At 74.1% G+C, this 56,657-nt stretch carries 47 protein-coding genes, 1 tRNA gene and 1 pseudogene (1 of these 49 running past the window's edge); 23 read left to right on the forward strand and 26 right to left on the reverse strand.

All coding sequences use genetic code 11. From position 1 onward, the window contains the following. Nucleotides 1-139: 139 nt before the first annotated feature. The 8 genes from pyrE to ABZ497_RS08550 all read right to left on the reverse strand — a co-directional run bounded on the left by pyrE (nt 140) and on the right by ABZ497_RS08550 (nt 10,640). Nucleotides 140-676, reverse strand: coding sequence for an orotate phosphoribosyltransferase (gene pyrE / locus ABZ497_RS08515; RefSeq protein WP_329488728.1), 537 nt, complete (start codon nt 674-676; stop codon nt 140-142). 30 nt (nt 677-706) lie between these two features. Next, on the reverse strand, nt 707-1,921 hold the full coding sequence (locus tag ABZ497_RS08520; RefSeq protein WP_359804035.1) for an SRPBCC domain-containing protein: 1,215 nt from the start codon (nt 1,919-1,921) through the stop codon (nt 707-709). A 174-nt stretch (nt 1,922-2,095) separates the two neighbouring features. Next, nucleotides 2,096-3,616, reverse strand: a complete 1,521-nt coding sequence (locus ABZ497_RS08525) for a polyamine aminopropyltransferase (RefSeq protein ID WP_359804174.1) — start codon at nt 3,614-3,616, stop codon at nt 2,096-2,098. A gap of 256 nt (nt 3,617-3,872) precedes the next feature. Beyond that, nucleotides 3,873-4,400 carry a DUF2617 family protein gene (locus tag ABZ497_RS08530; protein WP_359804036.1) on the reverse strand — a complete coding sequence of 176 codons (528 nt, stop codon included), beginning with the start codon at nt 4,398-4,400 and terminating at the stop codon, nt 3,873-3,875. A gap of 463 nt (nt 4,401-4,863) precedes the next feature. Beyond that, the gene (locus ABZ497_RS08535; protein WP_359804037.1) at nt 4,864-6,024 is read right to left on the reverse strand and encodes a pyridoxal phosphate-dependent aminotransferase; all 1,161 of its coding nucleotides are present in this window, start codon (nt 6,022-6,024) and stop codon (nt 4,864-4,866) included. Between the two features lie 118 nt (nt 6,025-6,142). After that, a complete protein-coding gene (locus ABZ497_RS08540; protein ID WP_329488724.1) occupies nt 6,143-6,706 on the reverse strand; it encodes a YbjN domain-containing protein in 564 nt (187 codons plus the stop codon). A gap of 227 nt (nt 6,707-6,933) precedes the next feature. Then, complete coding sequence (gene clpB, locus ABZ497_RS08545) at nt 6,934-9,540, reverse strand: ATP-dependent chaperone ClpB (protein ID WP_359804175.1); 2,607 nt, start codon at nt 9,538-9,540, stop codon at nt 6,934-6,936. 107 nt (nt 9,541-9,647) lie between these two features. Further along, entirely contained in the window at nt 9,648-10,640 is a 993-nt protein-coding gene (locus ABZ497_RS08550) for a LysR family transcriptional regulator (protein WP_359804038.1), read from the reverse strand. Between the two features lie 70 nt (nt 10,641-10,710). On the opposite strand from ABZ497_RS08550, the gene ABZ497_RS08555 reads away from it, so the two are divergent. From ABZ497_RS08555 to ABZ497_RS08565, 3 genes are all read left to right on the forward strand, one after another. Then, on the forward strand, nt 10,711-11,811 hold the full coding sequence (locus ABZ497_RS08555; RefSeq protein WP_352288451.1) for a TDT family transporter: 1,101 nt from the start codon (nt 10,711-10,713) through the stop codon (nt 11,809-11,811). Between the two features lie 683 nt (nt 11,812-12,494). Further along, on the forward strand, nt 12,495-13,484 hold the full coding sequence (locus ABZ497_RS08560) for a LuxR C-terminal-related transcriptional regulator (RefSeq protein WP_329488720.1): 990 nt from the start codon (nt 12,495-12,497) through the stop codon (nt 13,482-13,484). Next, on the forward strand, nt 13,477-14,493 hold the full coding sequence (locus ABZ497_RS08565; protein WP_359804039.1) for a LuxR family transcriptional regulator: 1,017 nt from the start codon (nt 13,477-13,479) through the stop codon (nt 14,491-14,493). Before ABZ497_RS08560 ends, ABZ497_RS08565 begins: the two co-directional genes overlap by 8 nt. Before the next feature lie 7 nt (nt 14,494-14,500). Here the strand turns inward: ABZ497_RS08565 and ABZ497_RS08570 are convergent, their stop codons facing one another. Next, nucleotides 14,501-15,127 (reverse strand): hypothetical protein, encoded by a 627-nt coding sequence (locus ABZ497_RS08570; protein WP_329488718.1) that lies wholly within the window; start codon nt 15,125-15,127, stop codon nt 14,501-14,503. Between the two features lie 357 nt (nt 15,128-15,484). On the opposite strand from ABZ497_RS08570, the gene ABZ497_RS08575 reads away from it, so the two are divergent. Then, a complete protein-coding gene (locus ABZ497_RS08575; protein WP_352288445.1) occupies nt 15,485-15,643 on the forward strand; it encodes a hypothetical protein in 159 nt (52 codons plus the stop codon). Between the two features lie 73 nt (nt 15,644-15,716). Here ABZ497_RS08575 and ABZ497_RS08580 read toward each other — a convergent pair whose 3' ends face one another. From ABZ497_RS08580 to dnaK, 5 genes are all read right to left on the reverse strand, one after another. Continuing rightward, the gene (locus tag ABZ497_RS08580; RefSeq protein ID WP_359804040.1) at nt 15,717-16,706 is read right to left on the reverse strand and encodes a helix-turn-helix domain-containing protein; all 990 of its coding nucleotides are present in this window, start codon (nt 16,704-16,706) and stop codon (nt 15,717-15,719) included. Nucleotides 16,707-16,918: 212 nt separating this feature from the next. Next, complete coding sequence (locus tag ABZ497_RS08585; protein ID WP_329488715.1) at nt 16,919-17,425, reverse strand: helix-turn-helix domain-containing protein; 507 nt, start codon at nt 17,423-17,425, stop codon at nt 16,919-16,921. Nucleotides 17,426-17,432: 7 nt separating this feature from the next. Further along, entirely contained in the window at nt 17,433-18,581 is a 1,149-nt protein-coding gene (dnaJ, locus tag ABZ497_RS08590; RefSeq protein ID WP_329488714.1) for a molecular chaperone DnaJ, read from the reverse strand. A gap of 165 nt (nt 18,582-18,746) precedes the next feature. Next, the gene (gene grpE / locus ABZ497_RS08595) at nt 18,747-19,367 is read right to left on the reverse strand and encodes a nucleotide exchange factor GrpE (protein WP_329488713.1); all 621 of its coding nucleotides are present in this window, start codon (nt 19,365-19,367) and stop codon (nt 18,747-18,749) included. Beyond that, nucleotides 19,364-21,202, reverse strand: a complete 1,839-nt coding sequence (gene dnaK, locus ABZ497_RS08600) for a molecular chaperone DnaK (RefSeq protein ID WP_329488712.1) — start codon at nt 21,200-21,202, stop codon at nt 19,364-19,366. The genes grpE and dnaK overlap by 4 nt, the downstream gene beginning before the upstream one ends. Before the next feature lie 292 nt (nt 21,203-21,494). Here dnaK and ABZ497_RS08605 point away from each other — a divergent pair, with 292 nt between their 5' ends. The 4 genes and pseudogenes from ABZ497_RS08605 (at nt 21,495) to ABZ497_RS08620 (ending at nt 27,525) form a co-directional block, all read left to right on the forward strand. Next, a complete protein-coding gene (locus ABZ497_RS08605; protein ID WP_359804041.1) occupies nt 21,495-23,720 on the forward strand; it encodes a heterodisulfide reductase-related iron-sulfur binding cluster in 2,226 nt (741 codons plus the stop codon). Between the two features lie 403 nt (nt 23,721-24,123). Next, nucleotides 24,124-25,197: pseudogene (locus ABZ497_RS08610) on the forward strand (NDP-sugar synthase); the annotation flags it as partial. A gap of 196 nt (nt 25,198-25,393) precedes the next feature. Continuing rightward, nucleotides 25,394-26,407 (forward strand): YIP1 family protein, encoded by a 1,014-nt coding sequence (locus ABZ497_RS08615; RefSeq protein ID WP_359804042.1) that lies wholly within the window; start codon nt 25,394-25,396, stop codon nt 26,405-26,407. A gap of 227 nt (nt 26,408-26,634) precedes the next feature. Beyond that, nucleotides 26,635-27,525 carry a metal-dependent hydrolase gene (locus ABZ497_RS08620; protein WP_359804043.1) on the forward strand — a complete coding sequence of 297 codons (891 nt, stop codon included), beginning with the start codon at nt 26,635-26,637 and terminating at the stop codon, nt 27,523-27,525. Between the two features lie 90 nt (nt 27,526-27,615). Here ABZ497_RS08620 and dcd read toward each other — a convergent pair whose 3' ends face one another. Together dcd and ABZ497_RS08630 are read right to left on the reverse strand one after the other, a co-directional pair. Further along, nucleotides 27,616-28,191, reverse strand: coding sequence for a dCTP deaminase (dcd, locus tag ABZ497_RS08625; protein WP_329488708.1), 576 nt, complete (start codon nt 28,189-28,191; stop codon nt 27,616-27,618). A 71-nt stretch (nt 28,192-28,262) separates the two neighbouring features. Continuing rightward, nucleotides 28,263-28,484, reverse strand: a complete 222-nt coding sequence (locus tag ABZ497_RS08630; protein ID WP_329488707.1) for a hypothetical protein — start codon at nt 28,482-28,484, stop codon at nt 28,263-28,265. 279 nt (nt 28,485-28,763) lie between these two features. Here ABZ497_RS08630 and ABZ497_RS08635 point away from each other — a divergent pair. Both ABZ497_RS08635 and ABZ497_RS08640 read left to right on the forward strand, forming a co-directional pair. Further along, nucleotides 28,764-28,834 (forward strand) — tRNA-Gly (locus ABZ497_RS08635). A gap of 193 nt (nt 28,835-29,027) precedes the next feature. Next, nucleotides 29,028-31,073 (forward strand): histidine kinase, encoded by a 2,046-nt coding sequence (locus ABZ497_RS08640; protein ID WP_359804044.1) that lies wholly within the window; start codon nt 29,028-29,030, stop codon nt 31,071-31,073. Nucleotides 31,074-31,142: 69 nt separating this feature from the next. Here ABZ497_RS08640 and ABZ497_RS08645 read toward each other — a convergent pair whose 3' ends face one another. Next, nucleotides 31,143-31,751: a response regulator transcription factor gene (locus ABZ497_RS08645; protein ID WP_359804045.1), complete on the reverse strand. Its 609-nt coding sequence runs from the start codon at nt 31,749-31,751 to the stop codon at nt 31,143-31,145. An 85-nt stretch (nt 31,752-31,836) separates the two neighbouring features. On the opposite strand from ABZ497_RS08645, the gene ABZ497_RS08650 reads away from it, so the two are divergent. Then, a complete protein-coding gene (locus ABZ497_RS08650; RefSeq protein WP_352288389.1) occupies nt 31,837-32,571 on the forward strand; it encodes an ABC transporter ATP-binding protein in 735 nt (244 codons plus the stop codon). After that, complete coding sequence (locus tag ABZ497_RS08655) at nt 32,568-35,078, forward strand: FtsX-like permease family protein (RefSeq protein ID WP_359804046.1); 2,511 nt, start codon at nt 32,568-32,570, stop codon at nt 35,076-35,078. The genes ABZ497_RS08650 and ABZ497_RS08655 overlap by 4 nt, the downstream gene beginning before the upstream one ends. Nucleotides 35,079-35,205: 127 nt before the next feature. Here ABZ497_RS08655 and ABZ497_RS08660 read toward each other — a convergent pair whose 3' ends face one another. The 3 genes from ABZ497_RS08660 to ABZ497_RS08670 all read right to left on the reverse strand — a co-directional run bounded on the left by ABZ497_RS08660 (nt 35,206) and on the right by ABZ497_RS08670 (nt 38,223). After that, nucleotides 35,206-36,333, reverse strand: coding sequence for a nucleotide disphospho-sugar-binding domain-containing protein (locus ABZ497_RS08660; RefSeq protein ID WP_359804047.1), 1,128 nt, complete (start codon nt 36,331-36,333; stop codon nt 35,206-35,208). Between the two features lie 207 nt (nt 36,334-36,540). Next, nucleotides 36,541-37,428 (reverse strand): RNA polymerase sigma factor SigJ, encoded by an 888-nt coding sequence (gene sigJ, locus ABZ497_RS08665; RefSeq protein WP_329488694.1) that lies wholly within the window; start codon nt 37,426-37,428, stop codon nt 36,541-36,543. Between the two features lie 102 nt (nt 37,429-37,530). Next, entirely contained in the window at nt 37,531-38,223 is a 693-nt protein-coding gene (locus tag ABZ497_RS08670; protein WP_359804048.1) for an NAD(P)-binding oxidoreductase, read from the reverse strand. A 358-nt stretch (nt 38,224-38,581) separates the two neighbouring features. On the opposite strand from ABZ497_RS08670, the gene ABZ497_RS08675 reads away from it, so the two are divergent. Continuing rightward, nucleotides 38,582-39,154 (forward strand): hypothetical protein, encoded by a 573-nt coding sequence (locus tag ABZ497_RS08675; protein ID WP_359804049.1) that lies wholly within the window; start codon nt 38,582-38,584, stop codon nt 39,152-39,154. Between the two features lie 566 nt (nt 39,155-39,720). On the opposite strand, the gene ABZ497_RS08680 is transcribed toward ABZ497_RS08675, so the two are convergent. After that, the gene (locus ABZ497_RS08680; RefSeq protein ID WP_359804050.1) at nt 39,721-40,365 is read right to left on the reverse strand and encodes a response regulator transcription factor; all 645 of its coding nucleotides are present in this window, start codon (nt 40,363-40,365) and stop codon (nt 39,721-39,723) included. Beyond that, nucleotides 40,362-41,561 carry a sensor histidine kinase gene (locus ABZ497_RS08685; protein WP_359804176.1) on the reverse strand — a complete coding sequence of 400 codons (1,200 nt, stop codon included), beginning with the start codon at nt 41,559-41,561 and terminating at the stop codon, nt 40,362-40,364. Before ABZ497_RS08685 ends, ABZ497_RS08680 begins: the two co-directional genes overlap by 4 nt. A 477-nt stretch (nt 41,562-42,038) precedes the next feature. Between ABZ497_RS08685 and ABZ497_RS08690 the strand changes: the two genes are divergently transcribed. The 7 genes from ABZ497_RS08690 (at nt 42,039) to ABZ497_RS08720 (ending at nt 48,377) form a co-directional block, all read left to right on the forward strand. Next, nucleotides 42,039-42,599: a heme-binding protein gene (locus tag ABZ497_RS08690; RefSeq protein WP_329488688.1), complete on the forward strand. Its 561-nt coding sequence runs from the start codon at nt 42,039-42,041 to the stop codon at nt 42,597-42,599. 204 nt (nt 42,600-42,803) lie between these two features. Next, nucleotides 42,804-43,220: a PPOX class F420-dependent oxidoreductase gene (locus ABZ497_RS08695; protein ID WP_329492168.1), complete on the forward strand. Its 417-nt coding sequence runs from the start codon at nt 42,804-42,806 to the stop codon at nt 43,218-43,220. 43 nt (nt 43,221-43,263) lie between these two features. After that, nucleotides 43,264-43,677 carry a hypothetical protein gene (locus ABZ497_RS08700; RefSeq protein ID WP_329488687.1) on the forward strand — a complete coding sequence of 138 codons (414 nt, stop codon included), beginning with the start codon at nt 43,264-43,266 and terminating at the stop codon, nt 43,675-43,677. A 168-nt stretch (nt 43,678-43,845) separates the two neighbouring features. Continuing rightward, nucleotides 43,846-44,730 (forward strand): NAD(P)-dependent oxidoreductase, encoded by an 885-nt coding sequence (locus tag ABZ497_RS08705; protein WP_359804051.1) that lies wholly within the window; start codon nt 43,846-43,848, stop codon nt 44,728-44,730. Between the two features lie 69 nt (nt 44,731-44,799). Further along, complete coding sequence (locus ABZ497_RS08710) at nt 44,800-45,378, forward strand: NAD(P)H-dependent oxidoreductase (protein ID WP_329488685.1); 579 nt, start codon at nt 44,800-44,802, stop codon at nt 45,376-45,378. 390 nt (nt 45,379-45,768) lie between these two features. Beyond that, entirely contained in the window at nt 45,769-46,971 is a 1,203-nt protein-coding gene (locus ABZ497_RS08715; protein ID WP_359804052.1) for an LPXTG cell wall anchor domain-containing protein, read from the forward strand. Nucleotides 46,972-47,222: 251 nt separating this feature from the next. Next, nucleotides 47,223-48,377 carry a hypothetical protein gene (locus ABZ497_RS08720; RefSeq protein ID WP_359804177.1) on the forward strand — a complete coding sequence of 385 codons (1,155 nt, stop codon included), beginning with the start codon at nt 47,223-47,225 and terminating at the stop codon, nt 48,375-48,377. Between the two features lie 65 nt (nt 48,378-48,442). On the opposite strand, the gene ABZ497_RS08725 is transcribed toward ABZ497_RS08720, so the two are convergent. Next, complete coding sequence (locus ABZ497_RS08725; protein ID WP_359804053.1) at nt 48,443-49,201, reverse strand: aquaporin; 759 nt, start codon at nt 49,199-49,201, stop codon at nt 48,443-48,445. A 297-nt stretch (nt 49,202-49,498) separates the two neighbouring features. Between ABZ497_RS08725 and ABZ497_RS08730 the strand changes: the two genes are divergently transcribed. Then, complete coding sequence (locus ABZ497_RS08730) at nt 49,499-50,275, forward strand: MerR family transcriptional regulator (protein ID WP_359804054.1); 777 nt, start codon at nt 49,499-49,501, stop codon at nt 50,273-50,275. A 61-nt stretch (nt 50,276-50,336) separates the two neighbouring features. Here ABZ497_RS08730 and ABZ497_RS08735 read toward each other — a convergent pair whose 3' ends face one another. After that, nucleotides 50,337-51,374, reverse strand: coding sequence for a helix-turn-helix domain-containing protein (locus ABZ497_RS08735; protein ID WP_359804055.1), 1,038 nt, complete (start codon nt 51,372-51,374; stop codon nt 50,337-50,339). Nucleotides 51,375-51,623: 249 nt separating this feature from the next. Here ABZ497_RS08735 and ABZ497_RS08740 point away from each other — a divergent pair, with 249 nt between their 5' ends. Both ABZ497_RS08740 and ABZ497_RS08745 read left to right on the forward strand, forming a co-directional pair. Continuing rightward, on the forward strand, nt 51,624-52,325 hold the full coding sequence (locus tag ABZ497_RS08740) for a SigE family RNA polymerase sigma factor (protein WP_359804056.1): 702 nt from the start codon (nt 51,624-51,626) through the stop codon (nt 52,323-52,325). After that, nucleotides 52,322-53,773: a hypothetical protein gene (locus ABZ497_RS08745; protein ID WP_359804057.1), complete on the forward strand. Its 1,452-nt coding sequence runs from the start codon at nt 52,322-52,324 to the stop codon at nt 53,771-53,773. The genes ABZ497_RS08740 and ABZ497_RS08745 overlap by 4 nt, the downstream gene beginning before the upstream one ends. Nucleotides 53,774-53,833: 60 nt before the next feature. Here ABZ497_RS08745 and ABZ497_RS08750 read toward each other — a convergent pair whose 3' ends face one another. Together ABZ497_RS08750 and ABZ497_RS08755 are read right to left on the reverse strand one after the other, a co-directional pair. After that, on the reverse strand, nt 53,834-55,333 hold the full coding sequence (locus ABZ497_RS08750; RefSeq protein ID WP_329488678.1) for an aminopeptidase P family protein: 1,500 nt from the start codon (nt 55,331-55,333) through the stop codon (nt 53,834-53,836). A gap of 182 nt (nt 55,334-55,515) precedes the next feature. Further along, nucleotides 55,516-56,657 carry the 3' portion of a PP2C family protein-serine/threonine phosphatase gene (locus ABZ497_RS08755; RefSeq protein ID WP_359804058.1) on the reverse strand. The gene runs 361 nt beyond the window's last position, so only the last 1,142 of its 1,503 coding nucleotides appear in the window; its start codon lies off the right edge, out of view; the stop codon is at nt 55,516-55,518.

The raw sequence follows: 56,657 nt of genomic DNA on the forward strand, positions 1-56,657 counted from the left end.
CGCTCACCCCCGCGGGGGCTGCGCGACCCCCGCCGCCGGGGGGGGGTGGGGTCCTGTTTCACGTGAAACAGGACCCGGCCCCGGCCGTTTCCGCTGTGCTGCCGTTCCGCCGTTCCGCCGGGCTACCGGCGCGCGCGGGTCAGAGGCCCAGGTCGGCCAGGTCGTACGCGGTCACGTACGGCAGGCCGGTGGCCTCGACCGCGGCGGCGCCGCCCCGCTCCACGATCACCGCGACGCCGACCACCTCGGCACCCGCCTCGCGCAGCGCCTCGACGGCGGTCAGCACCGACCCGCCGGTGGTGGAGGTGTCCTCGACGGCCAGCACCCGGCGGCCCTTGACCTCGGGGCCCTCGATCCGGCGCTGCAGACCGTGCGCCTTGCCCGCCTTGCGGACCACGAACGCGTCCAGCTCGCGGCCGCGTGCGGCGGCGGCGTGCAGCATCGCGGCGGCCACCGGGTCGGCGCCGAGCGTCAGGCCGCCGACGGCGTCGTACTCCAGGTGCTCGGTCGCGTCCAGCATCACCCGGCCCACCAGCGGGGCGGCCTGGGCGTCCAGCGTGATCCGGCGCAGGTCGACGTAGTAGTCGGCCTCCTTGCCGGAGGAAAGGGTGACCTTGCCGTGCACGACGGCCTTGTCCTTGATCTGTGCCAGCAGGGCGTCGCGGTCGTTGCTCATGAGCGTTCAGTCTAGGGCTTGTCCGGCCTTCTAGCGTCGGCGCAGGGCCCTGGCCAGGACCACGGCGCCGCCGATCAGGGCCACGCCGCCGCCGATCATCCACGGCACCGCGCTGCGGCCGCCCGGTCCCGGCACCACGATGCCGCCGGCCTCGCCGCCCCAGCGGGACGCCGCCCGGGCCCGCGCGCTGCGGGCCGGCAGGGCGGGGGCGTACGGGCCGCGCGGCGGGGCGTGGTCGACCTCCTCGGCGGAGCGGCCGACGATGCTGCGGCGGACCGGGCCGCCGAGCACCGGCTCCTGCTCGTAGCCGAAGGGCAGGTCGGCGGGGAGCTCGGTGCCGGTGCCGTCCCCGGCCTCGGCGGCGGGGCCGTCGACGTCGGCGGCCTCCTCACGGTCGTCCTCCTCGCGGTCGCCGCCGATCGGGAGGCCGAAGCGCTCGGCGTCGGCGTCGGAGAAGGCGATGAGGTCGGAGAGGTCGTCGTCGAGGTCGTCGCCGGGGTTGTCCTGGTGGTCGTCCAGGAAGAGCACGGTGGCGGTGGGCTCCTCGTCGTCCTCCGCCACGTCCTCGTCCTCGACGTCGGTGTCCGCCTCGTCCTCGGCCTCTGCCTCGACGTCGGTGTCCTCGGCGGTGGCCGCCTCCCCGGCGTCCTCGGCTTCCACCTCGACGTCCGTCTCGACCTCGGCGTCCGCCGCCTCCACGGCGGTTTCCACCTCGGCTTCCGCCTCCACCTCGACGTCCCGCGCCTCGACCTCGGCTTCCGCCGCCTCCGCGTCGACGTCAGCCTCCGCCGCCGCCTCCGCGTCGGGGGAGGCGAGGGCGGCGGCGAAGCGGTCGAGCAGGCGGCGGCCGGCGCCGGCGAGGGTCTCGCCGTCGAACTCGGTGAGCCGGCCGGTGGCGCTCAGGTCGCCGACGAAGCGGACCAGCGTGGTCCCGGCCGCGGTGCCGTCGGCGGTGGCGACCCGGAGGGTGGCGGTGGCCTCGCCGCTGCCGCGCACCTCCTCGCCCTCGGCGAACACGGTGAGGACGCCCTCGCGGCCCTCGATCAGTGACAGCACGCCCTTGTAGGTGATGGTGGAGGTGCCGATCCGCAGCTTCAGCCGCCCGCCGATCTCCTCGGCGGACCCGCTGCCGACGGCGGCCGGCTCGGTGCTCAGCCCGGGGACGCAACGGGCCAGCAGAGCCGGATCCTGCAGGGCCTGCCGGACCAGTTCGGCCGGCATCGGGACGACAACCTCATGCTCCATGTCACGGAGCCTACCGACCGAACCCGCGGTGGTCCGCGCAGTGGCCCCTACCTGCCGTCGGGACGTCCCCGACCGGCCGCACCCGGCCCTCCGCCGACCGCTCGTGGCCGCCCTCCGCCCGATTCCGTCCGCTCCGCCCCGCCCGGTTCCGCCCGCTTCACCCCGGGCGGTCCGTCAGCGCGGCCCCAGCAGGGTCAGCGCGGCCGGCGGGCGGGCCGGGCGGAGGGCGGTCAGGTCGGCGGCGGCGGCCCGCAGGGCGTCCGCGGTGAACGCGCGCGGCGGCGGGGCGTCCGGGGCGAGGGTGAGCGGGGGCTGGGCGGCGGCGGCCAGCAGGAAGGCCTGGCTGTCCGGCGAGCCGGGCCGGCAGCTCGCGGCGGGGCCGCCCCGGACGGCGTACGGGACGGTCCGCAGCCCGGCGGCCCGCAGGCCGGACTCGACCTGCCAGAGGCCGTTCGGCTCGTCGTCCGCCCGGACGGCGAGCCGCCCGCCGGGCGCGAGCAGCCGGGTGGCGAGGCCGTAGAACTCCTGCGAGTGGAACTTCACCGTCCCGCTGTCGGCGGGGCCGGGCAGATCGGCGAGCACCACGTCGAAGGACGCCTCGCCCGGGTGCACGCCGCGCAGCCACTCCAGCGGGTCCGCGGTGGCGGTCCGCACCCGGGGGTCGTCCAGGGAGTGGCCGGAGAGCGCGGCCAGGCCCGGGTCGGTCCTGGCCAGCCGGGCGAGGGCCGGGTCGGCGTCGACCACCAGCACCGAGCGGACGCCGCCGTGCCGCAGCACCTCCCGCGCGGCGAGGCCGTCACCGCCGCCGAGCAGCAGCACCCGGGCGTCCGGCCCGGCCGCCATCGCGGGGTGGACCAGGGCCTCGCTGCCCCGGTACTCGTCCGGACCGCAGACCGCGAGCCGCCCGTCCAGGTACAGCCGCAGCGGGCCCTCGGCGGGGCCGGTGAGCACGATCTCCTGGGACCGGGTGTGGGCGGCGTACCGGACCTGCCCGCCGTACAGGGCCTGCCGGGCGGCGCGTTCGATCGCGCCGGACCAGACGGCGGCCGCGGCGAGCAGGGCGAGCACGAGGGCGCAGCCGCCCCAGAGCAGCAGCCGGGTGCGGGGCGGGGGCTCCTCGCGGAACAGCCAGAGCACCACCGCGGCCCCGGCGACGGCGTTGACGGCGCCGGTGACCAGGGCGCCGGTGCCGGGGCCGAAGAGCGGCAGGATCAGGAACGGGAAGGCGAGGCCGCCGATCAGCGCGCCCACGTAGTCGGCGGCGAAGAGGTCGGCCGCGGCCCGCCCGGCGTCCTCCCGGCGGATCCGCTGGACGAGCGTCATCAGCAGCGGGATCTCGGCGCCGATCAGGACCCCGATCAGACAGGTCAGGGCGATCATCGCGGCCTGGTACCGGCCGATCCAGGCCCAGCAGGAGTACAGGGCGAGGACGGAGAGCCCGCCGGTGAGCGCGAGCGCGCACTCGACCAGCGCGAAGGCCGTGGCCGGGCGGCGGGTGAACCGTTTGGCGAGCAGCGAGCCCAGCCCCATCGCGAACACCATGACGGAGAGCACGACGGAGGTTTGGGTGACCGAGTCCCCGAGCAGATAGCTGCCCAGCGCGACGAGTTCGAGCTCGTAGACGAGTCCGCAGGCGGCGCAGACGAACGCCGCCAGCAGGACGGTGAGCCGGGAGAGCGAGGGGTGGGCGCGCAGCCGGGCCCTGCGGCGGGCGGGCAGAGGGGTCAGGCTCCGCCCGGGCCGGGGTGGGCTGCCGTTGTCGAGGTCGAGTCCCGGCTGTGCGGGTGGACCGGCCGGATGGTTGATCACGAACAAACGCTAGGCGACGTCCGGTACGGATGGCTGCGTCCATTCGACGGACAGTGCGATACGACAGGTTGACGAATCGTTCCTGCGTGCGAATGGAGGCCGAGGTGCGGACCTATGGCCCCATCGGGATCGGCGGCCGTGCTCACCGGGTCACCACCAGGGAGGACCGCGTACAGACCAGCTGGCCCTCCTGCGGATAGGCGTGCCAGGTGCGCCAGAGCAGCCGGTCCGCGGCGCCCTGGGTGACCAGTGCGGTGAACGCGCTCGGGTCGCCCGGGAAGACGCCGGCCAACCCGCGGGGGTGGCCCTCGACCAGGGCCAGCAACTCCTGGGCGCGAGCGGCGAAGTCGTGCGGCGGCAGCGCCTCGATCCGGGCCGCGAACTCGTACTCCCAGCCGTCCACCTGTTTGGCCACCCGGGCGGGCAGTGGGGTCCGGCGGCCGGGCAGGCAGGCGACGGTCTCCAGGCATCTGCCGGGCCCGGCGGCGATCACCACCTGGTGCGAGGCGCCCAGCAGCCGCAGCTGGAGGGTGCCGGGCGGCCCGGGGCGCCCGGCGTTGGCGAGTCTCAGGTCGCGGACTGCGAGAGCGGGCAGCGGGTCGCCGCCCAGGCACCAGGCCAGGTCACCGGCGCGGGTGTCCGTGTAGGAGGTCTGCAGTGTGGTGAGCATGCTCGGCTCCGCGTTTCAGCTCCGTGCGCGCCCGCCGTGCAGCAGCGAGTAGGCCTGGGCAAAGGCGAGGCTGTTCGTGGCTGTGCGGTCCAGGGCGCGGCCGACCGTGGAAGGAAGGATTCCGGCTGGAGATTCAGCAGCAGAGAAGCACGAATACGCCGGGTCCGTCGGTGATTTACCCAACTTTGTCAAGCATTCACCGTTTCGAGCACCCCGGCTTCCCCGCTCTGATCGAGCCGGTGTGCGACTTTGCACAGCGCGCGCCCCTCGCCCCGGTTCGCGCGCCGTGCGCGCTGCTCGCACGCCACTCACGACGCGCGCACGCCCCGGTCCCCACCGCGCCCGGCGCACGGGGCACACGAAGGACCGGGGCGGGCCCGGCGAACCTCGGCCGGGGTCAATCGTCGCCCCCGGCAGATCAATTGACTATTCGTCAGGACGTGCGACGCGTCCCATCCGATGGTCAGAGCCGACCGAGTCGACTGACCGCCTCCTCCAGGACCTCGTCCTGCTTGCAGAAGGTGAAGCGGACCAGCGAGCGGCCGGCCTCGGTGTCGTCGTAGAAGACGACGTTGGGGATCGCGACGACGCCGCAGCGCTCGGGCAGGGCACGGCAGAACTCGATGCCGTCCTTCTCGCCCAGCGGGGTGATGTCGGTGGTGATGAAGTAGGTGCCCTCCGGTCGGAACACCCGGAACCCGGCCGCGCTCAGCCCGTCGGCGAGCAGGTCCCGCTTGCGCAGCAGATCGGCGCGGAACCCGTCGAAGTAGTCGTCGGGCAGCCGCAGGGCGTCGGCGACGGCGTACTGGAAGGGACCGGCACTGACGTAGGTCAGGTACTGCTTCGCGGTGCGGACGGCGGCGACCAGGGGCGCCGAGCCGGTGACCCAGCCGACCTTCCAGCCGGTGAAGGAGAAGGTCTTGCCGGCCGAGGAGATCGACACGGTGCGCTCGCGCATGCCCGGGAGCGCGGCGATCGGGTGGTGGGCGCCGCTGAACACCAGGTGCTCGTAGACCTCGTCGGTGACCACCAGCAGGTCGTGCTCGACGGCGAGGGCGGCGATCGCGGCCAGTTCGTCGGTGGAGAGCACCAGGCCGGTGGGGTTGTGCGGGGAGTTGAGCAGCAGCAGCCGGGTGCGCGGGGTGACCAGCGCGCGCAGTCGCTCCAGGTCGGGGCGGAAGTCCGGGGCACGCAGGGTGAGCGGGACGCGGACGGCGCCGGCCATGGCGATGCAGGCGGCGTAGGAGTCGTAGAAGGGTTCGAGGGCGATCACCTCGTCGCCCGGCTCCAGCAGCGCCAGCAGGGCGGCGGCGATCGCCTCGGTGGCCCCGGCGGTGACGAGCACCTCGGTGTCCGGGTCGTAGGCGAGGCCGCGGAAGCGCTGCTGGTGCTCGGCGATCGCGCTCCGCAGCTCGGGGATGCCGGGGCCGGGCGGGTACTGGTTGCCCCGGCCCGCGAGGACGGCGTCGGCGGCGGCCCGGGCGATCTCGGCCGGTCCGTCGGTGTCCGGGAACCCCTGGCCGAGGTTGATGGAGCCGGTGGCGGTGGCGAGGGCGGACATCTCGGCGAAGATCGTCGTGCCCATCCCGGCCAGCCGTCGGTTCAGCAGCGGCCTCGTACCCATTGCGGCTCCTCACGCCTCGTCGTCGGCCCCATCCTGGGGCAGCGGGTGGCCGGGGACAAGAACGGCCCGCCACCGGGGGTACCGGAGCGGGCCGTGCCGCGGAGCGGTGGCGGGAGGATCAGGCCTCGTTGGTGCCCTCGGGGGCCTCGCCCTCGCCCTCCTCGCCCTCGATCTCCTTCTGCAGGCCGAGGCGCTCGACGATCCACTGCTCGAAGCCGACGGCGGCCTGGGTCCAGTTGGCGGTGGTGGTGACGAAGTAGTCCAGGTTCACGCCGGTGCCGACGATCATCTGGGCCTCGCCGATCAGGCGGACCACGCCGTCCTCGTGCGTGTGGGTGTAGACCTTGGGCCAGAGGGTCTCGCGGTTCCACTCGTCGATGAGGTCGAGGATCTCGGCCTTGTCCTCCAGCGGGTAGGCGCGGTCGTAGAACGCGCGGACCGCGAAGAGCTCCTTCTGCTCGCCGCGGAACATGTAGTAGACGCGGAAGCCCTCCCAGGGGGCGGTGAGGTCGCCCTCCTCGTCCACGACGTGCTTGAGCTGCATCTGGTCCAGCAGCTGGGTCACCAGGGCCTGGTCCGGGACGACGATCGGCGGCGGGCCGGCCGGCCGACCTCCCTGGCCGCCGGGCTGGCCGCCCTGCGGCACGCCGAACGACGGGATGGACGACGGGTCGATGCTCATGGGGGTCCTCTTCCTCAGTGCACGTGGTGGCCGGCGATGAGAGGCCGCCCTTCCACCTCCCATCCTGCCTCATCCCGGGCCTGCCTCACAGGGGCGCCCGGGCGGCGGGCGGGCACCTGTGGATCTTGCCGGGGCCCCCGGTCGGGGCCGTGGCCACCGAGGGTGAGTGCGGCGCCGGGCCGCCCCCTCGGGGAGCGGGGGCGGCCCGGTCCGGGGGCTGCGCAGCGCTACTTCTCCAGCGGGCCGCGGGCCCGGACGGCGAGGTGGTCGCCCTCCTCGGCCCGTTCGACCAGGACGGTGTCGCCGTCGTGCACCTGGCCCGACAGGATGGCCCGGGCGAGCTGGTCGCCGATCGCGGACTGCACCAGGCGGCGCAGCGGCCGGGCGCCGTACGCGGGGTCGTAGCCGGTGAGCGCCAGCCAGTCCCGGGCGGCCTCGTCGACGTGGAGGGTGAGCCGGCGCTCGCCCAGCCGGGCGGCCAGCCGGGCGACCTGGAGGTCGACGATCCGGCTCAGCTCGGCGGTGCCCAGCGGCTCGAAGACCACGATGTCGTCGAGGCGGTTGAGGAACTCGGGCTTGAACGCGGCCCGCACCGAGTCCAGCACCAGCCGCTTCTTCATCTCCTCCGGGGTGGCCGGGTCCACGAGGAACTGGCTGCCCAGGTTGGAGGTGAGGATCAGGATCGCGTTGCGGAAGTCGACCGTGCGGCCCTGGCCGTCGGTGAGCCGGCCGTCGTCCAGCACCTGGAGCAGGACGTCGAAGACCTCGGGGTGGGCCTTCTCCACCTCGTCCAGCAGCACCACGCTGTAGGGGCGGCGGCGGACCGCCTCGGTGAGCTGGCCGCCCTCCTCGTAGCCGACGTACCCGGGCGGGGCGCCGACCAGGCGGGAGACGGAGTGCTTCTCGCCGTACTCGCTCATGTCGATCCGGACCATCGCCCGCTCGTCGTCGAAGAGGAAGTCGGCCAGGGCCTTGGCGAGTTCGGTCTTGCCGACGCCGGTGGGGCCGAGGAACAGGAAGGAGCCGGTCGGCCGGTCCGGGTCGGCGATGCCGGAGCGGGTGCGCCGCACCGCGTCCGAGACGGCCTGGACGGCCTCCGTCTGGCCGATCAGGCGCCGGCCCAACTCGTCCTCCATGCGCAGGAGTTTGGAGCTCTCGCCCTCCAGCAGCCGGCCGGCCGGGATGCCCGTCCAGGAGGCGACCACATCGGCGATGTCGTCCGGGCCGACCTCCTCCTTGACCATGGAGGAGGTGGCGTCCCGCTCCTCGGCGCCCTCCTGCGCCTCGGTCAACTCCTGCTCGGCGGCCGGGATCTCGGCGTACATCAGCTTGGAGGCGCGCTCGAAGTCGCCGTCCCGCTGGGCCCGGTCGAGGGCGCCGTGCAGGTCGTCGAGCCGCTCCTTCAGCTCGCCGACCCGGTTGAGGCTCTTCTTCTCCTGCTCCCACCGGGCGGTGAGCACGCTCAACTGCTCGTTCTTGTCGGCGAGATCGCGCCGGAGCCGGGTCAGCCGGTCGACCGAGGCCGGGTCGGACTCCTTCTCCAGGGCCAGCTCCTCCATCCGCAGCCGGTCGACGGCGCGCTGGAGCTCGTCGATCTCGACGGGGGAGGAGTCGATCTCCATCCGGAGCCGGGAGGCCGCCTCGTCGACCAGGTCGATCGCCTTGTCGGGCAGGAAGCGCGAGGTGATGTAGCGGTTGGACAGGGTGGCGGCGGCGACCAGGGCGGCGTCCGAGATCTGCACCTTGTGGTGCGCCTCGTACCGGCCCTTGAGGCCGCGCAGGATGGCGATCGAGTCCTCCACGCTGGGCTCGCCGACCAGCACCTGCTGGAACCGGCGCTCCAGGGCCGGGTCCTTCTCGATCCGCTCGCGGTACTCGTCCAGCGTGGTGGCGCCGACCATCCGCAGCTCGCCGCGGGCCAGCATCGGCTTGAGCATGTTGCCCGCGTCCATCGCGGAGTCCCCGCCGGCGCCCGCGCCGACCATGGTGTGCAGCTCGTCGATGAAGGTGACGACCTGGCCGTCGCTCTGCTTGATGTCGTTCAGGACGGCCTTCAGCCGCTCCTCGAACTCGCCGCGGTACTTGGCGCCGGCGACCATCGCGCCGAGGTCCAGCGCGACCAGCCGCTTGCCGCGCAGCGACTCCGGCACGTCACCGGCCACGATGCGCTGGGCCAGGCCCTCGACCACGGCGGTCTTGCCGACACCGGGCTCGCCGATCAGCACCGGGTTGTTCTTGGTGCGCCGGGAGAGCACCTGGACGACCCGGCGGATCTCCTGGTCGCGCCCGATGACCGGGTCGAGCTTGCCGTCCCGGGCGGCCTGGGTGAGGTCGGTGCCGTACTTCTCCAGGGCCTTGTAGGTGCCCTCCGGGTCGGGGGAGGTGACCCGGCCGCTGCCGCGGACGTCCTTGAACGCGGCGAGCAGGGCCTTCGCGGTGGCGCCCCGCTGGGCGAGCAGGTCGGCGACCGCGCCGCCCTCGGCGGCCAGGCCGACCATCAGGTGCTCGGTGGAGACGTACTGGTCGTCCAGGTCCTCGGCGCGCTTGCCGGCCTCGGTGAGCACGGCCAGTGTGTCGCGGGCCAGCTGGGGCGCGGCGACGGTGGAGCCCATCGCGCGGGGCAGTCCGGTCAGCAGTCGGCGGGCCTCGGTGTCGATCCGGGTCGCGTCCGCGCCGACCGCCTTGAGCAGCGGCCCGGCGATGCCCTCGGGCTGCTCCAGCAGGGCGATCAGGATGTGCACCGGCTTGACGTCCGGATTCCCCGCGGCGCCGGCCTGCCGGATCGCGGCGGACAGGGCGTCCTGCGTCTTGGTGGTGAACTTGCTGGCGTCCACTGCTGGGGTGTCCTCCTCGCTGATGGCGAACTGCTTCGTACGGGCGGCGGCCCCCTCGGCCACCGGCCCTGCTGAGTACAGCATGCACTAAGTTGAGTCTATTCCGCTCAACCTTCGGATGAACGCTTGGGGTGCCCGGAGACGGTGTACCGGTCGAGCCGCGGCGCGGGCTGCCAGCCGCTGCGGACCGACGGCCCGGTCCGCCGGGTCAGTACCAGCAGCTCCCGGGCCGGCCCGCCCGGCCGGTGGCCGGCCGGCCAGACCGCGCGCAGCGGCCGGCGCAGGTCCAGCCCCTCGGCCAGCGGCACGGCCACCAGCCGCCGGGTCGCCAGCTCCTCCGTCACCGCCAGCTCGCTCAGGCAGACCGGTCCGGCGCCGGTCATCGCCGCCGCCTTCAGCGCGGTCGACGAGGCCAGCTCCAGCCGCGGCTTGGCGGCGCCGCCGAACGGCGCCAGCGCCATCTCCAGGACCTCCCGGGTGCCCGACCCGGGCTCGCGCAGCACCAGTGGGGTGGCGGCCAGCTCGGGGCCGGTCACCGGGGAGCGGCGGCGCGCCCAGGGGTGGCCGGGCGCCACCACGACCACCAGCCGGTCGGCGGCCACCACCGCGCCGGCCAGCCCCGGCGGGGTGGACGGGCCCTCGACGAAGCCGAGGTCGGCCTCGCCGGCCAGCACGTGCCCGGCGACGTCGGAGGAGTTGGCCGTCCGCAGGATCACCGCCGTGCCCGGGCTGCTGTCGTGCAGCGCCAGCAGCCAGCCCGGCATCAGGTACTCGGCGACGGTCAGGCTGGCCACCACCACCAGCCGGGCGTCCCGCCGCTCGCGCAGCGCGTCGATCCCGGCGTCCAGCGCCTGCGCCGCCTCGACCACGTGCCGGGCCCACTCGACCACCAGCAGCCCGGCCTTGGTCGGCCGGGAGCCGCGCGGGGACCGTTCCAGCAGGGGGACGCCGATCTGTCGCTCCATGCCCTTGATCCGGGCGCTCGCCGTCGGCTGGCTCACGCCCAGCTCGGCCGCCGCCCGGCCGACGCTGCCCAGTCGTGCCACCGTGAGGAGCAGTTCCAGGGCGCCGAGCTCGGGGACGTGCGGGGAGAGAGCCATAGACTCAGGCTATGCCCTCATAGGTCGGTGGGCGCTACCGGTGGCCGGAGGCGGACGGCACGGTGGTTCCATGGCCATCCTCACCGGCGTCCGACCGCTCACCCGCACCGCCCGCTTCGACCTCGCCCAGCTCGGTCCCAACTGGTACGCCGTGGTGATGGGCACCGCGATCGTCGGCAACGGCGCGGCCGCGCTGCCCGTCCGGCTGCCGGGGCTGATCGGGTTCGGCGAGCTGATGTGGGCGCTCGGGGCGGTCGCGCTGCTGGTGCTCGTCCCCGCGCGGGTGGTCCACCTCCTCCGGTACCGCGCCGAGGCCCGCGCCCACCTGCTGGACAACCCGGCCACCGCGGTCTTCTACGGGTGCCCGCCGATCGCCATGCTCTCGGTCGGCCTGGGCACCCTCACCCTCGGCTCGCGGGTGATCGGCACCGGCCCGGCCGTCGCGCTGGACGCGGCGCTCTGGGGCATCGGCACGCTCTATGCCCTGGCGGTCGCGGCCGGCGTCCCGTACCTGATGATCACCCGGCACGCCGTCTCCCCGCTGGAGGCCAACCCGACCTGGCTGCTGCCGGTGGTCGCGCCGCTGGTCGCCTCCGCGACCGGCCCCGCCCTCGTCCCGCACCTGCCGGCCGGCACCGCGCAGCAGAGCCTGCTGTACGGCTGCTGCGCGCTGTTCGGGGTCGGGCTGCTGGCCATCCTGGCGCTGCTGCCGGTGGTGCTCACCGGGCTGGTGCACAGCAAGCTGTCCGCCCTGGTGCTCACCCCGTCGCTCTTCCTGGTGCTCGGCCCGCTCGGCCAGTCCACCACGGCCGTCCACCAACTCGCCGACGCCGCACGCCCGGTGGCGCCGCAGCTGGCACCGGTGGCGCTCGCCCTCGCCGAGCTCTACGGGGTCGCGGTGCTCGGGGTCGCGATGCTCTGGCTGGTCATCGCCACCGCGGCCAACCTGCGGGCCCGCCGGGCCGGGATGCCCTTCACGATGACCTGGTGGGCCTACACCTTCCCGGTCGGCACCTGCGTCACCGGCGCCTCCGCGCTCGCCCGGCACACCGGTTTCGCCGGGTTCACCGGCCTCGCGGCCGGGCTCTTCGTCCTGCTGGCCGCCGCCTGGGCCGTGGCGGCCGGCGGCACCGCGGCCGGGCTGGCCGGCGGCAGGCTGCTGGCCCGCTAGCAGAGCCGTCACGGTAGCGGCAAGAGCGGTCACGATAAGTGACCGGAGGGCGGAGGGGGATTCCGTGAGGGGATCGTGCAGGATCAGCGAAGGCTGCCCGATGGGGCAGTCCGGGTTCGGACCGCCCCGCTCCGCAGCCGACTGAACGGACGGTCGCCGCCCGCCCCGCCATCGCGCTGACCTGACCTTCCTTCCCCGGCCCCGGTGGGCCGCCCGGGGGCCGCCACGGATTCACGGTGCAGGTTCCTGCAATTGCGAAAACATGCAGTCGGGCGGCACTTGTTCACCGGCCGTCACGCTGTGATGGTGGAGACACGCCAAGCCGTCCGGGCGATCGCAGCCCGATGGTGGTGACTTGCTCTTCGATACTGGATGCGAGAGGTACGTCCGTACCTGCATGTCGGGGGGAAGAGCGCCGGCCGGGACGCCATGTGTGGTGATGGTCCCCGGGACCGGAACCGGCGAGGCGTTGCTGCTCCGCCTCGCCGGGAGCGCCCTGGGATTGGCGTGCTACCGGCGACCCCCGGGAAACCCGGGTGCGACGGCACCCGGTCCCCGGGGGGCCGCCGGTCGGCAGTACCGTGATCGCGTGCGGCGCGCGGTACCGCGACCACGATCGACCCGTGCGGGGGGCACGTGCGGCACAGGCAGATCCGAGACCCATCCGGCAGGGAGTGTTCGAGGTGACGGCGGATCCGACGGCCGCCCCGGGCACCAGCGCGCCGGGCGGTGAGCCCGACGAGGCGGCCCGGCAGCTCTACCTGGCCGTCCTCGCCCGTGGCGGCCGCGTCCCCGCCGCCGACGTCCCCGAGTCCGACCGGGCCGCGCTGCGGCTCCTGGTCGACATCGGCCTGCTGATGCCCAACCCGATGGACGCCTGCTACACCGCCGTCAGCCCGCGCTCGGTCAGCGACCGGCTCGGCGCCGAACTGCGCAGCGAGGCCACCCGGCTGCTGGTCCGCGCCGAGAACCTGCCCGGCGCGCTGGACACCCTCACCCGGGCGTACGACGCGATGCCCCGCCCGCCCGAGCGCTCCGGCGGCGCCGTCTACATCGAGGGCCACGTCCACATCCGCCAGCGCATCTCCCAACTGGTCGCCGACTGCCGGACGGAGGTCCTCACCGCCCAGCCGGGCCACCGCCCGGCCGACGCCCTGAAGATCGCGCTCCTCCAGGACCTCCGGCTGCTGCAGCGCGGCTGCTCGCTGCGCACCGTCTACCAGCCGGTCGCGGTCTCCGACCCGGCCGCGCTCGCCTACGCGGACGAGGTCACCCGGCACGGCTCGCAGATCCGGATCCTGGACGAGCCGTTCCAGCGCCTGTTCGTCTTCGACCGCTCGGTCGCGGTGATCTCCGCCAACGAGGACCACAGCACCGCCGCCTTCATCTCCGACCCGGCCGCGATCGCCTTCCTGGTCGGCGCCTTCGAACGCGACTGGGCCCGGGCCGACCCCACCGACTGGGCCGGCACCCTCGCCCGGGGCGTCGCGCAGGAGGCCCCCGACCGGGTCGGCCGGCTGCTCGCCAAGGGCCTCACCCAGCGCACCGTCGCCACCCGGCTGGGCCTCAGCGAGCGCACCGTGGCCGCGCACATCTCCCGGCTGCGCGAGCGCCACGGCGCGCAGACCCTGTTCCAGCTCGGCTGGCTGATGCGGGGCGGCCGCGATGACTGACGCCGCGATGACCGACGCCGCGATGACTGACGCCGCGATGACCGAGGCCCCGCTGCCGGACGCCGACGCCCGCGAGCTGTACCGGACCATCCTGCGCGAGGGCGGCCGGCTGCCGATCGCCGAGGTGAGCGCCCAGGACGCCCGGTCGGTCCGGCAGCTGACCGACGTCGGGCTGCTCACACCGCGCTACGCGGACGGCGTGTACAGCGTGGTGAACCCGCGTGCGGTCGGGGAGCGGATCGGGGCCGGGCTGCGCGAGGAGGGGGCGCGCCTGCTGGCCCGGGCGGCGCTCGTCCCGGAGCTGATCGACGACCTGACGAAGGCCTACGACGCCGCGCCCGGCCGGGAGGACCGCACCGGCGGCGCCCGGCGGATCACCGGCATGGGGCAGATCCGCCACCTGATCTCACAGCTCGCCGACGAGCACCACCGCGAGGCCTGGGCGGCCCAGCCCGGCGGAGCCCGGCCGGCCGCCCACATGCGGGACGCGCTGGAGCACACCCGCCGCTACCTCGCCCGCGGCGGCACCATGCGCACGATCTACGAGGCGAGCGCCCGCCTCGACGCGCCGACGGTCGAGTACGCGGCGGCGTCGGCCCGGCTCGGCAGCCCGATCCGCACCCTGGCCGCGCCGTTCAGGCGGGTGCTGATCTTCGACCGCAGGGTGGCGCTGATCCCGGCCGCGCCGGACAACACCAGCGCGGCCCTGGTGGAGGACTCCGCGACGGTCGCCTTCCTGGTGGACGTGTTCGAGCAGCAGTGGCGCCAGGCGGAGGGGGTGAACTGGTCGGCGCTGGCCGCCGGCGCCACCGAGCCGGCGGTGCACGACCAGATCGGCCGGCTGCTGTCGCAGGGGCTGACGCAGCGGACGATCGCCGGCCGGCTGGGGCTGAGCGAGCGGACGGTGGCCGGTCACATCTCGCGCCTGCGCGAGCTCTACGACGCGGAGACGCTCTTCCAGCTCGGCTGGCAGATGCGGGGAGCCCGGCCGGGGGAGTCCGATGGGTGAGCCGGGGTCAGCCGGTCGCCGCGCCGGTCGGCCAGTAGCCGGTCGGACCGACCACCGGGGGCTGCTGGCGCGGGATGCTGAACTGGTCGCCGGGGGCGGTCCAGAAACCCTCGCGCAGCGAGAGCGCCATGCCGGCCCAGTCGAGGGCGGTCTCCACGGTGTGGTGGAGGGCCTCCTGCGACCAGGTGTCGTCGAAGACCAGCGGCAGCACCGGGGCGACCTGCTCGATGGTGGCGATCAGCGGGTTGTGCGTGATCGCCTCGTCCACCAGCAGGACGATCGGCTTGCGCAGCGCCGACGCCCAGCCCAGCTCCAGGCTCACACCGGCGGAGAGCGGCGCGCCGACGTAGGCGAAGACCAGGTCGGCGGACTGCAGTGCCCGGAAGTCCGACGGCACCCGGGGCTCGGGGGCCCGGCCGGCGATCGTCCAGGCGTCACTGTGGTGGGCGCTGTACACGGCGGCACCGCTGCGCAGGAGCGTGGTGCGAAGTGTCGTCAGCCGCGTCCGGCTGGCCAGGGTCACCACGCTGTCCGCCGGGCCGGTCAACCGCATCAGCGGCGCGGCCAGGAACACACGTGCACGCCGGCCCTCGGGGGCCTGGCTGTCGTGGTGACGCAGGTAGGGCTCGGTCATGTCGACTCCGGGGGAAGGCCGACCGGATTGGGGGACGGTGCCGGCAGGCGTTGAGAGTAGTTGCTGCTTCAGGTGGATCCAGTGCCCTGTGGTGATGAAGAATTGACCGTACAGCAACAGGTTTTTGACCTGGTGCTGGACCATCGGGGGCGAACTGATCGTCTATCAGTGGTCACGCTCGCGTCCAGGTTTCTGCCCTGTCATCTGGCTGCCTGGCAGGGAGATGACGCCGCCGGGGGACAACGGGGAGGTGACACCACAACTCGGCGTGCGGCATCATGTGGACTCCAGTGCTATTAGTTCGGCTAGAGCAACTTTCGGAAAGGGAGTGGGCTGGTGTCCCGTATGTCCAGGCTTGTGCGCAAGGTCGTGCTTCCGATTGCCATCGCGGCCGGAGCTTTGGCCGGTGTCTGCGTCCTGTCAAACGGTACGCAGCCGCAGGTGGACGCAGGTGCCGGGGATTCCCGCGCCAAGGCCGCCGTTTACCTCGTCGCCAATGACATGAACTGGGGCTGACCGCTCCCTGTCATAGCGGACGTTCGAGTGCCGAAAGGCTCCAGGCGCGGGCGCCCGCCGCCGTTCGGGGCCCTCACTCCGGCCGGTGCTGCGCGGCTCGGCCGAGGACGTAGCCCAGCTGGAACAGGGAATCGACGTTGTAGTCCTCCCGCATCTCGGCGATATGTCGCGCCAGCGTGCGCTCGCTGATGCCGAGTCTGCGGGCGATGACCCGATGGTTCGTACCGGAAAGAAGCAGGTCGATGATCGTCTGGCGCAGCCGGGAGACCACCTGCTGCGGGACGGTGGTGTCGCCGTCGAACTCCAGCGCCCGGCCCCAGTTCCGTTCGAATACCTCTTCCACGAGATATTTGATGACCGCCGGATCGTGGATGAAAGCGGCCAGGTCGTCATCGCCCACCGGAATTACCGCGAGCCGCCGGTCGACAATGATGAGGCGGGCATAGGGCTCGTCCAGGGTGCGAAACTGATAACCCTCCTTCGCCAGCCGGGACACGTATTCGCGGGTGGGCTGGTGGTATCGGGTGCTCGCGTTGTAGATCGTGCGCATCGAAGCGCCCTGCTGCAGGCTCTTGAGGTCCCGTTCCATTCCCGCGGCGAGCAGCTCGGGCGGGCGGGGGCCGCCCGGCTGCATGGCGAGGCCCTCGGTCATCCCGGTGGCCATGCATTGCTGGAGGCGCTGATTGATGAGTGCTTTGCCCTGGACGTATTCGATGGGGCCGCCCGACTGGTCGGGGCTGTGAAAGGCGTCGGCCAATTCGCTGAGATCGGCCGGCAGGGCGACCGCGCGGGCCAGCAGGTCGAGGGCCTGGCGCTGCCAGGCGGAGCTCAGGCTGAAGGAGAGCTGGGCCGGGTCGACCGCGATGAGCGAGCCGGGTTCGTCACTGTCCGGAATGAGCAGACCGAGGTCCATGAGCTCGCGGAGCGCGGCGGTCTCGCCCGGGCCGGCGCCGATTGTCAGCCGGCCGTTGCCGTGGACGGTCCTGAGATAGAGCGAGCGGGCGTCGGCAGACAGTATTCGCGATCCGCCACCTGCGGGACCGGGCTGCTCTCGCCCACTCATCTTCGGCTCCCTGTCGTCGACCGGACAAGTAGTCAACGTTCTAAAGTCGGTTGTACCAGGCATCCTAGGTCGCGGTCACGGCCGGTAAGGACTGCCACCGACAGCTCTGCCTGCCAGGGGCACGCTCCGGTCCAGCACTCTCTCACAGACGACCGAGCCGCCGGCACCCCCCGATCAGGAGGGAGCCGGCGGCGGGTGCCGTGGTGGCGGGGTTACCGCTTGGGGCGCCAGACGACCAGTGCGCTGGACTGGCTCGGCGGCTGGTAGGGGACGAGATCCCGCCGGTAGGAGGCGTGGACGGCGGCCTCGCGCTGCTGGAGCGCGGAGGCGGCGCCTTCGAGCGAGTCGACCAGCTCGGTGATCCGCGACTGCAGTGCGGTGACCTGGTTCTCCAGCTCGATGATCCGCTTGATGCCGGCGAGGTTGATGCCCTCGTCCTGGGACAGCCGCTGCACCTCGCGCAGCTGCTGGATGTCGCGGCTGGAATAGCGGCGGCCGCGGCCCGCGGTGCGGTCGGGACAGACCAGGCCGAGCCGGTCGTACTGGCGCAGGGTCTGCGGGTGCAGGCCGGAGAGCTCGGCGGCGACCGAGATCACGTAGACCGGGGTGTCCTCGGTGAGGACGTAGTGCGGCGGCGGTGCCGCACGGCGGGCACGCGGGGCGCCGCCGGGCAGGCCTTCGCCGATGCCGGGCCCGATCGGGCCGCTGTCGGGGGTCATCTGGTCGTCACGCTCCCTTCGCCGCCTTGAAGAGGGCGGCTCGCGGGTCGTCGGAGGCGGTGGCCTCGCGGTACTGCTCCAGGGCCGTCAGCGCGTCGCCGGTGACGTGCTGGGGCACCACGACCTCCACGGTGACCAGGAGGTCGCCCCGGGTGCCGTCCTTGCGGGTGGCGCCCTTGCCGCGGGCCCGCAGGGTGAGGCCGTTGGCGCTGCCCGGGGGCAGCCTGAGCTTCACCGAGGGGCCGTTGAGCGTCGGTACCTCGATGGTGCCGCCCAGCGCGGCTTCGGGGAAGGTCACCGGCACGGTCACCGTCAGGTTGTCGGCCTTGCGCCCGAAGACCGGGTGCGCGTCGACGTGCACGGTGACGTAGAGGTCGCCGGACTGGCCGCCGCGCTCGCCCTGGGCGCCCTTGCCCTTCAGCCGGATGCGCTGGGCGTCCTGGACGCCGGCCGGGATCCGGACCTGCATGGTGCGGGCCGAACTGGCCCGGCCGCTGCCGTGGCAGTCGGCGCACGGGTCGTCGACGATCATGCCGCGGCCGCGGCAGTCCCGGCACGGCTCGGACAGCGCGAAGGCACCCTGGCCCCGGCTGACGGTGCCGGCGCCGACGCAGGTCGGGCAGACCCGCGGGGTGGTGCCGGCCTTGGCGCCGGTGCCGCTGCAGGTGCGGCAGGCGGCCTGGCTGGTCATCCGCAGCGGGACGGTCGCGCCGTCCACCGCCTCCTCGAAGGAGAGCGTCACCTCGGTCTCGACGTCCGCGCCGCGCCGCGGCTGGGCCTGCCGGCCGCCGCGGTTGAACAGGCCGCCGAAGACGTCGCCGATCCCGCCGCCGCCGGCGCCGCCGCCCTGGCTGCCGCTGAAGAGGTCGCCGAAGTCGAAGCTGTAGCTGCCCCCGCCGGGCCCGCCGGAGCGGAAGCCGCCGTTGGCGAAGAGCGTGCGCGCCTCGTCGTACTCCTTGCGGCGCTTCTCGTCCGACAGGACGTCATAGGCCTCGGAGATGTCCTTGAAGCGCTCTTCGGCCTTGGCGTCGCCCGTGTTCGCATCGGGGTGGAACTCGCGCGCCAGCTTGCGGTACGTCTTCTTGATCTCGGTGGCGGAGGCGTCCTTGGGCAGGCCGAGGACCTTGTAGTAGTCCTTCTCCACTCGCTCGCTCATGGCTGCCGCCACCTCCCGGAGTCAACAGGTAGGGATCCGGCGCGGGTGGGCCCGCCGGCCACGGATCCACCGGACTCCCCGCCGCGGGGAACCGGGTCAACGGATACGGCGCTGCGGAGCCGGCCGCCGTACTGGCCGGCGTACGACTCCGCAGCGCACGGGGTGTCAGCTGTCCGCGCCACCGTCAGCCTTGTCCGACTCCGCGGACTTCGCCGACTCGGCGTCCGGCGCGGAGGTGGTCTGGGTGCCCGGCTGGGGCTCCGCGACCGCCACCATCGCCGGGCGGATGATCCGCTCGCCGATCCGGTAGCCGGGCTGGAGGATCTGGACGCAGGTGTCCTCGGTGACGTCCGAGGAGTAGCTGTGCATCAGCGCCTCGTGCATGGTCGGGTCGAAGGGCTCGCCCTCCTTGCCGAACTGCTGGAGGCCCAGCTTGGCCACGACCGTCTCCAGCGACTCGGCGACGGACTTGAAGCCGCCCGTCACCTCGCCGTGCTCGCGGGCCCGGCCGATGTCGTCCAGCACCGGGATCAGGGACTCCAGGATGTTGGAGACCGCGATCTCGCGGACCGTCAGACGGTCCCGCTCGACCCGCTTGCGGTAGTTCTGGTACTCGGCCTGAAGGCGCTGGAGGTCGGCGGTCCGCTCGGCGAGCTGCTTGGCAGCGGCGTCGCCCGCGGCACCGGTGGTGTCACCGGCTGCCGCGGCCTCCTCGGCGGCCTCGATCACGGCCTCCTCGGCGGCGGAGTCGTCGCCGGGCTCAGCACCCTGCGGCTTCTCCGTCATGCCGCACCGCCCTTGGGCTTCTCGTCGTCCACGATCTCGGCGTCGACGACGTCGTCGTCCTTGGCACCGGCGGCGTCACCGGCCGGCGCGGCACCGGCGGCGTCGGCGTTGGCGTAGAGCGCCTGGCCGAGCTTCTGGGCGGTGGTGGAGACCTTCTCGGAGGCCTCGCGGATGGCCGCGATGTCCTCGCCCTTGAGGGTCTCCTTGAGCTCGCCGATGGCGGTCTCGACCTCGGTCTTGACGTCGGCCGGGAGCTTCTCCGCGTTGTCCGCGATGAACTTCTCGGTCGAGTAGACGAGCTGCTCGGCCTGGTTGCGGGTCTCGACCGACTCGCGGCGCTTGTGGTCCTCCTCCGCGTACTGCTCGGCCTCGCGCATCATGCGCTCGATGTCGTCCTTCGGCAGCGCGGAGCCGCCGGTGACGGTCATCTTCTGCTCCTTGCCGGTGCCGAGGTCCTTGGCACCGACGTGCATGATGCCGTTGGCGTCGATGTCGAAGGTGACCTCGATCTGGGGCAGGCCGCGGGGGGCCGGCGGGAGACCGGTCAGCTCGAACATGCCGAGCTTCTTGTTGTACGCGGCGATCTCGCGCTCGCCCTGGTAGACCTGGATCTGCACGGACGGCTGGTTGTCCTCGGCCGTGGTGAAGATCTCCGAGCGCTTGGTCGGGATCGTGGTGTTGCGCTCGATCAGCTTGGTCATGATGCCGCCCTTGGTCTCGATGCCGAGGGACAGCGGGGTGACGTCGAGCAGCAGGACGTCCTTGACCTCGCCCTTGAGGACACCGGCCTGGAGCGCGGCGCCGATCGCGACGACCTCGTCCGGGTTGACGCCCTTGTTGGCGTCCTTGCCGCCGGTCAGCTCGCGGACGAGCTCGGCGACGGCGGGCATCCGGGTCGAGCCGCCGACCAGGACCACGTGGTCGATCTCGGACAGCGCGATGCCGGCGTCCTTGATGACGTTGTGGAACGGGACCTTGCAGCGCTCCAGCAGGTCGGAGGTGAGCTGCTGGAACTGGGCGCGGGTGAGCTTCTCGTCCAGGTGCAGCGGGCCCTCGGCGGAGGCCGTGATGTAGGGCAGGTTGATCGAGGTCTCGGAGGACGAGGACAGCTCGATCTTGGCCTTCTCGGCGGCCTCGCGCAGACGCTGGAGGGCCATCTTGTCCTTGGACAGGTCCACGCCGTGGCCGGCCTGGAAGACCTTGACCAGGTGGTCGACGACCTTCTGGTCCCAGTCGTCACCACCGAGGTGGTTGTCACCGTTGGTGGCCTTCACCTCGACGACCCCGTCGCCGATCTCCAGCAGGGACACGTCGAAGGTGCCGCCGCCGAGGTCGAAGACCAGAATGGTCTGGTCGTCCTTGTCCAGGCCGTAGGCCAGGGCGGCCGCGGTGGGCTCGTTGACGATGCGCAGGACGTTGAGGCCCGCGATCTCACCGGCCTCCTTGGTCGCCTGGCGCTCCGAGTCGGAGAAGTAGGCCGGGACGGTGATGACGGCGTCGGTGACCGTCTCGCCCAGGTAGGCCTCGGCGTCCCGCTTCAGCTTCTGCAGCACGAAGGCGCTGATCTGCTGGGGGTTGAAGTCCTTGCCGTCCAGGTTGATCTTCCACCCGGTGCCCATGTGGCGCTTGACCGAGCGGATGGTCCGGTCGACGTTGGTGACCGCCTGGCGCTTGGCGACCTCGCCGACCAGCACCTCGCCGTTCTTGGCGAAGGCCACGACGGACGGCGTGGTCCGCGCACCCTCGGCGTTCGTGATGACGGTGGGTTCGCCACCCTCAAGGACGCTGACGACCGAGTTCGTCGTACCGAGGTCGATGCCGACCGCGCGTGCCATCGTTGGTACCTCCACGGAAGAGTTGAGCTTTACAGGCTCAAGGATGCACGACTCGGCGGAAGGCGTCAACAGCTATGAGTCCCAGCGGCTCAACTTTGCTGAGCCGAAAATCGCGCCGACCCGCCGGAAGGCGTGGTGCGCCGGGCTCGCGTGACTGCCGCCATACCTTGAGCATCTTCTGGAGGAGTGTTGACGGGCGGTAATGTCCGGGCCGTCGGCCCGGCAAGTTACCGACGAGTACACTCGCACGCGTAGAAACTCTCACCAGGAAGCCGCAGGAGACGGAGAGCCGATGCAGCTAGCAGCGATCGTCATCTCGCTGGTCACGTTTGTGATCGGCACCGCGCTCGCCGCCCGTGCGGCGATGTACATCTTCAGGGTGGTGCGGACGGGTCAGTCCGACCCCACCAGATTCGGCGTGCCCGCCCAGCGGGTGAAGACCGTGGCGGTCGAGTTCGTCGGCCACACCAGGATGAACCGCTGGGGCGTCGTCGGCATCGCGCACTGGTTCGTCGCGGTGGGCTTCTTCACCCTCGGCCTCACCCTGCTGACCGCCTTCTTCCAGCTGTTCGACGCCGAGTTCGTGCTGCCGGTGCTCGGCGGCTGGCTGCCGTACGAGCTCTTCACCGAGCTGGTCGGCACGCTGACCACGCTGGGCATCGCGACCCTGATCGTGATCCGGCTGCTCAGCCTGCCGTCGCGGTCCGGCCGCAAGTCCCGGTTCGCCGGCTCGATCGCCTGGCAGGCCTTCTACGTCGAGTACACGATCCTCGGCATCGGCCTCTGCATCATGATCCTGCGCGGCCTGGAGGGCGCGCTGGAGAACGTCGGCTCGTACGAGGCGAAGTACCTGGTCTCCTACCCGCTGGTGCTGGCCTTCAAGGGCCTGGCGCACGGCACGCTGGAGAACCTGATCTACCTCTTCGCGATGCTGAAGATCTGCATCTCCTTCGCGTGGGCGATCACCATCGGCATCAACCCCTCGATGGGCGTGGCCTGGCACCGCTTCCTCGCCTTCTTCAACATCTACTTCAAGCGCGAAGAGGACGGCGGCACCGCGCTCGGCGCCCTGCGGCCGATGACCAGCGGCGGCGCCCCGATCGACTTCGAGGACCCGGCCGACGACGCCGTCTTCGGCGTCTCCCAGGTCGAGCACTTCTCCTGGAAGGGCATCCTCGACTTCTCCACCTGCACCGAGTGCGGCCGCTGCCAGTCGCAGTGCCCCGCCTGGAACACCGGCAAGCCGCTCTCGCCCAAGCTGCTGATCATGAGCCTGCGCGAGCACGCCTTCGCCAAGGCGCCGTACCTGCTCGCCGGCGGCGGCAAGGACATGGAGGGCGAGGAGCGCGCCACCGCCGAGCAGCTGGCCGGCGTGCCCGCCGAGGCACTCGCCGAGGCCGAGCGCCCGCTGATCGGCACCGCCGAGGAGGGCGGGGTCATCGACCCCGACGTGCTCTGGTCCTGCACCACCTGCGGCGCCTGCGTCGAGCAGTGCCCGGTGGACATCGAGCACATCGACCACATCGTCGACATGCGCCGCTACCAGGTGATGATCGAGAGCTCCTTCCCGACCGAGGCCGGGACGATGCTCAAGAACCTGGAGAACAAGGGCAACCCGTGGGGCATGGCCACCAAGGCCCGCCTGGACTGGGTCAAGGAGCTGAAGAAGGAGACCGGCATCGAGGTGCCGGTGATCGGTGAGGACATCGACCCCGCCGAGGTCGAGTACCTCTACTGGGTCGGCTGCGCCGGCGCCCTGGAGGACCGCGCCAAGAAGACCACCAAGGCCTTCGCGGAGCTGCTGCACACCGCCGGCGTGCAGTTCGCGATCCTCGGCAAGGAGGAGTCCTGCACCGGTGACTCCGCCCGCCGCCTGGGCAACGAGTTCCTCTTCCAGATGCTCGGCGCGCAGAACGTCGAGACCCTGAACGCGGCGCTGGAGGACGCTCCGAAGAAGCGGATCGTCGCCACCTGCCCGCACTGCTTCAACACCATCGCCAACGAGTACCCGCAGCTGGGCGGCCACTTCGAGGTCATCCACCACACCCAGCTGCTGCAGCACCTGATCGACGAGGGCAAGCTCGTCCCGGTGAACCCGGTCGAGGGCCTGATCACCTACCACGACCCCTGCTACCTGGGCCGGCACAACAAGGTCTACAGCCCGCCGCGCGAGATCATGGACAAGGTCCCCGGTCTGCGCCAGCAGGAGATGCACCGCCACAAGGAGCGCGGCTTCTGCTGCGGCGCCGGTGGCGCGCGGATGTGGATGGAGGAGCGCATCGGCAAGCGGATCAACACCGAGCGCGTGGACGAGGCGCTGTCGCTCAACCCCGACATCGTCTCCACCGCCTGCCCGTTCTGCCTGGTGATGCTCTCCGACTCGGTCAACGGGAAGAAGAACGAGGGCGCGGCCAAGGAGCACCTGAAGGTGGTCGACGTCGCCCAGCTGCTGCTCGACTCGGTGAAGGCACTGCCGCCGGCCGAGCCGGCGGAGGCGGCGGAGACCGTCGACGCCTGACCGGTGACGCCTGACCGGTGACGGTCGGCCCGGTGCCTCCGGCCCGAGGGCGGTCGGCCCGGGCCACGACCGCCCGGCTGTTCGACAGTTCTGCTACAACTGCCCGGCCCGGTGGGTGCGACGAGCGCCCGCCGGGCCGGGCTTTTCGCCGGGCTCCGGTGCGGCTCGCACCCGGTCTTCCACCGGACTTGGCGCGGCGTTCTCCGGAGCGCCGCGCGGTGGGCGGGACGCCAACCGCCCGCCCGCCCGACCGGGCCCGGGTCGGAAGGAAATACAGTAGGCGCCGGACCGGCCCTGTGCCGGTCGACCCGTGCCGGCCGTCCGGACGGGTTTCCAGACCACTGACGGAGGTATCGGCCCGCCGGGCCGGGCCGCGGAGACCACAAGGGGAACAGCGCAGACCATGACCGAGGCGATCATGCTGGTCGGTGGTAAGGGCACGCGACTGCGTCCGCTGACCACCCACACCCCCAAGCCCATGCTGCCCGTGGCGGGCGTCCCGTTCATCGCGCACCAGCTGGCCCGCGCGGCCGCGGCCGGGGTGACCCGCGTGGTGCTCGCCACCTCCTACCTGGCCGAGGTCTTCGAGGACCACTTCCAGGACGGGACGCCGTACGGCATCGAGCTGGTCTACCTGACCGAGCGGGAGCCGCTCGGCACCGGTGGCGCGATCCGCAACGCGGCCTCCGGGCTGACCTGCGGCCCCGACGAGCCGGTCCTGATCTTCAACGGGGACATCCTGTCCGGCGTCGACATCGCGGCCCTGCGCGACGGCCACGTGGCCGCCGGGGCCGACGTCACGCTGCACCTCACCCGGGTCGAGGACCCGCGCGCCTTCGGGCTCGTCCCGACCGACGAGGACGGGCGGGTGCTGGAGTTCCTGGAGAAGCCGGAGACGCCCGAGCAGATCGTCACCGACCAGATCAACGCCGGCTGCTACGTCTTCACCCGCTCGGTGATCGACCGGATCCCGGCCGGGCGCGAGGTCTCCGTCGAGCGCGAGACCTTCCCCGAGCTGCTGGCCACCGGCGCGCTGCTGCGCGGTGTGGTCGACACCTCGTACTGGCTGGACCTCGGGACGCCGGCGGCCTTCGTCCGCGGCTCGGCCGACCTGGTCCTCGGCAAGGTCGACTCCCCGGCCGTCCCCGGCCCCACCGGTGACGCCCTGCTGCTGCCCGGTGCCACCGTGCACCCCGGCGCCGTGCTGAGCGGCGGGACCGTGGTCTCCGCGGGCGCGGTGATCGAGGCCGGCGCGATCGTCGAGGGCAGCGTGATCCTGCCCGGCGCGTCCATCGGCCCGGACACCCTGGTCAAGGACTCGATCGTGGGCGCGTACGCGACCGTCGGCGACCGGACGGCGCTGGACGGCGCGGTGATCGGCGACGGCGCGATCGTCGAGTCGGACAACGAGCTGCCGAACGGCATCCGGGTCGCCTGCGGCACGCTGCTGCCGGTCGGCGCCGTCCGCACCTCGGCCGGCCCGGGCGGCTGCCCGGCCGGTGCCTCGGCGGCCGCGGCGGTGCACGCGCCGGCCGTGAGCGCGCAGCGGTAGGACCCGCCCGACACGGCGCCCGGGGCCCCGCCCGGGGCGCCGTCGTCACAGGCTCGCTGCAAACCGGCTCCGGCTCGGTGCCCGACCGACACGGAGTCGGCCGGACGGGTACCTTCGGAGCGTGGCTGGTAATCGATACGACAGCGGTCAGGGCGCCGACCCCCGTGGCGGGTGGTCGGCTCCTCCCCCCTCGGCGGGGGCGCCCGGGGGGTACGGGCAGGCGGACGGTCCGGAGTACTTCACCGCTCCGCACCGGGGGACGGCACCGCGGCCGGGGGCGTCGTCCCCCGGCGGGCACGGCGGTCCCCAGGCCGGCGGGTACGACCCGTACGCGGCCGACCAGCCCGGGCACACCCGGGCCTTCCCGACCGGCGGCGACCCGTACGCGGGCGAGCCGTACCCGCAGCAGGGGTACCCGGCGGAGTACGGGCAGCAGCCGTACCCGCAGGGGTACGAGCAGGGCTACGAGCAGGGTTATGGCCAGGGCTACGACCAAGGGCCCGACCAGGCCTACGGCCACGGCCAGGACGGTCAGCCGGACAACGTCGCGGTGTACCGGGCCGGCGGCCAGGCCGCCCCGCACGCCACCGGCCCGCGCCCGCGCTGGCGCGAGCTGCTGATCGGGATCTTCCGCAACCCGACGGCCACCTTCGACCGCACCCGCGACCACCAGGTCTGGCTGCCCGCGCTCACCGTCTCGCTGCTGTACGGCGCGCTGGCCGTGCTGGGCATCGGCCTGACCCACGACGACGTGGTCAACTCGACCTTCACCAGCGCGCTCACCGCGATGGTCGTCGCCGCGATCGGCTTCACCGTGGCCGGCGCCACGCTCGGCGCGGTCACCTACGCGCTGGCCCGCCAGTTCGGCGGGGACGGCCCGTGGAAGTCGACGGTCGGCCTCGCCGTGCTGATCGGCTGGACGACGGATGCGCCCCGGCTGCTGCTGGCGCTCGTGCTGCCGTCCGACAACCTCGTCGTCCAGGTCGTCGGCTGGGCCACCTGGCTGTTCTGCGCCGTCCTGCTGACCACGATGGTCCGCCGGGTGCACGACCTGCCGTGGGGCAAGGCGGCCGGCGCCGCCGCGCTCCAGCTGCTGGCGCTGCTGGTGCTGATCAAGCTGCCCACCCTGGGCTGATCAGTCTCCTGTCCACCCTGGCTGTCCCCCTGGGCCGGTCGGCCTGTCCGCTCCGGGGCTGGTCGGCCTGCCCGTCCCGGGGCCGGTCGGCCGGTCCGTTCCCGGCCGAGGAACCGGGGAAGGCGCGGCGCGGGCCCGGGGGAGAATGGTCGACGGGCCCCGCCTGCGGGGCCCGTTCCGCTTCCACCACCCTCACGTCCACCACCCTCACGCGCACGGAGCCAGGCATGACCCTCCCCACCACCCACGTCAGCTTCCCGGCCGGGGCGGTGACCGGCGAGTCCCCGGTGCTCGCGGTGCACCCGCTGGACGGCGGCCGCCACGCGGTCGTCACCGCGGCGACGCCGTTCCACCCGCTCGACCACACCTGGCCCGACCAGCCGGCCGACCTCGGCACCCTGACCGTGGACGGCACCGAACTGGCCGTCGTCGACTGCCTGACCGGTGCGGTGGGCCCGGACGGCGGCGCGCCGCTGGTCGGCGCCGAGATCCCGGTCCGGCGCGGTGACGAGGAGTGGTCCTGGCTGGTCCTGCACGTGGTCGAGGGGGCGCCGGACGGCCTCGTCGGCAAGACCGCGACGCTCGCCGTCGACCCGGGCCGGCGCGCCGCCCTCTGCGCCTCGCACAGCGGCTGCCACCTGCTCGCGCTCGCCCTGAACGCGGCCCTCGCGCCGCGCTGGCGCAAGGACCCGGGCCGCGCCGACGCCTTCGGCAACCCGGACTTCGACAGCCTCGCGATGGCGAGCTCCGTGATGGACACCGAGGCGAGCACCGACACCTACCGGCTCGGCAAGTCGCTGCGCAAGAAGGGCTTCACCGCCGAGGCGACCGAGGAGTTCCCGGCCCTCGCCGACGCCCTGCCCGACCTCACCGAGGCGGTCAACCGGCAGCTGGCCGCCTGGGTCGCCGCCGACGCGCCGGTCCGCATCGACGTCCCCGGCCCCGAGCTGACCGCCCGCCGCCAGTGGCACTGCGAGCTGCCCGAGGGCGCCGCGCAGATCTTCTGCGGCGGCACCCACCTGCACCACCTGGGCGAGCTGGCGGCGCTCCGCACCGAGCTGCGGCTCTCCGAGGACGGCAGCGAGCTGGTCGCCGTCACCCGCCCCGAGCGGGTCTGAGCACCACCGGGAACGCCGCGGGCGGCCACCCTCGACGGAGGGGTGGCCGCCCGCTGTGCGTGCGCTCGGTGTGCTCGGGACCGTCCGGGCTCAGATGTCCGTGCGGTGGAAGTTCAGGTAGGACCGGGACGGCGTCGGGCCGCGCTGGCCCTGGTAGCGCGAGCCGTACCGCGCCGAGCCGTACGGGTGCTCCGACGGCGAGGAGAGGCGGAACAGGCAGAGCTGCCCGATCTTCATCCCCGGGTAGAGCTTGATCGGCAGCGTCGCGACGTTCGACAGCTCCAGCGTGACGTGCCCGCTGAAGCCGGGGTCGATGAAGCCGGCCGTGGAGTGCGTCAGCAGGCCGAGCCGGCCCAGGCTGGACTTGCCCTCCAGCCGCGAGGCCACGTCGTCCGGCAGCGAGATGACCTCGTAGGTCGACGCCAGCACGAACTCGCCGGGGTGCAGGATGAACGCGTCGTCGCCCTCCGGCTCGACCAGCCGGGTCAGGTCCGGCTGCTCCTCGGAGGGATCGATGTGGGGATACCGGTGGTTCTCGAACACCCGGAAGAAGCGGTCCAGTCGCACATCGATACTGGACGGCTGGATCATCGCGGGGTCGAACGGGTCGATCACGACCCGGCCCTTGTCGATCTCGGCCCGAATGTCCTTGTCAGAGAGCAGCACGCTCCGAGGTTACGTGCACGACGGGGCCCCGGACGAATCGTCCGGGGCCCCGTCCGTCCTGGTACCCGCCCTCAGGCGAGGAACTCCGCGGCCTCCAGCCGCATCGCCCGGGCCAGTTGCGGCGCGGACAGCTCCCGTACGTCGGCCAGCACCGAACTGCGCATCCGCCCGCACTGCGGGCAGCGGATCAGCCGCCCGGGCCCCAGCCGGCCCGGCCCGAGGTTCTGCATCGGGAACGTGGTGGTGCTGAACAGGTGCCCCTCGGCACAACGAACGACGGCGCGCTGCTCCATCGGTCCCCTTCCCATCCTTACCCCGGTACTCACCCGTACTCATCGCACCCCGAACGGCCGAGCCTTCGGGACAGCGTCACATTAGGGGATGTTCCGGACATTCCACAGGATGGCTCGCCGCCCCGGAACCCACCCGCCGGAGCACTCTCACGCGGCCCACACAGTACGCCTCCACCCCCGCCCCGGGCGGCTCCGCCACGACCCCGGGCCACCTGTGCAACGGGCGTCACGGATGGGGTACAGTGGGCGCAGATCGAGCGGTCTCTGACGGCTCATCAGGCGGGCGTAGTTTAATGGTAGAACATGAGCTTCCCAAGCTTATAGCGCGAGTTCGATTCTCGTCGCCCGCTCTTCATGGCGAAACCGCAGGTCTTCGGATCTGCGGTTTCGCTGTTTTTCGGGGCGGATTCGGGGTGGGGCCAGAGCTGCCGGCTTGATCGGGTTCCGCGTAGCATGCGCCGGGTGGCGGGGGTGGATGTGGGGGCGCGGGCGGGGTGGCCGGCGCGGGGGCTGGTGGGGGCGGCGGCTGCCGCGGTGGCTTCGGTGCACCTGTTGAAGGGGCTGGCGCGGGTTCCGGGGGCGCCGGGGGCCGGGGTGGCCGTGGTCGTGGCGTGCGTCGTGCTGGTGGTGGTGCAGCTGCGGCACAGTTCGTCGGCGGTGCGGCGGGTGCTGGGGGTGGTGCCGCCGGGGGTCGGGACGGCGGTGGAGCTGGCCGTCGGGTATGTCGCGGTGCTGGGGTTCGGGGTGTCGGTCGGGTTGCTCTGTCTCCCGGCCGCCTCGTTGCTGCTGGAACGGCGCCGGGTGCTGGTGCCGCTGTTCGGCGCCTCCGCGGCCCTGATCGAGCTGGTGCGGTCGGGCAGTGTGCGGGACGCCGTCGACATGACGCTCATCGTCGCGATCGGCGGCGTGATGCTGTACGCCGTCACCACGCTCGCGCTGTTCGCGGCGCGGGTGCACGCGGCCCGGCTCGCGCTGGCGGCGGCCGCGGTGACCGCCGAGCGGCTGCGGATCGCGACCGGGCTGCGGAGCGGGCTCGCCGAGGGGTTGAAGGAGGTCCGCGATCTGGCGCTCCGGGACGATCCGGGCGTCCTGGCGGACCTCATCGGCGCGGCGCGGCGGACCTTGGCGGCGACCCGGGCCACGGCGGCGGAGCTGCGCAGCCTGTCGCTGGCCCCCGAGGCGGCGAGCGCCCGGGCGCTGCTGGCGTCCGCGGGCATCGCCGCGGACCTGCGGGTCGGGCACTCGGAGCCGCTCGGGCCGGCCGGGACGGTGCTGGCGGCGGTGCTGCGTGAGGCGGTCACGGCGGTGGTGCGGGTCGGTGACGCGCGGCGGTGCGAGATCGTCACCGGGGAGCGGGCCGGGCAGGTGGTGCTGCGGGTGGTCAGTGACGGCGTGCCGACGGCCGCGCTCGGCGCCGATCTGCTCGACGGCCTCGCCGACCGGGTCCGCGAGGTCGGCGGTCGGCTGACGGCCGGTCTGGAGCCGGACGGGCGCTTCGCCGTCGGGGCGGCGGTCGCGGCCACGCCCGCGCCGGCGGAGGCGGCCGACCCGCCCGAGCTGCGGACCGTGCTCGGCCTGTACCTCCTCGTCCTGGGCACCTTCTTCGTCAAGGCCGTGCTGCTCGTCCCGGTGCCGCTGCTCGCGCTCGGGGCACCCTGCCTGCTGGTCTTCTGCCTGCTCCAGATCCGCTTCGCGACCCGGGACTCGCCGCGCCACGCCCGGCTCGTGCTGCTCGCCTCGGCGGTGATCGCCCTCGTTCCGCTGCCCTGGTCCGGGCGGAACTGGATCGGCGCGGTCGGCATCCTCGCGGGTGCGCTGCTGTTCGCCCTCCCGCTCCGGGCCGGCGCGGCCCTCGCCGTCGCGGCGGCGGTGGCCGGCGGTGTGCTCACCGGCGGCGGGCCGGTGCCCGTGCTGCTCGCCGCCGTCGACGCCCTGATCACCTGCGTCGTGGTCTACGGCGTCCTGCGGCTGGCCCGGCTGGTGCGGGAGCTCCAGCGAGCGGGGGCGGGGCTGACCCGCGCCGCGGTGGTGACCGAGCGCCTGCGCGCCGCCCGTGACCTGCACGACCTGCTCGGCCACGGACTGACCGCGATCCTGCTCAAGGCCGAGCTGGCCCGGCGGCTGGCGGCCACGGACCCCGACCGCGGCCGGGCCGAGCTGCGGGACATCGTGCGGCTGGCCGAACGCGGCGAGACCGAACTGCGGACGGTGGTGAGCGACAGCCCCCGGTTGTCCTTCGAGGCCGAACTCGCCTCGGCCGCCGGGGTGCTGGAGGCGGCGGCGATCACGGTGGAGGTCGACGACGTCCCGGTGCCGCCGGCGGCCGGCGCCGTGCTGAGCGTGGTCCTCCGGGAGGCGGTCACCAACATCCTGCGGCACAGCGCCGCCCGCCACGCGCGCATCGCCACCTCGGTGGCCGGGGACGCGGTGCGGCTGGAGGTGGAGAACGACGGGGCGCCGGACGGCGTCAGCGCGCCCGGCTCCGGGATCGGCGGGCTGACCGTCCGCCTCGCCGCGATCGGCGGCACCCTGGCGGCCGGTCCGGACGACGGCTGGTACCTGCTGCGCGCCGAGGTGCCCGCGGGCTGAGGCCGGTGCTGCGTGGGGCGGTCACCGCGGGCTGACGCCCGGAGCGCCGGGCGCGGGCGGGCGCGGCGGCTACAGCCAGCCCGCCTCACGCGCGATGCGTACCGCGTCGGTCCGGTTGCGGGCGTTGAGCTTGCCGACGACCGCGGTCAGCACATTGCGGACCGTCCCCGTCGACAGGTGCAGCCGCGCCGCGATCTCCGGGGGCTCGGCGCCCTCGGCCAGCTCCCGCAGCACGTCGTTCTCCCGCGGTGTCAGCGGGTTGTCCGAGAGGTCCCAGGCCGCGACGGCGAGCCCCCGGTCGAGCACCCGGCCGCCGCCGGCCACCTGCCGGATCGCCGCCACCAGCTCCTCCGGCGGGGCGGTCTTCAGCAGGAAGCCGTCGACCTTGGCGTCCAGGGCGCGGCGGAGCAGTCCGGGGCGGCCGTTCGAAGTGAGCATCAGGGTTCGGCAGTTCGGCACCTTCTCCTTCAGTGCCGCGGCTGCCTGGAGACCGTCGGTGCGCCCGGGCATCTCGATGTCGAGCACCGCGACGTCGGGCAGGGCGACGAGGGCGCGCGGCACCACGTCGTCGGCCGAGCCGGCCTGGGCGACGACCTCCAGGTCGGGCTCCAGCTCCAGCAGTGCCACCAGCGCGCCGCGCACCACGTGCTGGTCCTCCGCCAGCAGGAGTCTGATCATGCGATGACCCTACCCGTGACGATGTCACGGGTCGCTCGTGATCCGTTCCCTGGGCCGGGAGTTCGCGGCTCGGCAGGCTGGAGGCATGAGCGAAGCGATCACGTTGGAAGCTGTGAGCAAGGTGTACGGCAAGGGGCGGGGGGCGGTCGCCGCGCTGCGCGAGGTGACGGTGCGGCTGCCCAAGGGCGGCTTCACCGCGGTGATGGGGCCCTCCGGTTCGGGCAAGAGCACGTTCCTGCACTGCGCGGCCGGGCTGGACCGGCCGAGCTCCGGGACGGTCCGGCTGGGGGACACCGACCTGTCGCGGCTCAGCGAGACCAAGCTGACCGAACTGCGCCGGGAGCGCGCGGGGTTCGTGTTCCAGTCGTTCAACCTCGTCCCGTCGCTGACCGTCGAGCAGAACATCACGCTGCCGCTGCGCCTGGCGGGCCGCCGTGCCGACGCCGCCAGGCTGGCCGCGCTGGTCGGGCGGGTGGGGCTGCGGGAGCGGACCGGACACCGCCCGGGCCAGCTCTCCGGCGGCCAGCAGCAGCGCGTCGCCATCGCCCGGGCACTGATCTCGGACCCCGAGGTGCTCTTCGCCGACGAGCCCACCGGCGCCCTGGACACCATGACCGCCCGCGAAGTCCTGACCCTGCTCCGGCAGACCGTCGAGGAGCTCGGCCAGACCATCGTCATGGTCACCCACGACCCGGTCGCCGCCTCCTACGCCGACGAGGTGCTCTTCCTGGCCGACGGCCGGGTCGCCGACACGATGTCCGCGCCGACCGCCGCCAAGGTCGCCGACCGCATGATCCGCCTGGGAGCGTGGAACCGATGATGTTCAGCTTCGCCGTAGCCACCCTCCGGCACCGCAAGGCCGGATTCGCCGGGGCCTTCGTCGCCCTGTTCTGCGCCGCCGCGCTGGTCTGCGGCTGCGGGACGCTGCTGGCCACCGGGCTGCTCGGCGGCGTCCGGCCGGAGCGCTACGCGGCCGCGCCGATCGTGGTCGCCGGGGACCAGAACGTCCACCAGGTCCAGAACAAGGGCAAGGGGAAGGTCAAGGAGAAGGCCAAGCCGATCGCCGGCCGGGCCTGGGTGCCCGCCGCGCTCGCCGACCGGATCGCGGCGCTGCCCTCGGTGCGGTCCGTCAGCACCGAGGTGACGTTCCCGGTGCTGCTGCCCGGCGGCCCCACGGCGAACTCCTGGGGCCACGGCTGGGAGTCCGCGCCGCTGGCCGGCCTGACCCTGGCCTCGGGGGCCGCGCCGTCGGCCGCCGACGAGGTCGTGCTGGACGCCGGCACGGCCGCCCGGACCCACCTCGCCGTCGGCTCCACCGTGCGGGCCCGCACCGCCGGGGAGACGCTGACCGTGCGGGTCGTCGGCGTCACCGCCCAGGTCTTCGACGCCCAGGCCGGGGTGTTCTTCGCCCCCGAGCGGGCCCGGCAGCTGGCCGGCCACGACGGCCTGTTCAGTGCGATCGGCGTGTTCCCGGCGGCGCCGTCGGCCGCCGCCGACGTCGCGGCCCTGCTCCGGAGCACCCAGGCCGGTAGCACTACCGCCACCGCCGCCACCGGTACGCAGGTCGCCCCGGTCGCCCTCGCCCGGACCGGCGACGACCGCGGACCGGTGGAGTTCCCCGACGCCGCCAACGCCCAGGTCCGACTGGTCAGCATGGGCGGTGTGCTGGGCGGCACCTCCCTGCTGGTCGCCCTGCTGGTCGTGGTCGGCACCTTCGGCCTCTCGATCCAGCAGCGCCAGCGCGAGATCGCGGTGCTGCGCGCCGTCGCCGCGACCGGGCGACAGGTCCGCAAGATGATAGGCGGCGAGGCGCTCGCGGTGGGGCTGGCCGCCGGGGTGCTGGGCGCCGCCGCCGGCCTGCCGCTGGGCAGTTGGCTCCGGGACCGGTTCGTCGCCCTGGACGTGATCCCCGCGAACCTCCCCGTGGTGCTCTCTCCGTTCCCCGCGATCGCCGCCGCCGGCGCCACCCTGCTGGCCGGCTGGGGCGCCGCCCGGATCTCGGCCCGGCGGGCCACCGCGATCAAGCCGGTGGAGGCCCTCGGCGAGGCCGAGATCAAGCCGCCCCGGCCGGGCTGGGCGCGGGTCGTCCTCGGCGTCGTCGCGGCCGCGGGCTCCGTCGTGCTCACCGCCGTGCTCACCGTGCTGCACTCGGACCAGGCCTCCACCCCGGCCTGCTTCGTCGCCGTCCTGCTCTGGTGCACGGCGCTGTCCCTGCTCGGCCCGCTGGCGGCCCGGGCCGGGGTCGCGGTGCTGGGCCTGCCGCTGCGGGCGTCCCGGGTCGGCGGCTACCTCGCCGCCCACAACCTGCGGGCCGCCGCGCACCGGCTGGCCTCGGTCGTCACGCCGCTGACCCTGCTGGTCGCGATGGCCTGCACCATCCTGTTCACCCAGACCACCGTGGACGGCGCCGCGGGTGCGCAGCGCGACCGCGGCAGCGTCGCCGACTTCGTGGTCGGGCCGCGCGTCCCCGCCTCCGCCGCCGCCTCGGTCGCCGCCGTCCCCGGCGTGCGGACGGTGACCCGGGTGCTGCACACCCAGGTCCGCGACGGCCTGACCAGGCGCAGCGTGCAGGCGGTCACGCCCGAGCGGCTGACCGACACCCTGGACCTCGCGGTGACCGCGGGCGATCTCGGCGCGCTGGCGGACGGCACGGCGGCGGCCGCGGACGGGCTGGGCTACCGGCTCGGTCAGCGGGTCCGGCTCACCCTCGCCGACGGCACCCCGGCCGAGGTCACCGTCGTCGCCCTGTACGCCCGGGGCCTGGGCTTCGGCGACCTGACGCTGGCGCACGACCCGGTCGCCGCGCACGTCGACGTCCCGCTCGACGACAACCTGCTGGTCCGGGGCGAGGGGGTCTCCCGGGAGGCGCTGGCCTCGGCGCTGCGGGCCGAGCCCGGCATCGGCGTCCTGGACCGCGCCACCGCGCAGTCCGCGGGCAACCGGGTGAGCGCCCAGATCGGCTACGTCACGCTCGGCCTGATCATCGCCTTCGTGGCGATCGCCGTCCTCAACACCCTCGCGATGAGCATCACCGACCGCCGCCAGGAGTTCACCGCGCTGCGGCTGATCGGGACCACCCGCCGCCAGGTCCGCCGGATGCTCGGCTGGGAGACCGCGGCCTCCGTCGTGATCGCCACCGTGCTCGGACTCGGGATCGCCTTCGCGGTGCTCACCACCTACGCCCGGGGCATCACCCGGGGGACGGCCGGAGTCGCCGTGCCGGTGGGGCAGCTCGTGATCGTCGTCGCCGGCGCGGCCGCGCTCGCCGCGGTGGGCACCTGGCTCCCGGCCCGGGTCGCGCTGCGGGCCGGGGAACGGGCGGCCTGAGCGGGCGGCGGCGAGTGGTCGGCCCGAGCGGACGCCCGGTACGGCGGGACCTCCGCGGACGCCCGGGGACGCCGCAGCCGCAGGTCACCCGACCTGCGGCTGCGGCGTCCCCGCGGGGTGGGCCGGGTCAGCGCGGGGCGGCGGCGAGGGCCTCGATGTCGGGGACGAGGGCGGCCGGGGTGGGGAGGGCCTCGTTGTCGGCCCGGAGGCGGGCGGCGGCCTCGCGCAGCGCCGGCTCCTCGACGAGGCGGGTGAGCAGGGCGGTGTCGACGTCGGCCGAGGCCGAGCGCAGGGCGGCCCCGGTGGCGGTGAGGATGTCGGCGACGGCGAAGTTGTCGGCGCCCTGGGGGAGGAGCAGCTGGGGCACGCCGGCCTGCAGACCGGTGAGCGTGCTGCCGGAGCCGCCGTGGTGGACCACGGCGTCGCAGACGCGCAGCAGCTCCGCGAGCGGGACCCAGGGCAGCGGGCGGACGTTGGCCGGGAGCGGACCGAGGTGGCTGAGGTCGGCCTCGCCGACGGCGAGCAGGAACTCGGCGTCGACCCCGGCGGCGGCCTCGATCAGCCGGCTGATGGCGTGCACGCCGTCCATCTCGGCGACCACGGTGCCCAGGGTGACGGCGACCCGCGGCCGGGTGCCGCGGCGCAGCAGGTCGCCGGGGACGACACCGCCGCCGTTGTAGGGGAGGTAGCGCATCCGCAGGCCGCCCCCGTCGCCGCCGAGCGAGGCCGGGACGATGTCCAGCGGGGTGGTCTCGGCGGGGCCGGCCACGCCGTGCGCCTCGTAGACATCGGTGAAGTGGGTGGCCAGCCGACCGGCCAGGTCGAGGCCGGAGGTGAGGCCGAAGTTCTGGAGCGCCGCCGGGATCTTGAGCTTGGCCGCGACCAGCTGGGCGGAGGCCAGGCAGGAGTCGTGGATCAGCAGGTCGGGCTCCCACGCGCCGGCGACGGCGAGCAGGTCGTCCACGGTGGAGCGGGAGGCGTGGGCGAAGGCGGCGGCCGCCATGTCGAAGATCTGGTCCTGGTCCAGGTCCGGCCTGGAGTACCGGGCCTCCTCGCCGGTGGCCTCCTCGAAGGCCTCCCGGAGTGGCCGGCCGTCGCCGATCTCGGCTATCGGGAAGCCGGCCTGCCGGAGCTGGTCCATCGGCTTCGGGCTGGCGAACAGGACCTCGTGTCCGGCTGCGCGCAGGGCCTGCGCGGTCGGCACCATCGGGAAGAGGTGGCTGGGCGCGGCCGGGCCGGTGAAGAGTATGCGCACGATCGTCTCCTGGTCGTTCATTCGGGTCGAACGGGGCTGGCGGTACGCGTGGGCCCGCTCTCTCCGTGAACTGACGACCGATCAGTTCCTGTTCCCGGCAGGATCGATTATCGGACGTTCTGTCACGGGTCTTGCGGGCGACGGTGAAGTGTGCTGCTGCTTGTCCAGCTGCTGCTCCTGCTCCTGCTCTTCCTCCGACGGCCCCGCTCAGAGCGGCGGGACGGGGAGGTCGCGAAGGCGGTCGGGGTCGGCGAGCAGGTTGATCTCGGTGATGCGGTCGTTCACGACGGTCAGCGCCAGGACGGAGAAGAGCCGCCCGTCGGGGGCGGTGACCAGGCCGAGCGCGCCGTTGATCAGGGCCGGGCGGGCGAAGGGTGCCAGGCCGCGGAAGAGCAGCGCCTGCCGGGCGACGGCGGGCGCGCCGTGGACGAGGTGCTGGATGCCGGGGAAGCCGCCGGCCCCGGTGGCGCCGACGTCGGCGCGCAGGGTGATGTCCGGGTCGAGCAGGGCGACCAGGGCGTCGAAGTCACCGCTGCGGGAGGCCGCGAGGAAGGCGTCGACGACGACCCGCTGGCGGGTGAGGTCGGTCTCCGGGGCGGCCGCGCCCCGGACCCGGCGGCGGGCCCGGCTGGCGAGCTGGCGGGTGGCGGCCGGGGTGCGGTCGACGATCGGGGCGAGCTCCTCGAACGGCACCGCGAACATGTCGTGCAGGACGAAGGCGAGCCGTTCGGCCGGCGGCAGGGTGTCCAGCACCACCAGCATGGCCAGGCCCACCGAGTCGGCCAGCAGCGCGGCCTGTTCGGGGTCGGCGGTGTCCGCGCGAGTGATCACCGGGTCGGGCACATGGGTGTCCAGCGGGGCCTCGCGCCGGGCGGTGCGGGAGCGGAGCAGGTCCAGGCAGACCCGGCCGACGACGGTGGTCAGCCAGCCGGGCAGGTTGTCGACGCGGGAGGCGTCGGAGCGGCTGAGCCGGAACCAGGTCTCCTGGACGGCGTCCTCGGCCTCGCTCAGGGAGCCGAGCATCCGGTAGGCCACCGACCGCAGATGGGGGCGGTGCTGCTCGAACCGCCGGGCCAGGGAGTCGTTGTCGTTCATCGGGCGCGCCGTCGCAATCCGTCGTAGGCCCGCCGGCCGGAGCGGTCGGCGGAGTTCGGCCGGGGGTCTGACGATGGGTCGGGAACAGGGGTGGGGCCCCGGTCAGTCGGCGATGCCGACGGTCCGGTGGACCGAATCGGGCCGGTCGACCAGGCCGAGCATGCAGTGGGCGACATCGGCGCGGGCGACCGACAGGCCGCGGCGGAGGTTGCGCCCGTACGCCGTCCGGTAGTCCCGGGTGAGCGGCCGGTCGGTGAGCCGGGGCGGGCGGACGATCGTCCAGTCCAGCCCGCCGGCGCGGATCTCGTCCTCCATCCGGGCCAGGTCGGCGTAGTGCGTGCGCAGGGCCGCCCGGGTGAGCGGGGCGGCGAGGTGGCGCATGAAGAAGCCGTCGCCCGGGTCGTGCCGGGGCGGCCGCGGGCGGGCGGGGGAGGGGACGGCGCCGATCGGGGCCGCGCTGACCACGATCAGGCGCCGGGCGCCCACCTCGCGCATCGCGGTGATGACCGCCCGGGTGCCGCGCCAGGCGACACCGGCCTCGGCGCTGGAGCGGGCGCCGAGGCCGGAGAGGACGGCGTCCGAGCCGGCGACCGCGGACTGCAGTTCGGCCGGGTCGGCGACGGCCAGATCGGCGCGGACGACCCGGACGCCGGCCGGGGCGCGGCCGCTCCCGGCCGGGTCGGCCAGCCTGGCCGGGGTGCGGACCACGACGGTGACGTCGTGGCCGGCCGCGACGGCCTGGGTGAGCAGGTGTCGTCCGATGCCGCCGGTGGCGGCGAGGATGGTGAGCTTCATCTGCGGCTGCCTCCTGTCTGTGAGGGGTGGCGTTCGTTCGCGACACCCTCTGAGCGGATCGGCCGCCGGGAATGTGACGAGGGCGGCCGTGAATGTGACGCAGGTCACTGCCAGGTCGCGCGGCGGCGAGGAAGGTGCGGACCGTGGGGGTGAAGGCCTCGGAGTGCTCGAAGACCACGAGGTGTCCGGTGTCGGTTCGGCGCGGCCGGGCGGGGCGGTCGACCGGGCCGGTCCGGCGTGTCGGGCGGGGCGGGGAACTGTGCCGGTTCGGCGCGCCGTCCACGGAGTGACGCAATCCCTTCCCGGGCCGAGCACCGGGAGAAGCGCGGAGGGCCCGGTGCAGTCAGGTGGAACCGAAGTGAACGTCGAGAACCCGGCCGGTCCCCGGTGCCCGGAGCCCGCCGGGCCGTTCGCGCGGCCCGCGCGGACGGTCGTGGACCAGGTGGCCGCCGGCGAACGCTGTGAGTGGCTGCTGCAGCGGACGCTGGACGCCGTCCGGCCGGCGCTGTCCTGGCGGTGCGCCGCACCCCGTGCGGGTGCGCGGCTGCCGCCGCCGGGCTCCGGACCGGCCGACGGCGGCGTCCAGTGGTACGTCGGCCGCGGCCGGGACATCGTCACGATCATCTCGGGCGCCCGGCGGGGCGAGTTACCGGCCATGGTGGAGGCGGGGTGGCGGCGGCGCGGCTGGACCATCACCTCGGTGAACGCCTGTCGCGAGTTGCCCGGAGTCGCCGCGGTCACGCCGGACGGCTACCGGCTGGCGCTGGAGTTCGGTGCCCTGGGCGAGGCCCGGCTGACCGCGACCTCGCCGGGGGTGGCCCGTTCGGAGCCGGTGCGGGGCGCGCCCGGCGGTCCCGAAGGCCCTTACGCGGTAGGCGGATCGGCGGCACTGCCGGAGATCCGCTGTCCGTTCTGGAGCGCCCTGGGCTGACCTGGGCCGGTGGGTGTTGAGAAGGCGCGGAGCGAGTCCCCCCGGACTCGCTCCGCGCCTTCTCCGCACACGGCATCGGCGCGCCGTACCCCCCGACTCTCCGGTCCCCCGCCGCACCCCCCTGGCAGCCACCCTCCGGCGAGGATGGTTCGCACAGACCCCGGCGAGGCCCCACCACCGGAGGCGTCGTTGATCTCCACGCTAACAAACCGAGTGGTTGGTTTGTCAATAGAGAGTTCCACGAAACATCCACATTCCGGCGGGCGTGTTCGGGCGGCCCGAGGGCGGGCCGAGGGCGGCCCGAGGGTGGGACGCAGGCGGGCGGCGCGCCGTCAGCGGCCGGGTGCCGGGGCGTGCCGACTCCGGCGCGGGTGCTCCGGGTGCGTGAGGAAACGGTGTCGGAGGAGGGTGGCCACAGGTCTCCGGCCTCACCCGTCCGGGCGAACGGCGGGCCCGGGGCGAGGCTCCCGGGGGCGCGGAATCCGACACTCGGGGGCGAGGCTCCCGGGGGCGCGGAATCCGACACTCCGGGGCGGGACGGGCACGCAGCGGCACCGGACGGGCGCTCAGCGCAGCAGCCGGCGCTCCTTGGCCACGGCCACCGCGCCGGCCCTGGTGTCCACGCCCAACTTGTCGTAGATCCGGCTCAGATGGGTCTTCACGGTGGCTTCGCTGATGAACAGCGCCCGGGCGATCTCCCGGTTGCCGAGCCCCTGTCCGAGCTGGGCCAGGATCTCCTGCTCACGTTCGGTCAACTGCGGTACGGGGGACCGCATCTGAGCCATCACCCGGGAGGCGACCGGCGGGGACAGTACGGTCCGGCCGCGCGCGGCCGCGTGCACCGCCGCGAACAGCTCCTCGGGCCGCTCGGCCTTCAGCAGGTAGCCGGTGGCGCCCGCCCCGATCGCCCGGGTGATGTCGGCGTCGGTGTCGTAGGTGGTGAGGACCAGGACGTGCGGCGCGCCCGGTGCGGCGGTGATCCGCCGGGTCGCCTCGACGCCGTCGATGCCCTCGCCGAGCTGGAGGTCCATCAGCACGACCTGCGGCGCCAGCGCACCGGCCAGGGCGACCGCCTCCTCGCCGGTGCTCGCCTCGCCGACCACCTCGATGTCACCGGCGCTGGCCAGCAGCGCCAGCAGGCCGGCCCGGACCACGGCGTGGTCGTCGCAGACCAGCAGCCGCACCGGCGGGGTCGAGGGGGCGGTGCTCATCGGGGCTCCAGGGGGGTTCGTCGGGGCTCCAGCGGGATCGCGGCGGAGACGACGGTGCCCTCGCCGGGGGTGCTCTCGACGGTCAGCGTGCCACCGAGCTGGCGCAGCCGCGCCCGCATCGCGGGCAGACCGTGCCCGCGCCCGCCGCTGCCGGGCTCCGGCGCGCCGGAGCCGCCGCCCGGCCGGGCGGGCCGGAACCCCCGGCCGTCGTCGGCGACGTCCAGGACGGCCTGGTCGCCGAGGAAGGACAGGGTCAGCGCGGCGGCCGAGGCCCCGGCGTGCTCCCGGACGTTGGCCAGCGCGCCCTGGGCGATCCGCAGCAGCGCGGACTGCGCGGCGGCGGGCAGTGGCACCGGGGCGCCGTCCAGGTGGAACCGGACCGGCAGCCCGCTCTCGGCGGACTCCCGCTCGGCGAGCGAGCGCAGCGCCTGGTCGAGGGTGCGCCCGTCGGCGAGCTCGGCGGGCGCGAGGTCGTGAACGAAGCGGCGGGCCTCGGCGAGGTTGCGGGCCGCCACCTCGGCGGCGGTCCGGACATGGGCGCGGGCGGTCGCCGGATCGGCCTCCCAGGTGCGGTCGGCGGCCTGCAGCAGCATCTGCTGGCTGGACAGCCCCTGCGCCAGGGTGTCGTGGATCTCCATGGCCAGCCGTTCGCGCTCGGCCAGAGTGCCCTCCCGGCGCTCGGTGGCGGCGAGTTCGCGCCGGGTGCGGACGAGGTCCGCGATCAGCGCCCGCTGCCGCTCGGCCTGCCGTTCCATGTACAGGAAGACGGCGGTGGCGAGCGCTGCCACGGCCGGCGGCAGCAGCACCAGGTTGGCGTCCACCCCGCCCGGCAGCCGGACCTCGCCGATCACCACCAGCAGGGTGAGCGCGGCCACCAGCGGGATCGCCGCCCGGGCGGGCAGCGTGCGCAGGGCGGTGTAGACCAGCGGGACGGCGCACCAGGCGAAGCTCGGCGCGACCAGTACCAGGACGACCCAGAGGGCGACCACCAGGGCCAGCGGCCAGAGCCTGCGACGGCGCCCGGGGGCGGGCGGGCGGCGGTGGGCCAGCCAGGAGCCGACCGGCTGGGCGGCGGCCAGGGCGAGGCCGAGGCCGATCACCCAGGGGATGCGGGGGTTGCCGGGGTGGTGGCTGAGGTAGCGGCTGAGCGAGGTGGCGAGCAGCAGCAGGAAGGCGGAGTCGAGCAGGACGGCCAGCCGGCCGTCGTCCGGATTGTCGGCCCCGGGGCCGGAAAGGTCCGCCGGGCCGGAAAGGTCCGCCGGGTCGGGCGGGTTCGCCGGTCCGGGCGGGACCGCCGGGTCGGGGGCTGCCGCCGGGCCCGCGGGGGCCTGGGCGGTGGCACCGGTGGCCGGTTCGCCGCCGGCGGGACGGTCCTGCGGCACGAAGCGGCTCCTTCCACTCTGCGGTCGCCCCTCTGCGGGCGGCTCTCTGCGGTCGGCACTGCGGCCCACCGCGCTGACCTGGTCCGATCCCTCGATGGTGACCCGTCCGACCGGGCCGCGCATCAGCCGATCGGTTGACGGGAGCGTCCTCCATCCTGCGCGCGAGCGGCCGCCGGACCGTCGATGTGCCCGGGGGCCCGGCGGCCGGAGGATCGGTACCGAAGCCGCCGAGCCCGACCTGGCCCCCAGATCCCGGCCGTGGCACCGACCGATCCGACGAGGAGCCCGACCATGAAGAAGACCTCCCTGCGTACCCGTGTGCTGACCGGTACCGTCGCCGCCGCCGCGCTGGCCGCCGCCACCGTCGGCGCCGTCTCGGCCAGTGCGGACACCACCGAGGCTCCGGCCGCCGCCGCCGCGGTGAAGGCCGACACCCAGAACAAGAACCTCACCCAGACCACCGGCCTGACCATCGAGGCCGCCACCAAGGCCGCCCAGGCCACCCTGGACGCGGCCACCAAGGCCGGCCAGCACGTCACGGTCGCGGTGGTGGACCGCGACGGCATCACCCGGGTGCTGCTCAAGGGTGACGGCGCCGGCCCGCAGTCGCCGGAGTCCGCCGAGCGCAAGGCGTTCACGGCGGTCTCCTGGAACGCGCCGACCTCCGAGCTGGCCAAGCGGCTGGCGCAGGCGCCGAACCTCAAGGACATCCCGGGCACGCTGTTCCTGGCCGGCGGCGCCCCGGTGCAGGCCAAGGGCGCGCCGATCGCGGGCATCGGCGTCGCGGGCGCGCCCAGCGGCGACCTGGACGAGCAGTTCGCCCAGGCGGGCGTCGCGGCGCTCGGCAAGTAGCGCCCGGCGGGCGCGCGGGCGCCCGACGCGACGCGGTGCACCGGAGCGGACCCCCGACCGCTCCGGTGCACCGGCATGCCCGCGTGCCGCTGCCCGCCGCCCGCCCGCGCCCAGCGCATCCGCCCCGGGAACCCGGGAGCCCGGTCACCCCGCGAACCCGGTGCGCCGGAGCGCCGCAGCGGCCAGGATGGGCGCATGCCTCACATGACCGAGACCGAGTGGCGCGCCTTCCTCGCCGCCGGCACCCGTACCGCCAAGATCGCCACCACCCGGGCCGACGGCCGCCCGCACGTCGCGCCGGTCTGGTTCCTGCTGGACGGCGACGAGATCGTGTTCAACACCGGCGCCGGCACGGTGAAGGGCCGCACGCTGGCCCGCGACGGCCGGGTGATGCTCTGCGTGGACGACGACCGGCCGCCCTTCTCCTACGCCCTCGTCCAGGGCACCGCCCGGCTGAGCGACGATCTGCCCGAGGTGCGCGACTGGGCCACCCGGATCGCCGCCCGGTACATGGGCGAGGAACTCGCCGAGCAGTACGGCGCCCGTAACGGCGTCCCCGGCGAGCTGCTCGTACGGGTGAAGATCGAGAAGGTCACCGCAGAACACGGGGTGGCCCACTGAAAAGCCTGTGCCGCTGTCAGTGGGGCGTGGCAGGCTTCCCGCTATGACGGCGTGGACCCTCAACGACATCGAACGTGCGATCCGCTCCTCCTGGGGTGTCGACACCTGTGCGCCCGAGGACCTGGCCCACTGGCATCCCGACAATCCCGCCCGCGGCCAGTGCGGGGTCACCGCGATGGTCCTGCACGACCTGCTCGGCGGCGAGCTCATGATGGGCGAGGTGCACGTCGGCGGTGTCCGGACGGACCTGCACTGGTGGAACCGGTTCGCGACCGGCTTCGAGATCGACCTCACCCGCGAGCAGTTCGGCCCCGACGAGCGGGTCGGCCCCGGCCGGCCGGTCGCCCGCCCGCAGCGCCCGGGCCGGCTCCAGGCCCAGTACGAACTGCTGCGCCACCGGGTCGTCGCCGAACTGGAGTCGGGCCGGGCCCGGCTGCCGGAGCACGCGTGCGCCTGAGCACGGCCGGGGCGGCGGGCTGACGTACAGTCGGGGCGGCATGGATCGTGGTCCGACGGCTCCGTCGGACCGGCCCGCCCGCTTCGACGTGCCCGGTTCGCCGTACCGGTGGCTCCGGCCCGGCGGTCCGTGGCGCGGTCCGCCGGGCGGCGACGACGGGAGTGGGCGATGGCAGTGACGACGGTCGGCTTCGTGGGGCTCGGCGCGATGGGGCAGGGCATGGCCGCCAGCCTGCTGCGGGCCGGGTACCGGGTGCGGGTCTGGAACCGCTCGCCCGGGCCGGTGGCCGCGCTGGTCGACCGGGGCGCCGAGGCGGCCGACGGGCCGACCGGTGCGTTCGCCGCCGAGGCGGTGGTCTCCATGCTCGCCGACGACGCCGCGTTCGAGCGGCTGCTGCTCGATCCGGCCCTGCTGGCCGGCGCCCGGGCCACCCTGCACGTCAACATGGCCACGGTCTCGGTGGCGCTCGCGGAGCGGGCCGAGGCCCTGCACGCCGAGCACGGCATCGGCTACGTCGCCGCGCCGGTCCTCGGCCGGCCCCCCGTGGCGGCGGCCGGCGAGCTGAACATCCTGGCCGCCGGGGCCCCGGAGGCGCTCGCCCTGGCCGAACCGCTGCTCGCCGCGATGGGGCGGCGGACGTGGCACTTCGGCGAGCACCCGCGCCAGGCCAACACCGCCAAGATCAGCGCCAACTTCCTGCTGGCCTGCGCGATCGAGTCGATGGCCGAGGCGTGCAGCCTGGCCGAGGCCAACGGCGTCCGCCCGACCGATCTGGTCGAGATGCTCACCGCCACGCTCTTCCCCGGGCCGGTCTACTCCGGTTACGGGGCGATGGTCGCCGAGCGCCGGTACGAACCGGCCGGTTTCAAGCTGCCGCTGGGTCTCAAGGACGTCGATCTCGCGTTGACCGCCGGCGCCGCGGCGCACGTGCCGCTGCCCTTCGGCAGCGTGCTGCGGGACGCCTTCCTCGACGCCCTGGCGCACGGTGACGGCGAGAAGGACTGGGCGGCCGTCGCGGCCGTCGCCCGCCGCCGGGCGGGCCTGCCGGAGTAGTCGCCGCCGGGCCCGTCGGAGGGCTGTCGTACGCTCGGGCCTTCTGTCGCCATCCGCACGGGGGTCCTGATGTCCGAGCACACCGCCGGCGCCGCTGCGCCGCGTTCGTTCCTCTTCCTGAACGCCAGTTCGCGCCCGGACGGCAACTCCGAACAGCTGGCCCGGCTGGCCGCGGGGGCGAGTCTGCCGCCCGGTGCCGAGCAGCGGTGGCTGCGGCTGAGCGAGCACCCGCTGCCCCCCTTCGAGGACCGCCGGCACAGTGAGGACGGCGGCTTCCCCGAGCCGGCCGGCCACGAACGCACCCTGTTGGACGCCACCCTGGCCGCGACCGACCTGGTCTTCGTCGCCCCGGTGTACTGGTACTCGCTGCCGACCAGCGCCAAGCTCTACCTCGACCACTGGTCCGCCTGGCTGCGGGCGCCCGGGGCGGACTTCCGCGCCCGGCTCTCCGGCGGCACCATCTGGGCCGTCACCGCCCTGGCCACCGAGCCGGACAAGGCGGACCCGCTGATCGCCACCCTGCGGCTCTGCGCCGACTACATGGGCATGCGCTGGGGCGGCGCGCTGCTCGGCAACGGCACCCGGCCGGGCGACGTGCTGAACGACGAGCGGGCGCTGGTCGCCGCCAAGTCCTTCTTCGCGGGCTGACGCCCACCCACCGGCCGGCCCGCTCCGACGAGGGCGGGGAGGCCCGGCCGGCCGGCCGGCCCCGGCGGCGGTCCGTGGGAGCATGGCCGCCCGACGGCGGTTTCCCGCCAGTGCGGCGCCGTCGGACGCGGTGTTCCGGACGTGTACCGGTCACCCTGCGGTCATCTGACGGTATGGCACAAAAGCCTTACCGAGTGACGGAGTTGGGCCAATCGGACAGTATCCGGTCAGCGTGGTGCACGAAGGGTGGCACCCGCCTTACGATCTGGCTGGATCTTTCGGTAGTCTCCGTCGGACTTTCAGCTTCGTGGGGGGACCACAGTTCGGACAACCCAGTCCTTCCGCGCTCCCGGGCCACGCCCGGACTCATCCGTGAGGTCTTCCTTGCCCATGTCCATACGTCGCAGCTTCGCCCTCGCCGGCGCCGCCGCCCTCGCCTCTTCGATGGTGCTGGCCGGTGCCCAGGGCGCCGTCGCCGTCGGCACCACCGGCTCCCCGTCCGCCACCGCGGCACCGCAGGCCGACAAGTCCTCGCGCCAGAGCCTGGACCTCTCCGTGCGCGGGGTGCCGGACACCTTCATCGCGGGCGGCGACGCCCGGGAGTTCACCTTCCGGATCGACAACTCGACCCGGCACGACTTCGTGTTCTACCCGCTGCTCAAGTTCAAGAACCGCGCGGGCAGCCTGGAGGCCGGCGACCTCAAGGTCGAGTACCAGCTGCCCGGCGGCGCCTGGCTGCCCGGCTCGGTCGCCCCCGGCGGCGGGGACTCCGAGGACGACGCGGTGCTCATCCTGCTCGGCGGGGCCGACTCCGACGACGCGATGCTCGCGGTGAACCGCGGCAAGGACGTCTCCATCAAGGTCCGCGCCTCGTTCACCAAGGACGCCCCGCTCGGCAAGGCCGGCGTGGTGCCGGTCGTCTTCTCCGAGCAGCTCGACGACCAGTCCCACGAGCCCGTCGGCAACGGCCACTTCAGCTGCGACGGCATCACCGGCGCCGGCTTCACCATCAAGGCCGGGGGCGGCAAGCCGAGCCCGACCGCCAGCCAGACCACCGGCAAGCCGACCGGCAGCCCGTCGCCCAGCCACTCGCCGAGCCAGTCGCCGAGCCACTCGCCCAGCCACTCGCCCTCGGCCACCGCCACCGCGACGCCCACCACGACCGCCACGGCCACGCCCACCACGACCGCCACGGCCACGCCCACGGCGACCGCCACGGCCACGCCCACCCCCACCGCGACGCCCACCGCCACCACCTCGGCGTCGGCCAGCCCGTCGGCGTCGACCAGCCCGTCGTCCTCGGCGAGCGCGCAGCCGACCGGTGCGACCACCTCCGCCCCGTCCACCGGCGGCACCGGCGCCCAGGAGCCGATCGACTTCCCGGTGACCGTGCCGACCGTGACGCCGCCGAAGCTCACCCCGGCCGCCGTCGCCAAGGCCAAGAACGCGGCCGACAACGCCGACAAGGCACTGGCCCAGACCGGTGGCGGTGACGACACCACCGGCATCGCCATCGCCGGTGGCGCCGTCCTCGCGGTCGGCGCCGGCACCCTCGTGCTGCTCCGCCGCCGCAAGGCCGCCCAGCAGGGCTGACCCCGGCCCGGGCCGAGCCCGGGCATCCGGCCCGCCGGGCCCCGGCACCGCCGGGTCCGCCCGGCCCGGCCGACGACCGCGCCCCTCGGGTGTCCTGCCAGGGACACCCGAGGGGCGCGGTCGCTTCCGTCGGGTCACATAGGATGACCGGCCGAAGGGGGGTTCGGCGCGGGAGAGGTACAGGGGTGCGGGGAGCACGGTCGGCACGGTCCACCACCGACTACGAGGCCGCCACCGGCCGGATCGCCGGTCTGCCGGTGCGCAGACACCACGTCCTGCTGGTCGCCTGGACGGTCCTCTGGTTCCTGCTGGTCGAGCCCAGCGGCGGCTTCTCCTGGCACTACCTGCGTCAGGGCGAGGAGCTGCTCTTCAGCGGCCAGACCGACGGCGGGCTCGCGCTCTACGCCCACCACCCCGAACTGCAGATCGGTCCGGTCAGCCTGGCCGTCGCCCGGCTCTTCAGCCCGTTCCCCGCGCACACCGGCCAGCTGGTGGCCGAGGCCGCGATGTCCGGGCTCGGCCTGGTGATGCTCGTCCTGGTCGGCCGCACCGCCGCCTGGTACTACCTGGGCACCGGCACCAACCACCGCCGGCTGCAGCAGCGGCTGCTGGTCGCCGGGCTGGCGTTCATCCCGATGTGGGTGGAGGTCTCGGTCCGCTTCGCGCACCTGGACGACGTGCTGGCGCTCTTCTTCACCACCCTCGCCGCGCACGCGCTCAGCCGGGGCCGGGCCGTCCAGGTCGCCGTCTACCTGGCGCTGGCGGTGGACTCCAAGCCCTGGGCGCTGGCCTTCGCCCCGCTGATCCTGGCGCTGCCCCGGCCGGCCTGGCTGCGCACGGCGCTGTGGTTCGCCGGGCTGGTGGCCGTCGCCTGGCTGCCGTTCTACCTGGGCGACCTGGACACGGTGGCGGCCGCCAAGTTCACCATCCCCAACCAGCCGGCCTCGGCGCTGCGGTGGTTCGGGGTGACCGACCCGACCACGCCGTGGTGGGACCGGCCGCTGCAGTTCGGCCTGGGCCTCGCGCTGGGCAGCATCGCGGTGTGGCGCGGCCGGTGGCCGGCCGTCGTCCTGCTGGGCGCGGACGCCCGGATCCTGTTCGACCCCAGCGTCTACACCTACTACACGGCCTCGATCCTGCTCGGCACCCTGCTCTGGGACGCGGTCGGCCAGCAGCGGCTGGTGCCGTGGTGGAGCTGGATCGCGCTGGCCGCGCTGTACGGCGGCACGCTGCTGATCCCCTCCGACTCGGCGCGCGGCTTCGTCCGGCTGGCCTTCGTGGTGCTGTCGGCCGCCTACGTGCTGCTCTGGCCCACCCGGCGGGGCCGCCGGCCGCGCCCCGGGGGAGACACCGGGGGCAGGGCCGCCCGGCGCCGCGAGCGCGTGCCCGCGGGGGCCGCGGGCTGAACGGCACTGGGCGCGGTGGTGCCGCGGGCTGAACGGCGGTGGGTGCTCGGGCGCCGGCCGACGGTTCAGCCGGTCGCGGCGGACCGGCCCGCGACGAGCTCCCGCGCGTCGTCCGGCACGGACCGGCTCCGGACCGGTCCGGAGCGGGTGAACAGCACCGCGCCCAGTGCCAGCGCGGCCACCGCCCCGGCCAGTTGGGCGAGCAGGAAGCCGGGGACGGAGCCGGGCGCGATCCCGGTGTAGCTGTCGGTCAGCGCCCGCCCCAGGGTCACCGCCGGATTGGCGAACCCGCCGGAGGAGGTGGCCCAGCAGGCCGCCGCGACCCAGAGACCGACCGCCGCCGGCACCAGGCGGCCGCGTCCGCTGCCGCTCAGCCCGGCGACGACCAGCAACAGCGTCCCGGTGGCCACCGCCTCGCCGAGCCAGAGCGCTCCGCCGTCCCGGCCGTGTCCGGAGGGCTCGACGAACGGCCGCCCGAACATCGCGTTGGCCAGGCCCGTCCCCGCGACCGCGCCGGCCAGCTGCGCGGCGGCATACCCGCCGAGTTCGGGCAGCGTCGGCCCGCTGCCGTCGCGCCGGCCGGCCCACCACGCGCCGGCCGTCACCAGCGGGTTGAAGTGCCCGCCGGAGAGCGGGCCGAACAGCTCGATCAGGACGGCCAGGGCCAGCGCGGAGGCACCGACGTTGGCCAGGAACCGGACCCCGCCGTCCTGGCTCAGCGCGGCGGCGTGGATGCCCGAGCCGACCACGACGGCGGCCAGCGCGGCCGTACCGACCGCCTCCGCGGCCAGCCGTCGTACCAGGGGCGCAGCGGTGGTGGTCATGGCGCCATGCTGGCGGCTGCCGTCCGGCCCGGCAATAGGCGGCTTCGTCCAAGCCGGGGCCCGTCCGGGGCCGTCCGCTCGGAGACTCGCACGGGGCCGACGGCCCCCGGCGCGGACCGGGACGGGCGGGGCGGGCGTGGCGCGACGTGACCGGACGGGCGTGGCAGGACGGGACGGACCGGGCGGGGCGGGCGTCGCGGCGCGGGCCGCCCCCGCGCCGCCGCGCCGGAAGACTGGGCTTGACCCTCACGCAACGGGAGGCGGGAGAGTCGTGGCCAACGAGAAGGGAGCGCCCGGATGAGCGGCGGCTACTCGGTCGGTGCCGTGGCGAAGATCGCCAAGGTCACCGTCCGCACCCTGCACCACTACGACGAGATCGGACTGCTCGCCCCGCAGGGGCGTACCCCGGCCGGCTACCGCCGGTACCAGGACACCGACCTCGACCGGCTGCAGCAGATCCTGTTCTACCGCGAACTCGGGTTCCCCCTGGAAGAGATCGCGGCCATCCTGGACGACCACTCGGTCAGCCCGAGCGAGCACCTGCGGCGCCAGCACCGACTGCTGACCGACCGCATCAGCCACCTCCAAGACCTGGCCGCGGCCGTCGAACACGCCATGGAGGCACAGAAGATGGGGATCCAGCTGACCCCGGAGGAGAAGTTCGAGGTCTTCGGCGAGTCCTACCGGGAGGAGTGGGAGGCCGAGGCCGAGCAGCGCTGGGGCGACACCGACGCCTGGGCGCAGTCCCAGCGCCGCACCGGTGGTTACGACAAGGGCGACTGGGAGCGGATCAAGGCCGAGACGGACGCGCTCAACGCCCGTCTGGTGGCGGCCTTCACCGCCGGCGAACCGGCCGACGGCGGTCCGGCCATGGACCTCGCCGAGGTCCACCGGCAGCACATCTGCGACAACTTCTACGACTGCACCTTCGAGATCCACCGCGGTATCGCCGGCATGTACGTCGCGGACCCGCGGTTCACCGCCACCTACGAGGAGCTCGCCCCGGGCCTCGCCCGGTGGCTGCACGACGCGATGCTCGCCAACGCGGCCTTCCGCACCGGAGAGCAGGCATAGGGCCGCCGGCCCGGGCCACGCGCAGGCCCGGGCCGTGTCCTGGCCCGGGCCACGCCCGGCTTCAGGCCACGCCGCGTCCGAAGCCGCGCCGGTAGGCGGTCGGGGAGGTGCGCATCACCCGGCCGAAGTGGTGCCGGAAGGTCGCGGCACTCTCGAAGCCGACGGCGGTGGCGATCTCCTCCACCGACCCGTCCGGCGATTCGAGCAGCGGCAGGCTGGCCGCGACGCGCTGGCTGATCACCCAGCGCATCGGGCTGGTGCCGTTGCGGGCGGTGAAGTGCCGCAGGTACGAGCGGTCGGACATCTGGGCGGCCCGGGCCAGCAGGGAGATCGTCAGCGGGGCGGACAGGTGGTCCAGCGCCCACTGCATGGAACGGGCGATCCCGTCGTCCTCCTCGTCGACCGGCCGGACCGCCGCCTCGATGAACTGGGCCTGCCCGCCGTCCCGGTGCGGCGGCACCACGAAGCGGCGGGCCACGCTGTTGGCCACCTTGGCACCGTGGTCCCGGCGGACCAGGTGGAGGCAGAGGTCGATCCCGGCGGCGCTGCCCGCGCTGGTCAGGACGGAGCCGCTGTCCACGTACAGCACGTCCGGATTGACCCGGACCGACGGGTGGCGGCGCTGGAGCAGTTCGGCGTACCGCCAGTGGGTGGTGGCCTCGCGGCCGTCCAGCAGGCCGGCGGCGGCCAGTGCGAAGGCGCCGGAGCAGATCGAGACGATCCGCGCACCGCGCTCGTGCGCCGTTCGCAGCGCGGCGACCAGCCCGGGGGAGACCTCGCCGCTGAAGGCGTTCGGGACTCCGGGGACCACCACGGTGTCGGCGGCGGCGAGGTCGTCCAGGCCGTGATGCGCCGTCAGCGAGAAGCCGCCGACCGACCGCAGCGCGGTGTCCGGCCGGTCGGCGCAGACCTTGAGCCCGTACCAGGGGGCGGCCAGCAGGCCGCTCAGCTCGGGCCGCGCCAGCCCGAACACCTCGACCACCACGCCGAGTTCGAACGGCGTCATGCCGTCGAAGGCGTACACCGCGACATCGTGCACCGGCTCCGGCCGCCGTCCGATCGCGACGGCCACCGGGCCGGTGGTCTGCTGGTCGGCCATGAGGTCCCCTCGGACTGGGCGGCGGTGGCGGGATGCGGGTGAGTGTAGCCGTTCCGGCCAGGTCGAAAACTTCTGCGAAGCCACCTGCAACCTCCGCCCTCCTCGCACGTCCATCACCAGTGGGGGGCGGGTTCTGCCGGCGGTCGAGGCGATGGCAGGATTCCCGCCGATCACGATCTTGATCATGTGTCATGACGGTCCGGTCCACGCCGGGAACCGTCCCTGGGGGAAAGCAGAACGCGGATGTCCATGGCCATCGGGCCAATCGTGGGAGGCGGGAGGAGCGGCGGCTTCCTCCGCGCCGGGCTGGTCGGACCGCTCTTCGGCGCGCGGGAGGCGGGCGGGGCGGCGGCTCCCCGGGACGCCTCGTCGGACGGCGCCCCGTCGAGCTCCGAGCAGGAGGCGGTGCGGCGCCGGTCGGGGCTGCGGCTGCTGCGCGGCGGGCGCAAGCAGGAGGCGGCGGAACGCCCCACCCTGACCGGCCTCTACCACGCGCACCGGCTGGGCCTGGTGCGGATGGCCGTCCTGCTGGTCGACCACCAGGACCTCGCCGAGGACGTCGTGCAGGAGGCCTTCACCCAGCTCTACCAGCGCCACGGCGAGCAGCTGGACGACCTGGACAACGCCCTCGGGTACCTGCGCACCAGCGTGGTCAACGGCGCCCGCTCGATGCTGCGCCGCCGCAAGACCGCCCGCGAGTACGTCCCCCCGCACGAGGCCGACGCGCCGTCGGCCGAGGAGCACGCGGTGCTCAACGACGAGCACCGGCGCGTCCTGGTCGCCCTGCGGGAGCTGACCTCCCGCCAACGCGAGGTGCTGGTGCTGCGCTACTGGTCGGACATGTCCGAAGCACAGATAGCGGAAACCCTGGGGCTCTCCCGGGGCGCAGTGAAGTCCACCGCCAGCCGGGCCTTGGACGCCTTGGAAAAGCATCTGGAGAAGGTTCGATGACCGACAAGCTTCCCCGCCGGACCGGCGGTGACGGTGACGGGCCGGACGACACCCCGATGGAACGGCTGCTCCGCGAGGCGATGAACGCCAGAGCGATGCAGATCACCGCACACGACCTGCGCCCGGCCGCGCCCCCGACCCGGCGGCTGCGCCGGCTCAAGCCCGTCTACCTCGCCGCCGTGCCGCTGTTCGGCCTGGCCGCCGCGATGGCGTTCGGCGTGCTCGGCTTCCGCGGCGACACGGTGGCCGACCGGGGCGGTCCCGGCCCGGCGGCCACCGTCACGGCCTCCGCGAGCCCGAGCCCCAGCGCGGTCCCGACCGAGGAGCCGACCCCCGCCGACACTCCGACGGCGGCCGGCACCGAGACCTCCGCCCCGGCGGCCGACCCCACGGGCACCGGCGAGCCGGCCGTCCCGGGCGGCGCCGCCACCCCGCGCAGCACCCAGAGCAGCACCGCCCCACCCACGACGGCCGCGACCCCGTACACGTTCCGGGGCGTGAAGTTCAAGGTGCCGGCGGGTTGGCGGGTCGTGCCGCCGGACCCGGCGGGGACCAGTCTGTGCGTCCTGAGCCCGGGCGCGCCCACGGGTGCCCAGCCGGGTTGGACCCAGGAGGCCTGTGAGCCCTACGGCGTGCTGATCACCGCGTACAACACCGCCGACGAGGCCGAGCACGCGATCTGGCCGACGGCGTTCGACCTGGACTCCTCGTCCGGCTTCAGCCACCAGCCCAGCTGCCCGGTCTGGGGACACCCCTACGTCCCCACCGGGCCCTACACGAAGATCGGCGAGCCGGCCAAGAGCCGTGACATCGTGGCCGGGCGGGCGATCTCGAAGACGCAGTGGCAGGTGACCTGCAAGCCCGGGGAGGACTTCACGGCCCAGATGTGGGGCCTGAAGGACGATCAGGTGTTCATCACGGCGAACGGTCTCAAGCCGGACTACCAGCCGGGTCTGGTGTCGATCCTCGACACCATCGACCTCAGCGGCCGTCAGGCACCCTCGGTGGCGGGCCAGAACGACATCAGCGTCACCGTGGAGGGTCTCACCACGGGTCAGCAGCTCCCGAACGACGGCACTCCGGTGGAGTTCGTCGTGACCTTCAAGAACACCGGCCGGACCAGCTACGCCCAGGTGGTGCCCCAGCTGGTCGCGGAGTCCTACGCCGGGAGCAAGGGCGCCGTGACCGGCACGCTGGAGCGCGCGAACGGCGCGGGATCGTGGAAGGCCCTGACCATCGCCCCGCCGGCGGCGGGCAAGCCGGTCTTCGACGACGCCGGCCCGCTGGCACCGGGGAACGCCTTCACCATCAGGTACCGGATGAAGCTGACGGCCCAGGACGGCGCCGGGGTCATGCCGGTGACCGTCAGCGCGCTGGTGGCCCCCGAGCAGGGGCCGCCCACCGTCATCGGGACCCGCACCGTCCCGGTCCGGGTGGTCGCCAAGTAGCGCGCGCGCCGCGGGCCCGGCCCCCACCGGGGAGCCGGGCCCGTGGCGTGCCGGTCGGGCTCAGGCCAGCGAGGCCATCCACGCCTCGACGTCCTCGGCGCGGCGGGGCAGGCCCGCCGAGAGGTTCTCGTTGCCGTCGGCGGTGACCAGGATGTCGTCCTCGATCCGGACGCCGATGCCCCGGTACTCCTCGGGCACGGTCAGGTCGTCCTGCTGGAAGTACAGGCCGGGCTCGACGGTGAGCACCATGCCGGGCACCAGCAGCGCGTCGACGTGCTCCTCGGTGCGGGAGTGCGCGCAGTCGTGGACGTCCAGGCCGAGCATGTGGCCGGTGCCGTGCAGGGTCCAGCGGCGCTGCAGGCCCAGCTCCAGCACCTTCTCCAGGTCGTACACCGAGGCGTCCAGCAGGCCCCAGGCGAGCAGGCGCTCGGCCAGCACGCGCTGCGAGGCGTCGTGGAAGTCCCGGAACCGGGCGCCGGGCTTCACCGCCGCGATGCCGGCCTCCTGGGCGTCGTACACCGCCTGGTAGATCTTGCGCTGGAGCTCGTTGAACCGGCCGTCGATCGGCAGCGTGCGGGTCACGTCGGCGGTGTAGAGGCTGTGCGTCTCCACGCCGGCGTCCAGCAGCAGCAGCTCGCCCGGGCGGACCTCGCCGTCGTTGCGCACCCAGTGCAGGGTGGTCGCGTGCGGGCCGGCGGCGCAGATGGAGCCGTAGCCGACGTCGTTGCCCTCGACCCGGGCGCGGCGCCAGAAGGTGCCCTCGATCCAGCGCTCGGAGGTGGCGACGGCCTGGCCGAGCTCGCGCACCACGTCGGTGAAGCCGTTGACCGTGGCGGTGCAGGCGGCCCGCAGCTCGCCGATCTCCCACTCGTCCTTGACCAGTCGCAGGCCGCTCAGGAACTCCTTGAGCCCGGCGTCCTTGTCGGCGTCCAGCACCTCGGCGAGCGCGGACTCCAGACCGGCGTCGTAGCCGCGCACGATCCGGGTCGGCACGGCGTCGGCCTTGGCGCGCCCGGCCAGCTCCTCGGCGGCCTTGCGGACGTCGCGGACCGGCAGGCCGAGCAGCTGCTCCTGCTCGGTGAGGCTGTGGCGGCGGCCGACCCACAGCTCGCCGTAGCCGTCCAGCCAGAACTCGCCGTTCTCGCGGTCGGAGCGCGGCAGCAGGTAGAGGCCGAAGTCGTGGCCGGCCGCGCCGGTGGGCTCGGCGACCAGCACCGCGTCCTCGGTCTGGTCACCGGTGAGGTGCACGTACTCGCTGGCGGCGCGGAAGTTGTAGTCGGTGTCGTTGGCCCGGACCCGCAGGGTGCCGGCCGGCACGACCAGGCGCTCGCCGGGGAAGGCGGCGGAGAGCCGGGCGCGGCGCTCGGCGGCGTACGGGGCCTGGGCGACCGGGGTGAGGCCGTGCAGCTCGGTGTCGGCCCAGCCGGACTTCATCGAGGCGGCGAGCTCGTCGGAGACCTCCGAGTACAGGCCGTTCTTGCGGCCCTTGAACTCCTGCGGCTCCTCGCCGCCGGCGGCCTCGGGGTTCTCGGCCACTGCCGGGGTGCGGTCCTCGGTCACGTACGTCGCCTCCTTGCGCGGGTGCCGCCCATGGGGGTCCCCCGGGCGAAGGGCCGGGGGGCGTCGGATCGCGACACACGTGGGCGGCCGTGCGTCCATGGTACGGACGCCCGGCCGCCCGGCCTCCGGCGGCCTCGGCCCGGGAAGCCCCGCCGCGGGGCCGCGGCCACGGGCGCCGCCGGCTACTCGAAGCGCGCGGCCAGCACCATCAGGTCGTCGGTGGCGGGCCCGGCCTCCCGGGCCGCGCAGACGGCCAGCAGGTGGGCGCAGAGCCGGTCCGGGTCGATCCGCACGTCGCGCGGGGCGTCGGCGGCGGCCCGGCGCAGGTTGGCCTGTCCGGCGTGCAGGGTCGGGCCGCAGCGGCGGGCCAGGCCCTCGGTGTAGAGCACCAGGGTGTCGCCTCGCCCGGCGGTCAGCTCGACGCCCGGCGCCTCCCAGCAGGAGAGCATGCCGAGCGGCGCGGAGAGCGAGGTCTCCACGAACTCGGCGCCCTGCCGGGTGACCAGCACCGGCGGGCAGTGCCCGGCCCCGGCCAGGGTGATCCGGCGCTCGTCCGGCTCGATCCAGGCGTAGAGGGCGGTGGCGCTGCGGGCCGGCTCGGTGGTCTTGAGCAGCAGCTCCAGGTCCCCCAGGACGGAGACCGGGTCCTCGCCCTCCAGGACGGCGTACGCCCGCAGCGCGGCCCGGACCCGGCCCATCGCGGCGGCCGCACCGGGGGCGGAGCAGGGGCCGGCGCCCGGACCGTCGCCGGAGACGCTGCCGACGGTCAGGCCGACGGTGCCGTCCGGCAGCGGGATGGCGTCGTACCAGTCGCTGCCGGCCGAGCGGTCCAGCCCGGCCGGAACGAGCCGGGCGGCCAGCCGCAGGCCGGCGGGCTGCGGGAGGCGGTCCGGGAGCAGGCCGCGGCAGAGCGCCTCGGTGGTGCGTCGGACCCGGTCCGCTTCGAGTTCCTTGGCCAGCAGCGGAGCGGCGACGTCGCAGTACCGGCGGACGAGCTCGCACTGGCGCTCGGTGGGCTCGGCGGGCTCGTCGTAGAACCAGAGGACGGCGGCCAGCGGGCCGTCCTCGGCGGTGGCGAGCGGCAGCCCGTGGCAGCCGCCGAGGCGGAGGTGGCCGGCGAGCTCGCGCAGCCGGGCGCCGATCGCGGGGTCGGTGGCGAGGTCGCGCGACTGCAGCCGGTCGTGCCGGTCGTGCTCGCGCAGCAGCCGGGCGAGCGGGCTCTGCTCGGTGGGCACCGTCTCCAGCGCGCCGAGGCTGGCGCGGTCGAGCCCGTACCCGACCGGCTGGCTGGAGCCGCCGCCGGGCAGCGCGGTGACCAGCAGGG

The organism is Kitasatospora sp. NPDC005751, from assembly GCF_040630835.1.
Taxonomy (GTDB): domain Bacteria; phylum Actinomycetota; class Actinomycetes; order Streptomycetales; family Streptomycetaceae; genus Kitasatospora.

Coding starts and splice junctions, on each gene's coding strand:
- pyrE (WP_329488728.1), bottom strand. CDS start 676: ATGAGCAACGACCGCGACGCCCTGCTGGCACAGATCAAGGACAAGGCC.
- ABZ497_RS08520 (WP_359804035.1), bottom strand. CDS start 1,921: ATGGAGCATGAGGTTGTCGTCCCGATGCCGGCCGAACTGGTCCGGCAG.
- ABZ497_RS08530 (WP_359804036.1), bottom strand. CDS start 4,400: ATGCTCACCACACTGCAGACCTCCTACACGGACACCCGCGCCGGTGAC.
- ABZ497_RS08535 (WP_359804037.1), bottom strand. CDS start 6,024: ATGGGTACGAGGCCGCTGCTGAACCGACGGCTGGCCGGGATGGGCACG.
- ABZ497_RS08540 (WP_329488724.1), bottom strand. CDS start 6,706: ATGAGCATCGACCCGTCGTCCATCCCGTCGTTCGGCGTGCCGCAGGGC.
- ABZ497_RS08550 (WP_359804038.1), bottom strand. CDS start 10,640: ATGGCTCTCTCCCCGCACGTCCCCGAGCTCGGCGCCCTGGAACTGCTC.
- ABZ497_RS08555 (WP_352288451.1), top strand. CDS start 10,711: ATGGCCATCCTCACCGGCGTCCGACCGCTCACCCGCACCGCCCGCTTC.
- ABZ497_RS08565 (WP_359804039.1), top strand. CDS start 13,477: ATGACTGACGCCGCGATGACCGACGCCGCGATGACTGACGCCGCGATG.
- ABZ497_RS08570 (WP_329488718.1), bottom strand. CDS start 15,127: ATGACCGAGCCCTACCTGCGTCACCACGACAGCCAGGCCCCCGAGGGC.
- ABZ497_RS08580 (WP_359804040.1), bottom strand. CDS start 16,706: ATGAGTGGGCGAGAGCAGCCCGGTCCCGCAGGTGGCGGATCGCGAATA.
- ABZ497_RS08585 (WP_329488715.1), bottom strand. CDS start 17,425: ATGACCCCCGACAGCGGCCCGATCGGGCCCGGCATCGGCGAAGGCCTG.
- dnaJ (WP_329488714.1), bottom strand. CDS start 18,581: ATGAGCGAGCGAGTGGAGAAGGACTACTACAAGGTCCTCGGCCTGCCC.
- grpE (WP_329488713.1), bottom strand. CDS start 19,367: ATGACGGAGAAGCCGCAGGGTGCTGAGCCCGGCGACGACTCCGCCGCC.
- dnaK (WP_329488712.1), bottom strand. CDS start 21,202: ATGGCACGCGCGGTCGGCATCGACCTCGGTACGACGAACTCGGTCGTC.
- ABZ497_RS08605 (WP_359804041.1), top strand. CDS start 21,495: ATGCAGCTAGCAGCGATCGTCATCTCGCTGGTCACGTTTGTGATCGGC.
- ABZ497_RS08620 (WP_359804043.1), top strand. CDS start 26,635: ATGACCCTCCCCACCACCCACGTCAGCTTCCCGGCCGGGGCGGTGACC.
- ABZ497_RS08630 (WP_329488707.1), bottom strand. CDS start 28,484: ATGGAGCAGCGCGCCGTCGTTCGTTGTGCCGAGGGGCACCTGTTCAGC.
- ABZ497_RS08645 (WP_359804045.1), bottom strand. CDS start 31,751: ATGATCAGACTCCTGCTGGCGGAGGACCAGCACGTGGTGCGCGGCGCG.
- ABZ497_RS08650 (WP_352288389.1), top strand. CDS start 31,837: ATGAGCGAAGCGATCACGTTGGAAGCTGTGAGCAAGGTGTACGGCAAG.
- ABZ497_RS08655 (WP_359804046.1), top strand. CDS start 32,568: ATGATGTTCAGCTTCGCCGTAGCCACCCTCCGGCACCGCAAGGCCGGA.
- sigJ (WP_329488694.1), bottom strand. CDS start 37,428: ATGAACGACAACGACTCCCTGGCCCGGCGGTTCGAGCAGCACCGCCCC.
- ABZ497_RS08670 (WP_359804048.1), bottom strand. CDS start 38,223: ATGAAGCTCACCATCCTCGCCGCCACCGGCGGCATCGGACGACACCTG.
- ABZ497_RS08680 (WP_359804050.1), bottom strand. CDS start 40,365: ATGAGCACCGCCCCCTCGACCCCGCCGGTGCGGCTGCTGGTCTGCGAC.
- ABZ497_RS08690 (WP_329488688.1), top strand. CDS start 42,039: ATGAAGAAGACCTCCCTGCGTACCCGTGTGCTGACCGGTACCGTCGCC.
- ABZ497_RS08695 (WP_329492168.1), top strand. CDS start 42,804: ATGACCGAGACCGAGTGGCGCGCCTTCCTCGCCGCCGGCACCCGTACC.
- ABZ497_RS08700 (WP_329488687.1), top strand. CDS start 43,264: ATGACGGCGTGGACCCTCAACGACATCGAACGTGCGATCCGCTCCTCC.
- ABZ497_RS08705 (WP_359804051.1), top strand. CDS start 43,846: ATGGCAGTGACGACGGTCGGCTTCGTGGGGCTCGGCGCGATGGGGCAG.
- ABZ497_RS08710 (WP_329488685.1), top strand. CDS start 44,800: ATGTCCGAGCACACCGCCGGCGCCGCTGCGCCGCGTTCGTTCCTCTTC.
- ABZ497_RS08715 (WP_359804052.1), top strand. CDS start 45,769: ATGTCCATACGTCGCAGCTTCGCCCTCGCCGGCGCCGCCGCCCTCGCC.
- ABZ497_RS08725 (WP_359804053.1), bottom strand. CDS start 49,201: ATGACCACCACCGCTGCGCCCCTGGTACGACGGCTGGCCGCGGAGGCG.
- ABZ497_RS08730 (WP_359804054.1), top strand. CDS start 49,499: ATGAGCGGCGGCTACTCGGTCGGTGCCGTGGCGAAGATCGCCAAGGTC.
- ABZ497_RS08735 (WP_359804055.1), bottom strand. CDS start 51,374: ATGGCCGACCAGCAGACCACCGGCCCGGTGGCCGTCGCGATCGGACGG.
- ABZ497_RS08740 (WP_359804056.1), top strand. CDS start 51,624: ATGGCCATCGGGCCAATCGTGGGAGGCGGGAGGAGCGGCGGCTTCCTC.
- ABZ497_RS08745 (WP_359804057.1), top strand. CDS start 52,322: ATGACCGACAAGCTTCCCCGCCGGACCGGCGGTGACGGTGACGGGCCG.